This window comes from Streptomyces sp. NPDC055103 (assembly GCF_053607625.1).
Genome location: NZ_JBSGTX010000014.1, coordinates 14,347 through 69,968, shown reverse-complemented (window position 1 = coordinate 69,968; position 55,622 = coordinate 14,347). Strand labels below are relative to the sequence as shown.

Sequence of the window (55,622 nt, the reverse complement as noted above, 5' to 3'; positions counted from 1 at the left end):
TTCTGGTAGATGACCGTCGCCTTTTTGACATCGTCCTCGCTGACACTCGTGTTCGGCGGGGGCGGCGGCGGGTCGGTCTTGTTGGTCTTTGCCGGGAGCTGGTACTTCTCGTAGTCGTCGACAGCCTTCGCGAACGATTTTTTGCCCTCGGTCTGTATCGGAGCTCGGCAGTCTCCCGCTCCGTCGCAGGACGCCAGACCCGACGGGTCCGAGAACGTGATGGGGCTGTTGTTCCCGTACGCGTACGGGTTCATCGTCTGCGACTCGGCGATGTCCATCAGCGGGTCGACCGAGATGAACCGGCCCAGTGTCGGGTCGTACTCGCGGGCGTTGAGGTGGGTCAGGCCCGTCGAGTCCTTGGTGCCGCCGAGGTAGCCCTTGTCATCCGGCCACATCGACGGGGCCGTGCCGCGGTCCTCGCCGAACGGCGTGTACTTGCGGCGCGTCACCGTCTTCGTCGCCGTGTCGACCGAGGTCGTCGAGGTGCCGTTGCGGTCGGAGAGCAGGTACGACTTCTTGATCGTGCCGCCCTCGGCGACCTTGACCATGGCCGGGCCCGCCGGGTGGGCGTAGTACCGGGTGGTCTTGGCGACGTTGCCCGCGGCGTCGAGCTTGAGCTCGGTGCCCGGCAGGTACAGGGTCGTGCCGGTGGCCTCCCGCTTGATGAGGCGGTTGCCGCCCGCGTCGTAGAGGTAGGAGGTCTCGTCGGTGCCGGCGGTCACCTTCTCCAGGTGGCCTTCCAGGTCCCACCGCAGGTCCTGGGTGTTGCCCTGGATGGTCCGGGTGGTGGTGTTGCCCGCGTCGTCGTAGCCGTAGAGGTCGTGTCGTTCGCCCTGCGGGCCGGTCGTGGTGACCTCGGCCAGGCGGCTCTTCGTCGGCAGCCCCGTCGCGTACGTGTAGGCGCGCTTCACGTCCTTCGTCGTGTTGCCGAGCGGGTCGTGCTTCGTCTCGCTGAGACGGTTGCCGGCGGCGTCGAAGGTGTACGAGTGCCAGTACGCGTCCGGACCGCCGACCTTCGGTGCCGAACCAGGCCCGGAGGCGCCGGGCTTCAGGGCGCAGGCGTCGCCGGCCGTCCAGGCGTCGGTCATCCGGCGCAGGTGGTCGTAGGCGAAGCACTGGACGTCGGTGGTGGCCGCCGTCGGGTTGTCGCCGGTCTTGTCCGTGATGCGGGTGACGTTCCCGGCGGAGTCGTAGTCGGTGAACACGTCGTTGAGCGTGACGGTGTCGACCGTGCCGACTTCCTGGTGGTTCGTCGTGCGGGTGACCCGGCGCGTCTGCTCGTTGAACTCGTTGCTGGTGATCACCGCCCGGCCGAAGGAGTCGACCTTGGTGCGTACGACATCGCCGAGCGAGGTGTACTGGGTCTCCGCGACGAAGGTGAGTCCCGCGACCGCCATGGAGTTGATGCCGTCGAGGGCGTTGTAGCCGATGGACACGCGCTCGGAGGGGAGCCCGCCGACCGCGGGGTGCGTGGTGGTCTGCGGAAGGCCTGTCCGCGCGGTGTAGGTGTTGCTGTACGTGTAGGTGCCTGCGAGCTTTCCCTCGTTGGCGGGGATCGTCACCGAGGTCGACTTCGGCCGGTACTCGGTGTCGTAGGCGTTGATGGCCTGGGTGTAGGCGTTGCCGTTGACGTACCGGGTCGACGAGGCCGGGAGGCCGAGCGCGCCGGGGACCGTGTCGTAGGTCTGCGACGTCAGCTTCGGGCCGGCGAGCGAGCCCTCGTGGGTGGCGGTGACGCGGCCCAGCGCGTCGTACGCCATGGCGATCGTCCGGGCCGGGGTCCGGCCGTCCGTCGTCGAGACGACCCGGTCACCCTGGTCGTACTCCATTGAGGACGTGCCCTTGTCGGGGTCCGTCGTTGTCTTCAGACGCCCGCGGGTGTCGTAGGTCTGCGACCAGACGTTGCCGATCTGGTCGGTGACCTTCTCCAGCCGGCCCTTGCGGTCGTAGCTGTAGTTGATCTTGTCGTAGGTGCCGGTGGGGCCGGTGCCCTTGAACTGGCGCAGCTCGGTCTTGCGGCCCAAGGCGTCCAGCAGTGCCATGGTCGGCGTGTCGCCGGCGGGCGGGTCGACGGCCGTCCAGTCACCGCCGTACGTGATCGTGGTCTTCCAGGTCTCGACGCCCTTGTTCCGGGCGATGGTGTCGACGGGGCGCCCGAGGCCGTCGTACGTCGTCACCGTGGAGGACGGGACGGAGTTGTCAGTGGGCGGGAACATCGTGGCGACCGGGCCGCTGGCGCTGTTGTAGTAGCCGGCGTTCTCCTTCCAGACCCGGCCGAGGCTGTCGTAGAAGGTGTCGGTGATGACCCGGCCGCCGTTCATCGCCGGGTTCTGGGTCTGCCGCAGGCGCAGTGCGCCGTCGTAGAAGTCGTAGGAGACGCGGTAGGTGCCGTCCTCCAGGAGCTTCTTGTTGGTGATGACGACCGGGGCGTTCTGGCCCACGGTGTACTCGAACTCCGCGTCGGGCGTCGTGGTGAGTGCGTCACGGTCGGGCGACCAGACCTTCTTCGTCCGGCCGAGCGCGTCGTACTCCATGACGGTCTTGCGGCCGTTGGCGTCGGTCTGCGCGAGCGGCAGGCCGCGGCCCGGGTCGAGTTCGGTGGTGGCCGTGTGACCGAGGGCGTTCGTGGTGACGATCTTGGTCACGACCGACCCGGACGCCGGCGTGTAGGCCGTCGTGGTGGTCTTGCCGTAGATGTCGGTCGCGGAGGTGATACGGCCGTTGGCGTCGAAGGCAGCGGTGCCCTGGGTGGTGTATTGCGGGACGCCGTTCGTGAAGTCGGAGAGGGACTCCGTCTTCACGACGTTGCCTACGGCGTCGTACTGGACCTTGGCGTCGGAGATGACGTTCTCGGGGCCGTAGATGACGGCGGCGTTACACGCCGCGGCGACGGTCTGGACCCTGGTCTGCTGGGACTTGAACCACTTACTGGCGTCGTCGAGGTACTCGTACCGGGTGCACGTGTCGTCGTTCGCGTCGGACGTGTCGCCCTTGTACCAGGTCCAGTTGATGCGGCCTTCGGTGTCGTAGTCGTGCTCGACGGCGGTCTTCCGCTCGCCGCGGTTGCCCGACAGGATCGTGCGGGAGGACGTCGCCTTCTGCCCCTGGACCCAGGACTCCAGGGGCGAGGCCCCGGTGGCCGAGCGGTTGCGGGAAGCGATCGGGCCTTGCAGGTACGGGGTGCTGATCGTCGCGGAGCTCAGCGCGCCGGAGACACCGTTGAAGTACTGCGTTTCCCTGACCTGGCCCGCGAGCATCCGGTGGTCGGCGACCGAACTGGTGTCGGAGGCTGTGATCGAGACCGAGCGACGGGTGCCGTTCTCCATGAGGTCGCCGTCGAGGCCACGGTAGAAGAGGGTCTCCGTGCGGGTGAGGACGTCAGGGGCAACGCCGTGGACGGCTTTCACCTTGGCGTAACCGCGGTAGACGGACCAGGTGCGGGCGGGCTTGTTGGTCAGCTCGCTGGCGTCGTCGTAGGCCCAGGCCGGGCTGCCGACGTAGGTGTAGTTGACCTCGCGGGTCGGCGAGGTGCCGTTCTTGTCCTCCTCGCGGACCTGGTCCACGCGGTACTTGTGGAACCAGTCCGTGGAGTACTGCTTCTTCAGACCCGTCGGATCGGTGGGGTCGTTCGTCTCGACGACCACCGGGAAGCAGCGCAGTCTGTTGTCGTCGGGAGAGGAGGGAAGGTTGACGGAGCCCGGGACGCTGGAGCACTCGGTGGGCGCGTACACGACCATCGTGCGGGCGCCGGTCTCCGTGTTGATCTGCGTCACGCGCCAGCGGAGGTGCGGCGGATTCCCGTCGCTGTCGTTGTCGACGCGGTTGGGCTTCTGGACGCCGACGAAGGTTACGGGGGGAAGGCCGATCGACGCACCGTTCTGGTCGGTGCGCTGGATGCTCTTGAGCCACAGGGGGTACTCGCCGTTGACTGCGCCGTCGCCCGTGGACTGGAAGGAGTGGTCGAGGGTCCAGGTGTCCACCGGGGTGGACACGCCGTTCTTCAGCACCTTGGTGGTGATGCTCTTCAGGAGCTTGCGGGTGAAGAACGTGGGCGAGTACCGGTCGGTGCAGGTCTGGCCGGACGCGCAGAGCTGGTCGGCGGGAACGTCGGGCCAGCTCTTGGCGACCTCGTAGGCCGCCGTGGAGGTGAGCTTGGCCTCGGCGCAGTCGAAGGTCGGCGTGACGATGCAGCGTTCCTTGGCGTCGTACGTCACCTCGGCGGGCGCTGCGGCGAACAGGTTGTCGGAACGCAGGCCGTACGCGGCGCGCTTCAGGTAGCCGGCACGGTCGTAGCCGCGGGCTGTCGAGGTGCCGGTGGTGGTGACGTTGGAGCCGTAGTAGTTGCGCTCCTTGGCGTACCAGTACGTGAGGGCGTTGCCGCGCGGGTCGACGACGTAGTCGAGGTTCCAGCGGTACGTCTGGTCACAGACCGAGGCCGCGTACGACGACGCGTAGCAGGGCTCGCCGTCGTGGTTGCCGTAGACCGGGACGTTGAGCGCCGAGTTGGTCTCGGCCTTGCCGGTCGCCCAGCCGGGCAGGTGGTTGAGGCCGAAGTGGTACTGCACGCCCTCGCTGTTGGTGACGACCCAGTATTCGCCCTCCTTGTCGCCGTTCTCGGCACCGGTGAGCAGGTCGACCTTGGAGCCGTCCTGGTTGGCCGGGTACCACTTCTTGTCGGCGTCGTTCAGGACCAGCGAGGTGGAGGAGCCGTTGAGGGAGAGCGTGACCATCGGAGGGCCGTGACAGAGGTCGCCCGTCGGGTGGGTCGTGGGGTTGTTGAACCCGCTGTTCTCCTTGCGGTCCTCGGCGCAGGACACGTACGTCCGCTCGATGAAGCTGGAGCCGGTGTCCCAGCCGTCACCGACCCACGACGGCTGCTGTGAGGTCGCGACTGTGCGCCCGTCGATGCTGCCGGAGTTGTAGCCGATGGAGAGGGACGGGCCGGGGCCGCCGAGGGATGCCGGGATCTCCATGGGGTACGTCCAGGAGAAATCACCGGTGGAGCCGCCGGCCGACCAGGAGCCCGTCGGGCTCAGTGACGTCGCTTTGAACGTGCCCTTGGAGCCGGAGGCCGAGGCCGTCGCGGCGAGGACGACCGCCCCGGAGCTGGCGGCGGCCGTGCTCGCGTCCGCGGTGTCCGCGCCTGCGGCGGAGCGAGCGGCGAAGGTGCCGGTCAGCGTCCCGGTCTCGGTGTCGTTGACGCTCGCCAGCGGGACGGAGCCCTGACACTCGGGCTTCTCGGGTGTCGTCAGCACACACGCGGGGCGCTGGCTGAACCGCAGCCGGGAGCCCCAGTCACCGCCGTAGGCGTGGGCGAAGGAGCTGTAGTCCAGCTCGACGGAGAGCGGATTGGTGGCCGTACCCCCGTCGGTGCGCTGGACGGACAGAAGGAGGCCCTGGACGCCCGCCTTGCGGGCCTTGTCCTGGCCGTGGACGGAGACCTTCGCCGTGAGGGCGGGCGCGTCGGCTGCCGGAGCGACGGCTCCCTTGGTCGCGGTCTTGTCGCCGAGCGCGAGACGCACGGGCAGTGAGCCCGCACGTGCCGAGGGGCCGACCGGTGCGGCCTTGTCCCGCTTGGTGTCGGCGCCGCGAGCGGCGGACCCGGCGGACTGGCCGGCCGCGGCCTTCGGCACGGTGGCCTCAGCCGTCGCCGGGGCGGGCCAGCGCACGTCCGGGGCCGCCTTCAGGGCCGCCCGGCTGCTCAGGTCCGGAGGCGTGGCCGGCGCCTTGGTGGTCGTGGGCGCCGCCGGGACGTCCGTGACCTTCTGGAGCTCGGGCAGGCCCCGCGACTCCGCTGCCTGGGCGGCCACGGGGGAGAGCGACGCCCCCGAGGCGATGACGGCCAGCGCGAGTGCGGAGAGCCCGGAACGCCATGTTGGAGATGTATGTCTGGAAAGTTTTCGCGCATGCCAAAGCGGCACGTGAACCCCCACCCCTGAAATCGTTGATCACGCGAACAGGTGCAACTTACGCAGGGCGATGAAGTGCAACAAGGGAGGTCTTCAGGCGGGCTTCTCGGGAAACGGCGTTTCGATGGGCAAATCAACACGATCTACTGACGAGCGCGCTGAGAGTTTGTCAAGTCGACCGAGCTCCTTGGCTCTCTGTCGGTCGGGCCTGCTAGAAAGCAGCCTGAACGATTCCGTTCGAGTTCCGGAGGTCGCGCCCGAGGGGGATTTCTCCCTGTAAATCAGGGGGGCGGGTGTTGGCCTCAAGTGCTGGAATTCATGATCGAGAATGGGATGGATCCCGCTCCATGAGACAGTTCATGTCGAGAAAGACCGACCCCGGGGGGGTCATGCGAAGAGGGATATCGGCAGTCGTCGTCGCGGCGATGTCCGCAGGCCTCCTCTCCGTGGCGACTCCCGTGTACGCCATGGCGGAGGCGCCCGCAGCCGATGCTCCCGCCACCTCACAGGCGGAGCGGGACGCCCGGGTGACGGCGCAGGCCCTCAAGGAGGCCAAGCGCACCGGCAAGCCCGTCGAGCTCGTGTCCCGGCGGACGGAGACCGACGAGGTGTTCATCAACCCGGACGGCACCGCCCGGGTCGACCGGTCGATCCTGCCCATCCGCGTCCGCCAGGGCAGCAAGCTCGTCGACATCGACCCGAACCTGGCGGCGGGCTCCGACGGCCGGATCGCTCCCAAGGCTTCGAAGCTGGCCGTCTCCTTCTCCGGAGGCGGTGACGACATCTTCGCCACCATGATCCGCGAGGGTCGGACCGTCACCCTCACCTGGCCGCACGGGAAGCTCCCGAAGCCCACGGTGAACGGCCGGACCGCCACGTACACCAACGTGCTGCCGGGCGTCGATCTCACCGCCACCGCGGATGACATCTCCTTCTCGCACGCGCTCGTCGTCAAGACGCCTGCCGCGGCCAAGAACCCGGCCGTCCGGTCCGTCGAGTTCGGGCTGAAGGCGCACGGTCTCCAGGTCACGCAGGAGGCCGCCGGCGAGATCCTCGCCACGACCCCGTCCCGCAACGCCCTCTTCGCGGCCCCGCAGCCGCATATGTGGGACTCCGCCGGCACGGACAGCACCACGTCGGGCGCCTCGAATACGGCCAAGAGCGCCAATGCGCCGGTGGCGCGGTCGCTCCAGGACACCCTCGAAGGCGCTGTCGAGGGCAGCAAGCGGGCCAAGCTGGGCGTGAAGCTCGGCGCGGGCAAGCTCACGCTGACCCCGGACGTCAAGCTGCTGGACGACCCGACGACTGTGTACCCGGTCGTCATCGACCCCGACTGGACCGATCCCGCCGCCAAGAACGCCTGGTCGATCGCGTACAAGAACACGGCCTACCCGGGTTCCGAGAACACCGTCTACTACAACGGCGGCACCCTCACGAAGGAAGCACGGGTCGGTGTCTCCATCGACTCGGCCAACGGCAGTACCTCCCGCGCCCACACCTACTTCCGCATCCCCATCGCGAACCTCGCGGGCAAGCAGATCATCCAGTCGACACTGCGAATGCTGCAGACGCACGCCGGCTCCTGGTCCTGCAATTCCGGTGACGTCCAGGTGAAGACCATCGGCGGCTCCCTGCCGGGCAACATCACCTGGAACAACCAGCCCGCGTGGGGTGCGCTCGCGGACGCCTCCGGGGAATCCTACGGAGGCCGCAACTGCCCGACCGACGACGCAGGCCTCGTCGAGTTCGATGTCAAGGGCGCGATCAACGAGGCCGTCGCCGACAAGTGGACGAGCTGGGCTTTCGTCCTGACCGCCAAGTCGACCGCCGTCGACACCTCGTGGCGCAAGTTCGACCCCGAATCCGTGCGGTTGTCAACGCTCTACAACACCCTCCCCACCAGGCCGACCCTGTCGATCGACCCGTCGGTCCCGTGTGCGGGCGGCATCATCGGCACGACCGACGAGATCGTCCTCACGGCCTCCAAGTTCAAGGACGCGGAGGACGTCGACCTCGACGTCGAGTTCAAGTACGCGCAGTACGGCAAGCCGGGGAAGACCGTCGTCGTGGATTCCAGCAGCGGGGGGACCGCGCGTCTCCGCATCCCCGCAGGGACGGTCCTGCCCTCCGCTCTGCACTGGTACGAGGCCGTCGTCAAGGACGGTACCGCCAACAGCCCGAAGGCCGGCCGCTGTTACTTCACCTACGACCGGACCGGGCCGAAGCAGGCCCCGAAGGTGAGCTCCCCGCAGTTTCCCGAGGACGCGGAGAAGGCCTGTGAGCCCGGCGTGACCGTCCCGTGCTCGCAGCCCGCACGCACGACCGGGTCGTTCACGTTCTCGGCGAACCCGGCCGCGGGCGAGGCCAACGACATCACCGAGTACGTCTACTGGACTGACTACGACACCGTGGAGAGGTCGGTGAAGCCCTCGGCCACCGGCGGATCGGTGACCGTCAGCCTCAAGCCGCTGAGCGCCGGTCCTCAGTTCCTCTACGCGCGCAGCGAGGACGCGGCCAACAACCGTTCCGCCGTCAGGAAGTACCTCTTCATCCCGGCGCGCCGCGCCGAGCGGGACAAGTTGGGCGACCTGAACGGTGACGACCTGGTCGACCTCGTCACGGTCGACCCGGGGTCGGGCAAACTCTGGACGTACCCGGGCCGTGGCGACGGCACGTTCGGTGCGGGCACTGCCGCCGTGGGCGAGACGTTCGCGGCGGGTACGGTGTCGAACGGCGGCAGCTGGGACGCCGAGGACGGGTACGAGGACATCGTGGCCCTCCGGCCCGCGGAGGATGCCCCGGAGACCTACGAACTGTGGGCCTATCCGGGCAACGGCGACGGCAAGTTGGAGGACGACAGCAACAAGCGGCAGAACCTGACGGTCGCCGACAACAATAACTGCCACGACCACACCACCCCCGGGGTGCAGTGCGACAACCACTGGCGCGACGGAGCCGAGATCGTCTCCGTGCCCAGCTTCAGCGACGACGACGGGCCCGTCAACGGTCCGGGCGGCCCGGACGATGTGCTCGACACCCACGACTTCCCTGACCTGCTGGTCAAGGAGGGGCCGTACCTCTGGCTCTACCTCGGTTCCAGGACCGGTGGCCTCCTCGACAACTTCGGCCCTCCGATCGCCCTCGGCAACGCCGACTGGCAGGACATGACCGTCATGACCCCGGGTGACCTCAACAAGGACGGTCTTCCGGAGATCTGGGCGCGGGACAAGGTCAAGGGCACGATCCACGAGTACAAGAGCCGTCGCGTCCCGAGTACGCCCGGGCAGGGCGGCGTCTTCGCCGATCTCACCGTGTACGGAGACGCCGCGGTTCGTCAGACCTCCATCGGCTCCGGTTTCAAGGGCACCGATGTCCCGCACCTGGCCACCACCGGAGACTTCGAGACCTCCGGCTTCGAGGGCTACGGCTTCGCGGATCTCTGGTCGAGGGACGGGTCCGGCCGCACGGTCGCGTATCCCGGCCAGGCGCCCGTCAACGGCTCGTCGTTCAAGGCGTCCCGCTACATCGCCACCACCGGCTACGACTGGGCCGACTGCAAGAGCTTCGCGCCGGCGACCGGTACCACTCCCATCCCCGTCTGTGGTCCGATCCTCGGCAAGTACGAGGCTCTCGGGACGACAGCCTTCGGTAAACCGACATCCGGCGTGACCAACGTCAGCGACGGTGGCCGGTACGTCAACTTCGCCCAGCCGGGCACCACGGCGACCAACCGCGCCATCTCCTGGAGCAAGACCACGGGCGCCTGGGCCGTTTCCAACGGCGTCTTCACCCGGTGGGTCGCCGCCGGGCGGGAGACCGGAACCCTCGGCTACCCGACCGCGGACGAACGGCAGACCGGGGTCCAGGGCGGCACCTTCATCACCTTCGCCAAGGCGGGCAGGCCGGGCGCCATCTACTGGCGGGACGGCATCGGCTCCGAGATGATCACCGGTGCCATCTACAACCAGTACGTGAGGCTCGGCGGTGTCCGGGTCTTCGGCTACCCGACCGGCGACGCGGCGGCGACGACGCCCGCCGGCCTCGTCCAGCACTTCCGCTCCGGCACGTCCACCACGGACAACCACTCCTTCTACTGGAACAGTGCGAACGGGGCGTGGCCCGTCTCCGGTGCGATCCGCACCCAGTGGCTGAGCAAGGGCGGTCACACCGGCACCCTCGGATTCCCGATCTCGGCCGAGGAGAACGTCTACGGTGGCAGGCGGACCAGGTTCCAGGGGGGCTATGTCCGCTGGAACCGGGAGAGCGGCCACGTAGCGGAACACGCCTGGACCGACCGGACCGCGCACCTGCGGACCGACCTGGCCGGCGACTTCGACGGTGACGGCAAGACCGACGTGTTCACCGTCTACGACTACGAGAAGGGCGGCATCGGTCTCTACGTGGCCAAGGCCAACGCGGACGACGGCCACAACCCGCCGGTGGAGTACTTCGCCACGGACGACCCGGGCGACTGGTACTACGACAGCAGCAAGTGGGCCTCCGGCGACTTCGACGGCGACGGCCGCGACGACCTGGTGGGCTTCTACGGTTACGGCGACGGAAGCGTCAAGGCGTTCTCCTTCCTGAGCCAGGCCAAGGGCGGCCCCGTCCAGCGCACCAGCATCGCCCTGCCGACGGGCCAGTGGAACTGGTCCAGGAGCACGATGCTCGCAGGTGAGCTCAATGGCGACGGCCGCGACGACCTCGTCTTCACCTACGATTACGGCGACGGCGTTCTGGGCGTCTTCCGGGCGCTGTCCCGGGCCGACGGAACTTTCGAGAACCCGGTGATGTCGTTCAAGACCGCGACGGGCTCCTGGTACGCGTCCTCCGCCAGATACACGATGGGGGACACGAACGGCGACGGCCGCGACGACCTCGTCGCCTTCTACGGTTACGCCTCGGGTGAGTCTCGTCTCTTCACCTTCACGGCGCAGGCTGACGGCGCCCTCGGCTCCTTCGTGGGATCCTGGTCCGCGCCGGCCGGCGCCTGGGAGCGCGATCGGGTCAAGATGACCACGGGCGACTTCGACAAGGACGGCCGCGACGATCTCACGATCATGTACGGGTACGACGACGGGCGCACCGAGGTCCGACTCTCCCACGCCCGTGCGGACGGCGGCTTCGACGGGTTCGTAGTTCCGTACGCCACCGAGCCGGGCGGCTGGTACTCGCCGAGCACCGGGAACCTCGTGACCGGTGACATGAACGGCGACGGTCGCCCGGACGTCTCCGTCTCCTACAACTACGCCGTGGGTGACACGTACTTGTTCACCTTCCACGGCAACGCGGCGGGGACGATCGACAAGGGGGCGCGCGGCTGGTATGCCCCCCCTGGCACCTGGTGATGTGACACACCGGGCCCTCAGCGCATGACAAGGGCCGCACCCCACTCAGGGGCGCGGCCCTTCGAGTGCCTTACGGCGACGGTCCGGCGTCTGCTCCAGCGAACCCGGTCGGAACGACCTCAAAGGGATGGCTACGGCGGACCAGATCCGGCGGAAAAGGGAAGCCACCAAGAACGAACTACGCCGGTCCGGCGCGACCTCGCCGGCCCTGTCCTGCGCGTTGCCGTGGTGAACTCGTGCACCCGCGGGCGCGGCAGGGGATGCGGCGGCTCTGAGCTGCGGTGATGTGCGTTGCGTTCCGCAGGGGTCGGGGAAGCGTTTTCAGCAGCTCCTACGAGAGGGCTCTGACCTGCGGCGATGGGGTTTTCTACAAGCCCCCTCGCACTCTGCGAGCGTGCCGTCGAGCAGTACGTACTCGGGATCGGTCTCCCGCAGGATCCGCAGCAGTCCGGGTGCTCGGCGGGATAGGTGATCGACGGCGGCGGTGACATAGGCGTGGGCAGTGCCGACGGATATGCCGAAGCCTGCGGCGATCTGTGTGAGGGTGTCGTGCCGGCGGAGGTAGACCAGGCCGACGAGGGCCCGCTGGTGAGGCGGGAGCTCGCATCGTCGGTCACCCTCACAGGTGACGATGAGCATCGTGACCCACTCGACCAGGGCGTGAGGCAGGTCGAGTGCGGCAGGATACGGAACCAACGAGGCTCCTGTGCTGATGAGTTGAGACGTCGAACACCTCTCTCAACGGCACGGGAGCCTCGTACGTTGCGGACCCAAGCCCGCCACCCGATCAGTGGCCACCTGAAAGAGCTCAGTGAGCCTCTTTCATCCTATCTCTGTAGAGTGAAATGGCAGGTCAGCAGGGGTGCACAACGAGACGAGGCTCCTGGTCGTCGCGGCGGGGTTCTCTATGCACCAGGCATCGTCCGAGGAGCCTTGCTTGGCCCCGTATCGTGCTGCGGTCGACGTCCCGCATGAGCTGGTTGAGCACGTTTCCTGGCTCATCTACGCACGACGGTGTGGACGCCGTTCGCGGTGGCGGAAGCTGGGGTGCTTCCAGCAGGCCCTGCTCGCGCTGGTGCACCTGCGCAAGAACGAGACGCTGCCCGCCCTGGCAGTGGGCTTCGGCATTTCGACAGTCACTGCATGGTGCTACGTCGACGAGACCCTCGACGCCCTCGGGGCATGGGCGCCTGGCCTGCATGGGGCCCTGACCGGCCTGGGCGAGGGCGACCACGTGATCGCCGGCGCCACCGTCCGCACCCCATACTACCATCACCGCGGACAGCCCGAGCACTACCAGCAGTTCAACCGCGACCACGCCCGGCTGAGGGCTCCAGGAGAACGGGCCTTCGCGCAGCTGAAGTCCTGGCGGCTGCTCCGACGAGCCAGGTGTTCCACTCGCCGCATCGGCACCATCGTTCAGGCCGTCCATACGCTGCTGACCTGCAGCTATTCAGGATGAAAACGGCTCACTGGGTAGAGGGGGTGACATCGGCCGGACGCCATGACATGGTCAACTGCCATATAGTTTGCTGAATTTGGGGGCATTGTGGGAGCTGGACCCATTGTTGTCGTCCTGGCGGTGGCGTGGCTGCTCGTGGCGCTGATCCCGCTGCGCTCACCGTCCGCACGCAAGGGCCTCGGGGCATTCGTCCTCAGCGTGTCGGTCCTCGCCGTCATCGGTGCCAGCGTCCTGGCTGACCAGGACGAGAAGAGCCCGGACTACACCGGAACCTCGCCCGCGGTCCTCGCCATGTTTGCTGTCGGCCTGATGGTCGCTCCCGCCGTCATCGCCGCGATCGTACGCTTGGCCCGGGCCAGCGGCACCAACTGAACCTGTTTCATCCCGCCTCTGAGGGGCTATAAGGCCTGGTCAGCTGGGGTGGTGACGTGGCAGAGCCCCCGGTCGTTGGCGGTGTTGATTCCACTCGACACTGCCGACAGCCCGGGGGGGGGGCTCTGTTGGTTCCGTATCCTTCCATGCTCGACGTCCCGTACGAGCTGGTCGAGCATGTCTCCTGGCTCATCTACGCCCGAAGGCGTGAACTGAACTCGCCGTGGAGACGACTCGGCTGCTTCAAGCAGGCCCTCCTCGCACTGGCCCACCTTCGCAAGAACGAGACGTTCGCCCAGCTCGCGGCCGGGTTCGGCGTCTCGACCGCGACGGCCTGGCGTTACGTCGACGAGACCCTGGACGTCCTCGCGGCCTGGACGCCGGACCTGCACGAGGCCCTGACCGGCCTGGGCGAGGGCGACTTCGTCATCGTCGACGGCACCCTGATCCCCATCGACCGGATTGCCGCGGACGAGCCGTACTACTCGCAGAAGCACCGCAAGCACGGCATGAACGTGCAGGTCATCGCGCGACCCGACGGCACACCGCTGTGGTTCTCCCGCGCGACGCCGGGCCGCACCCACGACCTGACCGCGGCCCGCGCCCACGGCATCGTCCAGGCCTGCCTCACCCGGCAGATCCTCGTGCTCGCGGACCGCGCCTACCAGGGCGCCGGCGCCACCTTCCGCACCCCGTACTACCGTCACCGCGAACAACTCGCCCACTACCAGCAGTTCAACCGCGACCACGCCCGACTCCGAGCACCCGGCGAACGCGCCTTCGCGCAACTGAAGTCCTGGCGAATCCTCCGCCGGGCCAGATGCTCTACCCGCCGCATCGGCACCCATCGTCCAGGCCGTTCACACGCCGCTGACCTGCAGCTATTCAGGATGAAAAAGCTCAGTGAGCATTTTCAGCGCGGCCACTGATCAGGTGACGTCGGTGAGGTCGAGGTGAGGGCCGCAACGCACAAGGCTCCCGTGCCGTTGGGGGAGGTGTTCGAAGCCTTAACCCGCCTGCACAGGAGCCCTGTTGGTACCCTATCCTGCCGCACTCGACCTCCCGCATGCCCTCGTCGAGTGGGTCACGATGCTCGTCGTCACCCGTGAGGGTGACCGATCCGCAACTGGGCGCCGGGGTGGGGCCGTTCCTTGCGGACGATCAACCGTATTCCCTTCGGCCGGCCCTTGAGGCAGTCGCCGGTGATCTCGGCGACCCAGGCCCCGTCCCGGATCTCGCCGCCGGGCTCGGTCGCTGCCGTCCAGGCCGTGGCGGGGACCTTGAGTACGGCCTGGTGAATCTGCTCGGTGATGGTCATACCGACCGAGTACAACAGCCACCGGCCGCGCTGGGCGAGCCAGGCGACGAACTCGTGGGTGCCGCCGCCGGAGTCGGTACGGATCAGCGTCCGGCGTCCGCGCCGGTGCTTCTTCGGCAGCTGTGCCAGGGCGAGTGGGGCCGTTTCGATATGGTCGGCGGCGGTGTTGCTGCCGGCGTTGCCCGGCCTGGGCAAGCCGGCCACCGGCTCCCCGGACCCGCCGCTTCCGTGATCGACGAAGGCCATCAGAGGGTGGTGTCCGAAGGTCTTCTTCCAGGTCGCGGTGGCGTCCTGTTTCTCGGAGTGGGCCAGCACGAGCACCCCGTCCAGGTCCACGATCACCTGCCCAGCGGCGTCCGGAGCCGCGTTCTTGGCCGGATTCCAGACGCGCTCGCGGGCTTCGGCCCGAGCGGCCCGTATCGCGGCCAGGGCCTTCGGCCCGGCAGCGGCGAGGGTGTCGACGAGCCGGGAGACGGTCGGGTCGGAGGCCACCGGCCCGAACACGCCGGGCTCGGCCCGCAGCATCCCGACATCCGCGAGGCAGTCCCCGCCGAGCGCGACCCGCGAGGGCCACGTCCAGCAGGATCTTGCCCGGATCGTGCACCGCCCGCGGACGTCGCCACGGCGTCAGTGCCGCCGATATCGCCTGGTCCAGTCCGGCCTTGCGGACCGTCTCGACCAGCAGCACGGCCCCGGCCTGGGACACCACCGCATGACCGCCGCCCTCAACGCGGACACGCGGATAGGACCCGATACGCAGCTTCACCTGGGAAGTGCCTCCGGCTGGTGCGGGAACAAGGACCTCGACAATCCTCATTCTCGCTGATCAGAGCAATGCCGGTGAGTTAACGCGTCGGTGCAGGTCAGGCACTTGATGGTGCGGGGTTTGGATGGGAATATCCCTTGGTGACGTTCCGTGATCCGTCACTTCTGGTGATGTGTCGCCGGAGGCCGGACACGGCAACGGAGCTCCCTGTAAGACAGAAGATCGACCAAGATCCGACTGTCCGCGAGGGAACTCCGTTGGGTGTTCAGTGTGCCATCGTCCGCATGCCGTCTGCCATCGCCGAGGGCAGCCAGGCCCCGTTGAACGGGCTGGTGGCGCCCTCGGACCGGCGCTTTGGCGAGCATATCCGTCTCGGTGTGCTGACCGAGGAGATCCGTCCTGAACTGGTGGACGAGGTCGTGGAGTTGACCGGCTGCGGCGAGCGTCGTCGCCGGTTGTTGCCGGCCCGGGCGGTGGTCTACTTCGTCCTGGCGTTGTGCCTGTTCAGCAGCTCTGACAGTGCGGGGCCGCCGGGATACCGGTCGGTCCTGCGCACGTTGACGGAGAAACTGCGGCATCTGCCGGGCCTGTGCGTGCAGCGCTTGCCCACCAGTTCGGCCCTGACACGGGCCCGGCAGCGGCTGGGCGACAAGCCGTTGCAGGCGCTGTTCGAGCGGCGGTGCGGCACGCTGGCCGCAACCCTCACGCCGGGTGCGTTCGCCTTCGGGCTGCGGCTGGTCGCCTGGGACGGCACCGCGCTGGACGTCCCCGACACCCCGGCGAACGCCGCTGAATTCGGCTTCACCGGCAAGGGCGGGGTCAACCAGAGCGGACACCCGCAGGTCCGACTGATGGCGCTGACCGAGTGCGGCACCCACGCTCTGGTCGATGCGGCCTTCGACGCCGTGGCCGGATTCAGCGAGCACAAGCTCGCCCGCCGGCTGCTGGCCTCCTTGCGACCGGACATGCTGCTGCTGGCCGACCGCAACTTCGCCGGATACCAGCTGTGGGGCCTGGCCCGCGCCACCGGCGCCCACCTGGCCTGGCGCATCAAGAAGAACCTGGTCTTCGTGCCGCTGCGAGTGCTGTCCGACGGGTCCTACCTGTCCATCATGCGCACGCCCGCGGAGAACATCCGCCACGGTCAGGCCCGCGCGGCCGGACGCACCCTGGCCGAGCCGCCCCGGGGACACCTGGTGCGGATCATCGAGTACACCGTGACCATCCGCCCGCAGGCCGGCCCGCCCCGCACCGAGACGTTCCGGCTGGTCACCAGCCTGCTGGACCACCGCCTCGCCCCGGCCCACCAACTGGCGACGGCCTACCACCAGCGGTGGGAGATCGAAAACGGGTTCGCGGAACTGAAGAACCGCCTACGTGGTGCCGGATTCATCCTGCGCTCCAAGGCGCCCGAGCTGATCTGCCAGGAGATCTACGCCCTCCTCACCGTCTACCAGGCACTGTGCGCACTTCAGACGCGCGCGGCAGAACACGGCGGGACCGATCCCGACCGGATCTCCTTCACCGTCACGGTGCAGCTCGCCCGGCTGGCCGTCGCCGCCCAGGCCGCAGCCGACGCCACCACGCTGGACACCGCCCGCCGCGAGGTCACCACAGAGCTGTTGGCCGCCCTCCTCCCGCCCCGCCGCAACCGGCAGTGCCAGCGCATCAAGAAGCCGTCCAAGAACACCTTCGAAGTCAGAAAACGAGACCAGCCCCGCACTCCCAGTAACGTCCGCTACACACTCAAAGTCACCAAACACCCCACCTGACCTGCACCGACGCGTTAACTCACCGGCATTGCTGATCAGAGGCACTTTCTGCCGGCCGCGTTGTGAGCTCGTGATCCATCCGATAGCGTCGATGGGCCAGTAGTTGGGGGAAGGGCAGGGGGGAGCGGGCGCCATGGCTATCTTCGAGGCGCTGTCGTCGGCTCTCGGATCTTTCACCGCCCTCGTCACCAACTGGCCAGGGCCAAGGAATCGGCATACCGCCCGTCGCGGACTGGTCCACAGGACCGATCCGCCGCCCATCACCAACCACGGGACAGTCACCGTGACAGGCGACACCAATCGCGTCGTGGTGCAACACGCCACCGGGAGCTTCTACATCGCCCAGGTGTCCGGCGACCAGTCCGAACTGGACAGCACCGTGGCACGAGAGCTCCCGGCTGGCTGGGTCGAAGCACTCGACGAACTCCCTCCCGACGAGCGGAGGGAAGCGGCCCGGCGCATGTGGGCTGTCCAGGTGACTCGCATTCGCCAGCACTCGCCCGAGTCCCACAGCGATGAGTCCGACGTAGAGAGCACTGTGGAACGGCAACTGCCGACCGGCTGGCTCGAGCACCTGGACAAGCTCTCGCCTGAGCAGCGGCTTGCGGTGGCAAAGAAGCTGTCCGAGGCCTTGGACAGCGGGATCTCCCCGGACCTGCAGCCACTTAGGCGTGTACCCCTTCCCGACTCACTGGTCGTTGCTGACCCCATGAGCCAGGGCGTCGACCTCCGCTTCACGGATCCGCCAGAGCCGTTGTCACTGGAAGAGAGTGCAGCGGTCGCCGATCGATCCGGGAACAGCATCGATCATGCTCTCGCCATGCTCTTCCTTCGCCTCGGGCCTCCGCCCGAACCGACCGAACTTGACTACGCGCCCGCTGGCAACGGCGGTGGAGGGGTCCAGCAGTGACCACAGAGGACATGGGGGCACTGCCCGTCCCTCAGATCCCAGAAAGCGATCCTGTGCTGTCCGCTGGGCTGAGCATCGCGAAGCAGTGGGGTGCGGTTCTCGATCCTGGGCAGCTCGATGTCGCTCTCAGGGCGCTGGAGCCTCAGCTGCGCCGCGAGCACAAGGAGCGCATGTTCCGGCTGGAGATGCAGCGGGAGGCCGTCGAGCAAGCGGCGCGGGAGATGCGCGACGCCGCCGCCCACAAGCGGTACCTGGCCGGCTTGATCGCGGGCACGGTCGTCGCGATCACCATGCTCGGTGCCGGGGTGTACGTGGCGAAGGACTCCTGGTGGCTGTCGGTGCTTTTGTGCGGGCCGAGCCTGCTCGCGCTGGTGAAGATCTTCGTCCTCCGCCGCAGCGATGCGGGAGACATGGATGCCGTGTCGGGCGCGACTCGACGCGGCATGAACGCTGCTGGAGGGGCTCAGCCTCCTCCCCCGCCCGTGGTCTGAGACTGCGCCATCGTGGGACTGTCTGGTCGCCTCCACGTGCAGCTCTTGCTCAGGGGGTCGGCGACAGGAACGGCCGCGATCGGCCGGTCACACGTGAGGCAGTGCACGCGGGGCAGTTTCATCACACCGGCCAGTGCGGCGGTGCAGGCCCCGGCCCCGCCAACGGTTCAGCCCAAGCCCCATTCCCGGGCGAACATGTCGGCCGGCTCGGCGTAGTACGCCTCGGTCTCCTCGTTGATCCGTTCGCAGATGCAGCGGAGTTGGCCATTAGGCCCGGCGGGCTGTGCTTCCTTGCACTCCTCGTAGCACTCTTCGTCGGGCTGCGGGTACGCCATGACGGGGGCTCCTTCGCGGTCCTGATCCCGTGGGCCGGGATCTCCTGTCCTACCCGCGCCCGGGACAACAGAGGGCACTATCCGGCCTTTTCACAACCGCGGGGCTCGCAGCGGCCTGGTGACCGGCGTCGCGACCCCGGTGCACCGCGGCCGCTCCACCGCGACGTACGAGATCGTGATCACGGACGAGGCGGACAAGCGGGTCTGCACGGCCCGGCTGACCTGCATGCTCCGCGAGGTGTCCGCCAAGGACGCGGAGAACCTCCCCGGCGCCTCCGCCTGACGCCGCCAAGATCGCCCACGCCCCCGGCACGTTGATGAGGCTCGTTGAATTTCCACCCGATGCTCAGAGATTCCCCAGGCCTGCTCACACTTCTCCCCATCCGCAGCGCGTTGGCCTACGAACGGATGTCACTCAGGAGGGGCCGCTCGATAACCAGCCCAGCCCGAGCTGGAACGGCCGATGCTACGGCTGCTCGGTTGCCGCCGGCAGGTTGTGCCATGCATGTCCGCAGGCGCCTTTGCAGTACCTCTCGCGGCGGCGAGTGTCAGCAACGGCGAACACGGAAACGAGGACGCGGAACGCCTTGACGTGTTCGGCGGAGGGCAGGCCCGCGAACCCGTAACGGGGTGGGTCCATGCAGATCATGACCGAGGGGTTAGCCGTGGGCTTCACACCAGACCGCGCCACCCCCGCAGGGCCATCCGCAGCTGTAATGTGCGCCTGCATCGCATAGCCAGCGACTTCCTGTAGAACCATCTGCTGGCGTCTCGGGGCAAGGTCGGAGAACCAACTCACACCAGCGTCCAACGTGCGGAGCCCCTGGGCGATCTCGTTGACGACCCGCTCGATCTCGCGCCGGAAATAGCGGCCGTCGTCGCTGCTCGGTTCAGTCATCGCTGGATGATTTCACGACGCTGATTCCGGGCGAGGGCCAGTACCAGCACCCGACACAGCACGGGCGACCCCGGCCACCGTTGCCTCCGGCAATCAAGCGGGGAGCGAAGAGCAACACTGGCCGATTTCACAGATCCTCATCAACGTCACCCACGGTGACGGCCGGGGGCGTCGCGTTCCCCAGGTTTCCCGCCCCACCCTCAACTCCCGTACCGCCGCGCCCCCTTGCCCTTCCGGCCCCTCAGCCGCTTCACTGGCGCCCTCCCCCACAGGAGAGCGCCCGCCCACCACACACCGAGGGGTTCTTCTTGACCGCCGTACGACGTGCCACCGCCGCAGCCACCGCTGTCACCGCCGCGGCCTGCGCTGCCGTCCTCGCCACCGCGATCCCGTCCGCAGCGATCAACTCGTACAACGCCACACCCGCGCCCGAGCGCACCGAGGTCGGCGCACTCGTCGCCACCTGGGACAACGACGACGACCCCGCGACGCCCGACCGGGTCGACTGGGTCTGCTCCGGCACGATGATCGACGCGGACACCTTCCTGACCGCCGCGCACTGCACCACCGACTGGCCGGCGAACGTGAGGTTCTACGTCTCCCTCGACCAGGACGTGCAGGGCGGCCTCGACCGGGCGGCCGCCGAGCACCCCGGCGACCCGGCCGCCCAGGCGCGGGCCGTCGCCGTCGAAGGCGCCGCGCACAGCCACCCGGCCTACCCCGGCCCGGCCTCCGACACCCACGACATCTCGGTGATCCAGCTCCCGGCCGCGCAGGTCAAGGCCCGCTGGTCGTTCACCCCGGCCGCGCTGCCGAAGGCGGGCGCGCTCGGCGCACTCGGCCCGCAGGGGCTGAACGACACCGACTTCCTCGTCGCCGGCTACGGCACCCAGGAGGCCCGCCGCGGACCCGGTGGCCACACCCACCCGGGCGGCGGCGTCCGCATGAAGGCGCCGGTCGAGTTCGACGCCCTGAACGACGCCTGGGTACGGCTCGCGATGACCGCCCCGCAGGGCAACGGCGGTGCCTGTTACGGCGATTCGGGCGGCCCGAACTTCGCCACGCTGAACGGGAAGCTCACCCTGGTCGCCACCACGATCACCGGCGACACCCCCTGCTACGCCACCAACGTGGTGTACCGGCTCGACACCCCCGGGGCCCGCGACTTCCTGAAGCCGTTCGTCCAACTTCCGTGACCCACCCGCCTGTTGTACTCCATGTACGGAACGCCTAGCGTTCCCCTCATGGGGCTCCCGCGGCGCACGTCGGCCAGGACCGCCCTTCGCGCGGCCCTGGCCGTCTGCGTCCTGGGCGCGTTGGGCGCCCTGCCCGGCTGGGCTTCGGGGTTGCGGGCCAGGTGCTAGCGGAGCGCCTCGTCGCCGTCGAGGGTGTCCATTTCGGCAGTGTCCCACTGGGGTGCGGAAGGCTCATTTCGCGATCCTCCGCCCGTACGCCCCGGCCGCTGCCGACGGCTGGCGGCCGGCTCCGGGGGACGGTGCCTGCGGGAGCGGCGCGTGGACGATGGCCCCCTGGTTGGCCTCCGGGATGAGGCCATACACCAGGACACACGAGGCGTCGATACGGCCGGGGCTGTCGGTGTCGGTCGGCATCCACGTGGCCCACTCGTTCTCCAGGTCCGTCATCATGCCGCGCAGCCGTACCCGGTCCTCCACCATCTGCTGGGCGATCGGCTCCGCGCGCAACAGCTTGCCCTGCTTGGCGTGCACCGCGTCGATCAGCGGCATCAGCATCTTCTTCGGGATGCGGCCCTCGTCCTGGAGGGCCTTCCACGCGGTGCTGATCGCCAGGGTGCACATGTCCCGGCCGAAGTTCCATTCCACATAGATCACAGCGGCGTTCGTCTCGTACGCCAGCAGGCAGGCCCGGCGCGACCACTCCGCCGACGACATGGCCTCCGACCGGTCGTGCGTGATCCACACCCGGTTGTCGGCGCCGAGGAACCCGCCGATGATGCCGGCGACGTCGCGGCCACCGCCGGACGGGTCGATCGACACGGCGATCTTCTGCGGCTCCACCACGGTGATGCCGTCACGGATCGCCCGGAGCAGGTCACGGGAGACCAGTGCGCCCTCGGCGGGCTGCGGGTCGCCCTGCGACAGGGCGTGCCAGTCCCGGACGGACGACGTCCGCTTGACGTCCGCCCACCAGGCCAGCAGCGCCCGCCGGTTCTTCGTCGGGATCTTCGGGTGCGGCAGCGGGTCACCAGGGGCCCGCCCGAGGGGATCCGCACCGAACTTGGCGTCGGCGATGGCGGGCAGGTGCACGACCTTCCACCGGCCGCCGTCCTCCAGGCGGCCGTCCTCCTCCAGCCGTCGGCCGGCGAAGTCGTCCGGGTGCCAACGGGTCTGGATCGCCACCACGGCGTTGCGGTCCGGCTGCAGACGCTTCGTCGCCGCCGACGACCACCAGTCGTGGACGCGCTCGCGCATCTTCGCCGACTCCGCCTCAGCACGGTCCTTGTGCGGGTCGTCCACGACCAGCAGGTTCACCGAGAAGCCGGTGAGGCCCGCACCGAGGGACACCGAGCGGACGCCGCCCCCCTGCACCGTCTCGTAGTCCTGCGCCGCCTCCGACCCCGCCAGCAGCGACAGGTCGTACTCGCCGCCGTACTCCTGGATGTACCGGCGGATCGCCTTACCGCGCCTCAGCGCCAGGTCGTCGGAGTACGAGGTGACCGCGACACGGTCCTCCGCGTGCAGGCACAGCCACCAGAACGGCGCCCACTCCGCGACCGTCGTGGACTTACCCACCTGCGCCGGGGTGAGGACTAGGAGCCGGTCATACTCGCCGCGCTCCAGCCCCACCAGGGCCTGGCTGATGACTCGCAGGTGCGGGCGCATCCGGTACGACTGATCGAGGCCCCGGGCGAGCGTGGCCGGATCACGCAGCAGGTCCCGGGCCGCTGCCTTCTTCGCGGCCTGGAGCCGCTGGAACACCGCAGCGTCGTCAAGGTGGTCCAGCTCGCTGACGGCGGACTGCCTGCTCACTCGTCGCCACCACTGCCCTCGTCCACGGCCGGGGCAGGCACGGCGGTCTCCTCGTCGTCGTCCTCGTCGTCATCGTCGGGGAACGGCAGCGTCAGGTCCTCGTCGCCGGCCGTCTCGCCGCCCAGGTCGTAGCCGTCTTCCTCGTCGTCCTCGCCGTCGAGCGCCCGGACCCGGCGGGTGACCGACGCGGCCAGCTCGGCGAGCCGTACCCGCCGCTGCTCCGGCGGCATCTGCGAGAACTCGGCGACCTGGACCGTCAGCGGGTCGCCGTTGGCGCCGGTGACCGCGATCGTCTCCGTCGGATCGCCGAACAGGTTCCGCCGCAGCCGCATCGTGGTCTCCACGAACCGGGTGAACTCAGTGATCGTCATGTCGCCGACCTGCTGCTGCACGTGCGGGAGGGCCTGGCCGACCATGCCGGTCATGACGCGGAGGATCTTCATGTCGTCGCGGGCGGCCCGGCGGCGCTCCTCCTCCATCTCGGCGGAGTACTGCCGCTGCTGCTGGGTGTCCCAGGCGCTCGCACGGTCCTGCCACCGGTACTGAGCAGCGAGCGCCCGTACATGGCTGTACGAAAGTGCTAGCTCATCTGACGCTTTTGCAAGGGTTCTGGTCAGTCCGAGGTCCCGGAAGACGAGGAACCGCTGATGCCGCTTGGGGGTCTCTCCGGGCTGTCGTTCCCAGGGGTCCACGGTGGGGTCGAGGGTGATGCGGTCGCTCATGTCGTCACGGTCCTGTGTGGCCTGAACGGGGCGGTGTGCTGAGGGCGTGAAGGCCCACGGCGGTACGTGAGCAGGCCGTGGGCTTCACTGCGTCAGGGGCGTTGCGGGGCCTAGGTGGTGGCCGGCTCGCCTGCCTGGGTTGCCTCTTGTGCTGCCTGCTCGATCTCGCGGCGGGCGATGTCCGTGAGCATCGCGACCATGGTCGTGAAGTTCCGGACGTCCTTGCAGCGGCCGAAGGCGTAGACGGCGCTGGCGAACTCCTCGAACTGGTCCGCCGAGGCGACGCCGACGACGTCGGTGCCGGAGGCGATGGCGGTGATGGCGTCCTTGAAGTCCTCCATCTGGTGGGGGAGGAACATCAGGGTCGCGGCGCGCCAGTCGAACTCTCCGTGCGGGATGGCGAGCTTGGTGTCGTCGGCTTCGACGGTGGGCAGCTGGTCCTCGTCCAGGCCCGTGGCGATCAGGTCGTCCACGTTGTCGATCATGGAGACGAGCTGTGCGAGGACGTCTTTGTCGGGGTTGCCGTGCAGCTCGTTGTGGGCGATCTGCTTCGCGATGACCTCGGAGCGCCGCATCTTGCGGGTGTCGATGATCGCGGGGATGCGGTTGATGCCTGCGGAGCGGGCGGCGCGGGAGCGGTGGTGTCCGGAGATGACCTCGACGGGTCCCTCGCCTCCGGGCTGGTGGCAGTAGGGCAGGGACTCGAGAGCTCCCCGCTTGCGGATGTTGCCGGTCAGCCGCTCGAAGTGCCGGGGCTGCATGACCTGGGCGTTGATGTCCTGCTCGCGGAGGGTCGTGACGTCGACCCACCGGATGTACAGGTCTTCGCCGATCTGCATGGAGTCCATCGGCATGGGGACCGCGGCGGCCGGGTCCGCCGCCGGGGTGTCGCCGGCGGTCACGCTGTCGTCCTGCTTCGGCTCTTTCGCCATGACTTCTCCTTGGCCAGGAAGGTGGTGAGGGTGTCGGTGAGGGTGGTGTCGGTCCAGTCCGCGCGGTACGTGAGCTTGAAGCCGTCGGGGTGCTTGGCCCGGGACTCCAGGGCCATCAGGCCGCGTAGGCCCTTCGCTTCCGGGTGCCGGGTGAACTCGACGGTGACCAGGCCGTCGGAGGCGGCGAGGATGATCTCTGAGGCGCCGGTGAACACGAGGGCGGCGGTGCTGTGGCGGAGCGCGCACATGGTGGCCAGGCGGGTCAGGCGGTAGCTGTGGTGCGGGGCGCCGAACGCGAACCGCATCAGCAGGTGCGACGTGTACTTCTTCGTGCCCGGGTACGGGCGGGTCATCGTCTCGGCGCCGTAGCCGATGACGCCGGCCGCCTTGCCGTCGACGGCGACGAGGAGGTTGTACGAGCCGGGGGCCGCGGCAAGGCGGTGCATCCACAGGTCGCGGTAGTAGTCGCACTCGGTGCCGCGTACCGGGATCAGCTCGACGCGCGACTCCGGGGTGATCTCGTGGTCGGGGCTGATGATCGGGAGGTTGGTGGGCGTGTACGAGCGGGACATGCCCAGGGCGACCTTGGGCCCGCCCGTCAGCTTGAAGATCTCTTCCGGCCGGTTGCTGATGACGTAGGCGCGGGCGACGTCGCCGAGGGGGTGCGCGAACACCGGGGTCTCGTGGGCGGCGATCCCCGAGCGCTCCTCCTGGAGGAACATCAGCAGCGCCGCCTTGTCCCGCATGTGGTCGGCGAGGCGCTGCATGTCGACGTCCGGGTCGAACACCGAGTACGGCGGTTCGGCCCACCCGACCCGGCCGCCGGTGTCGAAGAACTTCTCGAAGCCGGCCTTGTACGTCGGCGGCGCGGCGATGATGATCGCGTGCGGGTCATCTTCGGCCTCGCGGATGTGATCCCACATGCACTTCGGCGTGAACTTCACGCCCGGCAGCCGCTCAGCGATCGAAGCCAGGCTTTCCGCCAGGCGCTTCTTGTGGACGTCCTCCCGCTGGACCATGTCGGTGACGAGGTTGTTCCAGTAGTCCGCCTCGCCCTTGGCCTGCATACGGGCCAGCCAGTGGACGTACAGCAGGTGCGCGGCCTGCTCGTGGAGCGGCGCGTCCGGCAGCTCGACGGGGTCGCCGTCGAGGGTCATGCCGAGGCTGGCCAGGTCGCCGCCTGAGACGCAGGTGCCGACGATGCCGGTGTAGAGGGTGACGTCCGACGTCTCCATGGACGACGGCGGGATGCCCGCGTTGGCGGCGACGAGGGCGGCGGCGAAGGAGCCCACGCCCACCTCGACGTACCTCGTGTACTGGTCACGCGGGAGCTTGTTGAAGACCTGTCGGTAGAAGGCGCGGTCTGGGGCTGAGGAGTTCCCGGCGAACAGGACGCCGGGCTGAGCGAATCCAGCGGGCATGGGGGTCCCTGGGGCGGTGTACTTCGCTCGGCCCACAACCAGCAGCGTGGAGAGAGGGTAGCCGCTTCACCTGGGCGGACCCGGTGGCCAGGTGACGGCCGGTCGGTGGTTGGGGAGGGTGTCGCCGTCGCCGGCGGGAGAAGCCGTTGAGGGCAAACGAAGGTCCCCCAGGCCGGGTGGCCGGGGGGACCTGTGGACCGCGGAGGAGGACTCGAACCTCCAACCTCCACCTACGAGAAGTGGTGCTCCATCCAATCGAGCTGCCCGCGGGGGGCTTGTCGCAGGGAGGAGAGTACCAGTCACAGCGAGTGGTGCCGCGACAACGGCCAGTGGCCGAGGAGCGTCGGCTCCCCGGCCACCGGGCGGTCGGTCAGAACAGGGTCGGAGCCTCCGGTGCCTTCGGCTTCTTCGGTCGGGCCGGGCCCGCGCCGGCCGGGTTGGGGAGTTCGGGGACCTCCCAGCCGAACCGCTGGCCGAACCACTCGGCCGCCCACCGGCGGTGGCAGTCCAGCCCACCGTTGACGTCCTCGAAGCACATCAGGGCCGCCGGGAAGTCCGGGTACTTCCGGGCCAGCTCCTCCAGCGACTCCAGGATCTCCGGCTCGCGCACCCGCAGGCGCTCGCGGTAGATCTTCCGCTCGATCTCGATGTTGTCGATCTTGGCGAACCGACCCTTCATCAGCTCGTGCGGGGCGAGGACCGGCACGCTGACGAAGTCGTAGCGGACGAAGCGGGGCCGGCCGACGGTGATGCCGACGGGGAGGTAGCCGCTGCTCTCGCGCCAGTTCTGGTACCGGGTGGTCGCGAGCTGGAGCGGCGGCGGGGTCTCGATCCGTTCGGCGGGGGCCTCCGGGGCGTTCAGGTCGAGCCTGCTGAGGTCGATCATGGTGACTGCTCCCTTACTGTTCGTAGTGGGTGGTGGTACCCGGGCCCCGGCCTTCTGGCCGGGGCCCGGCGCCGTCAGGCGGCGTTCTCGGTGGTCTGGGTGGCCTGGGAGGGGAGGGCGTCCGGGGCGATCCGGATGGAACCGGCCCGAACCGCCGCCGCGCTCGCGGCCTTCGAGATGTTCAGGGACGCCTTGCTCGCCACGTCCTTCAGGTGGTCGATCCGCATCCGGTTGCCGGGGATCCCGCCGTGCGCGCCGGAGAGGAGGATCGCCAGCTCGTCGACGTCCATCGCGGCGATCTCGGCCAGGATCTCGCCGGCCGCGCCGAGCTTGCCGATCTTGGTGACGAGCTTCTGTCGGTCCGTCACGATCTGCTCGCGCCGGGCGATGTCGACCTCCAGCTCCGGGAAGAAGCCCTCGGGGGCGGTCTTGCCGGGCTCCGGTGCCTCCTCGGCCAGGATGAACATCACGCTCTGGTTCGCCGCCTCGGTCTCCTCGTTGCGGACCCGCTGGCAGAACTGCTCAGCCTCCCGCTGGCCGCTGAACTGGCCCCGGCTCCAGCGGGCGATGAACGCGTTCTGGTTGGCCGGGCTGATCTGGGCCACGTACCAGGCGAGGCCGACCGTGATGTGGCCCTTGAGGAGCGCTTCCTGCATCGCGTCCGTCAGCTTGAGGAGCTGGAGCCGGTTGTCGACGTGGTTCCAGCTCTTGCCGACCCGCTTGGCGACCTCGTTGGCGTCCAGGCCGAAGTCCAGGAGCTTCTTGAAGGCCCTCGCCTCCTCCAGCGGGGTCATGTCGGCCCGGCCCAGGTTCTCGGCCACCGACCGGGTGAACGTCTCCAGCGTCTCGGCGCCGCCCTCCAGGCCGTGGACGACCATCGCGTGCATCTCGGTCAGCCCGGCCAGGCCGGCCGCCCGCCACCGGCGCTCGCCCGAAATGATCTGGTAGCGCTTCGAGCCGAGAAGGTAGCGGACCGTGATGGCCTGCTGCTGGCCGATCTCCTTCATGCTGTCGGCCAGTTCTTGGAGGGCGGTCGGCTCGAAGACCTCGCGGGGCTGGTTCTCGTCCCGGTCGATGCGGTCCAGGGGGATCGTCTTGAGCGCCGTCTTGAGTTCCGCCGCCGTGGCCGTGGCCTTCCCGGCGGCCACCTCCCGCCGCTTGCTGACCTTGGTGGGCTCGACCACCTTCTTCGCGGGGGCCGCCTTCTTGGCCGCCGCCTTGGTCGCCGGCCGGGTGGCCGCCTTCTTCGGTCCCGCCTTCGGGGCCTTGACCGTCTCGGTGGCGGACTCGGTGGGGGTGGTGGTGGCGGTCATGGTGCCCTCCGTGGGTGGTGGGGTGGTGGTTGGTGTTACACCCTCTTCATTGACCAAATCCCTCTGTGGTAACTCTGTTATCCAGAGAAATTTGGTCAAGGAATCGGCAAGCAAAGCCGCAGGTCAGCAGCCGTTCAGCGGCCGTTCAGGGGGTTCAGACCGGCGCGCTGAACGGGTCGGGCTGGGCGGCCCGGTCGGCGGGCCCGGGTCGTCCCGGGCCCGTCGGCGGCCGTGCTACTGCTTGTTGATCTCGCCGATCTGGGCGAGGTAGGCGACCGCGTCGCCGAGGGTGCTCACGCCGTAGATCGCGGTCCCGTCGTGCCGGGCCGTCCGGGCGGCCGTCTCGGCGGCCACGATGATGTGCCGGTATCCGGCGTCCTTGGCGGTGCGGATGGCGTCCTCGGTGTCCCGGACCGAGATGACCCGGCCGTCGAGGCCGAGTTCGCCGATCAGGACCGTGCGGCCGAGGCCGCTCGGCTCGAAGGCGCCGGCCGCCGCGAGGGCGGTGCAGGCCAGGGTTAGGTCGGAGCTGGAGCCGGTGCGGACGACCGTCCAGTGGGCATCGATCCGGAGGGTTCCCGGCTTCCACTCCAGGCCGCTGTTCATGATGGCCGCGCGGATCCGGTCGCGGGCCTCGCGGGTGAACCTCGAGTTCGGGCCGGTGAGCCAGAAGGCCGGGGTGCCGCCGGGGGCGAACTCGGCGGTGATCGTGGCCATGCCCTCCGGGGTGGGGAACGAGGAGGCCGCCGTGCCGCGTGCGGTGAAGTCGCCGGTGGGGAGGAGCGCCGTGCGGTACGGCTCGCCCTGCTCGGCGACCTGCCAGCCGGCCCCGACGAGGCCGCCGAAGGGGATCACGTCGGCCAGCAGGCCGTTGATGTCGTCCACCAGGCCGTCGTGCAGGTCGCTGGCCGGGGTGACGGGCGCGTACCAGATCGTCTTGCCGTCCCGGTCGAGGACCGCGTGGAGTTCCTTCTCCTCGGTGTCGACGGTGATGAAGGCCGCTTCGGGGAGGGCCTGCCGGATGAGGCGGGCCGCATACTCGGTGGCATTGCGCAGGAGGATGGTGCGGGCGCGCTTGGCGTTGTGGAAGGCGTCTTCGGTGGCGTGGGAGAGGGCCGCGATCATCGGGTCCGTCTGGACCGCGAGGGCGTCGTGGTTGGCGGCCAGCGGGATGCGGGTCTCGGCGTGGAGGCCGGCGTTGTCGTTCATCTGCGGTGTCCCTTCGGGTGGTGGAGCGCCAGGTGGCGGTTCCTGGGCGGGCGGCGCGGTCCGGGGTCCGGGCCGTGCTGCCCGCTCAGGGGGCGGCCGGGTCGTCGGCCGCCCCGCCCGGGGCACTCAGCCGAGTTCGATCACGTACCGGCCGTCGGTGCAGCCGAGCCATCCGGCGTCGGCGAGGATGACGGAGTCGGAGCTGATGCGGAGCATCCGGCGCACCGTCCGCTGGGTCTGGGCGAGGAGGCTGTCGGAGAGGAGGGTCCCGGCCGCCGACGCCTGCCAGGCCTGGATGTCGGTCTCGTTGATGGCGACCAGGGCGCCGGTGGTGCCGTCGACCGTGATGGTGGTCGCGCCCGGCAGGTACTCCCAGATCAGTTCCGCCACCAGCTCGGAGCCGATGCGGATGGCGTTCGCCTGGGCTTCGCAGGTGGCTTCGACCGCCGCGGCGAAGGCGTCGTGGATGGTGGGGGTGGTGGCGGTCATGGTGCCCTCCGGGGGTGTGGGGTGGTGTGTGTTACACCTTCTTCATTGACCAAATCCATCTGGGGTAACTCTTATATCCAAATAGATTTGGTCAAAGAGTCGTCAATCAGGCGGCCATGGCGTAGCGGCTGATCTCCTCGCCGGTGATGCACTCCGAGAGCAGGCAGATCAGGACCTCCGCGGCGGGCGGGGTGACCGCGTTGCCGAGCTGTCGCACCTGGTCCCGCTTCGAGCCGAGCACCACGTAGTCGTTGGCGAAGGCCATCGCCCTCTGGATCTCGTGCGGCTGGAGCATCCTGAACAGGACGTCTTCGATGTTCAGCTCGCCCCGGACGAGCGCGAAGCGGTCGCGGGTGGAGAGGGCGCCGACGGGGTCGCTCACCGGGCGCGGGGTCCCGTTGCCGTAGTACGGGGCCAGGAAGGGTTCCCAGGTGACGAGGGACTGGTGGCCGGTGGTGGTGAGGGTCCGCATCGGCTCGACCAGGTCCGTGCAGTGCTCCCCGCCGGCTCCGGTCGACCCGTTGTTCCGCATCATCATCCCCGGCATCGGGACGGCGGCCAGGCCGTGATGGTTGCCGCTGGCGCAGACCGTCGCGAGCGGGTCGGTGATCGCCCGGACGTCGCTGCTCCCGCCCCGGATCTCGGTGATGAACGGCAGCCACGCGAGCCCGGCCTCAGCCCTGGCCGTCTGGGTCTGCATCGGCCCGTAGACCGAGCGGGCGTTCTTGCCTTCCCGGCCGTCACAGGGGACGAGGAGCGGGGGAACCGCCAGAGCGTCGTTCTCGCGGGTGGTGCGGGTCGGCATCGGGTCGAGCAGGTCACTGGCCGCGTCCCGCCAGGTGCCGCCGGTGGGGACCATCATCGGCCGGGCGAGCTTGTCCAGCCCGGCCTGGATGCGCCGCATCGTCTTGTCCGCCAGCGGCGTCTTGCGGTCGCCGATCCGGCCGCCCGCGATCGACCAGTCGATGGCCGCCGCCGCCGGAAGCGTCTCGGGCTCCACGATCTGGTGGCCGCACTTCGTGTTCGGGCACCGGTAGTCGTACTGGCTCTTGTACCGGCCCATGTCGACGCCGGCCCTCCGGAACACCTGCCGCGCCTTGACCGTCTCGCCGCAGCCGGTGCAGAACGCCGAGGGGGCCAGCCACTTCTCGAAGTTCGGGTTCCGGCCGAGGCTCTTGTGCCAGTAGACGAAGTACAGGCGGTCACGGGACTGCGGGGCGCGGTGGACGCTGCGCGGGTCGGCGTGCATCGAGTTCAGGGCGATCAGCTTGGTCTTGTAGCCCAGCTTGTGGAACTCGGCCACCCAGCGGTCCCACTCGAACCACTGCCGGACGTCGACCACGTTCTCGACGACCCCCGCCTTGACCAACTGCCCGCGTTCGATGACGCCCCGCAGGTAGAGCGGGATCTCTTCCATCAGGGCCCGGCTGGCCTCCTCCTCCTCGGTGGGGCCGTTGTCGCGCTCCTCCTCGGTCTGGAACTTCTCCGCCTCCATCTCCGCGTAGAGGTCGAGGAGGTCGCCCTGAACGGCCTTGGCGAACGAGCGCTTCTTGCCCTGCGCGATCGACCACTTGGTGCACTCCGGCGAGCCCCAGTGGATGTCCGCGACCGGCCAGGCCCAGACCGGGGCCTTGCGGATGTCGCCGATGTAGTGGGCGACGCCGGGGAAGTTCCGCTCGTGGCTCTCGATCGCCCGCTTCCAGTGGTTCGCCGCCCGGGTCACCCGGACGTTCGGGACGGCGTCCGCTCCCTGGGTGGACCCGCCGGCCCCGCAGAACCAGTCCATGACCGACAGCTCGGTGCCGTCGTGCTTGTACGCCTTGGCGCGGCGCTGGGCGAAGGGCTGGGCGCCGCTGGAGGCGGCCAGTGCGCGGGTGGTGGTGGAGATGTAGGCCATTCGATCTGTTCCGTTCTGGGTGGTGGGGTGGTGGAGGCGGGGGCCCTGTCGGGGCCCCCGCCCGGGGGGTGTGGTGGTGTGGGTTACACCTTCTTCCTTGACCAAACTCATCTTGGGTAACTCCGATATCCAAGTAAGTTTGGTCAAGGAATCGGCAAGTGAAGCCGCAGGTCAGCGGCCGTAGTAGGAGAGCCACGGGAGGCTGTAGCCGCCGGTGTCGTCGCCGATCACGTCCCGCAGTGCCGCGTCGGCCTCGCCGAGCGTCTCGGTGTCGAACGGCCCGCCGTCGCCGAGGTTGATCTCGTCGCCGTGGACGAGCACGCCAACCACCCGCCCGTCCTCGACGAGGACTTCCGTCGCCTCGGGGGCCAGCCGTCGGAGGATACTGAAGGCCTTCCGCGCGACTCCGGCCAGAGCGGTTCCCTTCTCGCGGCTGAGGCCGCACTGCCAGCCCTCGCACTCCGTCACGTGCCAGTCCTGGTACGAGCCGCAGGCGCACCACCAGGACGCGAAGTCCCAGCACCATTCCCAGCCGCCGATGTTGTAGCGGCCCTCGTCGTCGGGCTCGATGATGTGGGTGCCCTTCGTCGGGCCCTCTTCCTCCAGGTACATCCACGAGATCTTCAGGACGACCGCCACTGGCCGGCCGTCGTTGTCCGCGGTGCCGAAGTCGATGACGTGCACCGTCTCGACGCACTCGGGTCCGCACTCCTCGGCGAGCCGCTGGGTCTGGGCGGCCAGCGCGCGGGCGGCGTCCAGGGTGAAGCGGGGCGAGATGTGGCCGTTCCAGCGGTCGGTCGGGTCGACCCTGGCGTCCAGCGGGCCGAGCGTGTCGTCGATGCAGACCTTCGTGTCGACGCTGCGGAGCCGGGAGGCCAACCGGCGCAGCGCCGCCGGCTCGTGCTGCCCCTCCCAGGTGCCGCCGTCCTCGTCCTCCAGCGCGTCGGCCACCGTCACGTAGAGCGCGCGGTACAGGGCCTTGCGGGAGGTGAGGGTGCCGTCCTGGCGGCTGTCCTGCCACGCCTTTACCCAGGCGTTCCTGTCGAAGCGGGGCGTGGGCGGCAGGTCCGCGGCCACCTGGAGGAGGACCCTGCGGTCGAAGTGGGTGGCGGCGTTGGAGTAGCCGCCGACGCGGGCCTGGAGGATCTGGGCCACGCGGTCGATCGCGCGGGCCAGTTCGGTCTGGGTGAGTTCCGGGGTCGTGCTGGTCATGACGGTTACCTCCGTGCGATGGGTTGGGTGGTGGTGGCCCGTGCTGGTCAGGTCGTGGCGAACAGGTCGAGCTGGAGCGGCTGGCGCTGGAGCCAGCCGTGGGTGGGGAGGGGGCCGCCGGGCTCGGCGTCCAGGTGGAGGAGGACGGTGCGCATCCGCGTCCCGGAGGAGAGGAACGCGTCGTCGGGGAGGGGGATGACGTCGCCCTCGGCGTCGGTGACCATCTGCCGGAACTCCACGGCCTTGCGGTCGCTGTGCCAGTTGATCGACTCCGGCATGATCGCGATGAGGGTTCCGCCGTCGCGCAGGAAGCTCAGGGCGTGCATGACGTGCCCGATGGCGTCGCTGAACGGGGGGTTCATCAGGATGCGGTCGTACGGCTCGTCGATGCCGGCCGGGTCGAGGTCGAGGAAGTCGCCCTGGACGACCTGGCGGGCGACTCCGAGTTCGCGCAGGACGTGGGCCCGGCGGGGGTCGATCTCGACGCAGTCCACGATGCCCATCTGGTCGGCGACCCGCTGGGCGAGCGCGCCGGTACCGGCCGAGGGCTCCAGGACCGTGTGGCCGACCCGGATCGAGGCGCGCTCCAGCATCTCGAAGGCCACCGTGGGCGGGGTCGGGTACCAGCCCTGATCGAAGCGGGAGGGCCAGGACCCGGCCGCGAGGCAGGCCCGCATGAACTCCTCGACCGGGAAGGGGAAGGTGTGGGCGCGGACCGCCTTGCGGCCGTCCCACCGGCCGCCGATGTCCTTGAGCATCGTGTTCATCCGCTTGTAGAGCGCCGGGTCCAGCTCGAAGGGGACGGCCACGCGGTCGCCGCTGATGACGGTGCGGGGGTCGGTGAGGACGGCGAGGAGGTCGGTCGGGATCTGCATCGGGTGCTCCTTCGTGCGTGCGGGCATGGCTGAGGGCGCCCCGCCCGCCGTGGGCGGGGCGTTTGTGGTGGTGGAGGGTCAGGCCGTGAGGCCGCTGTTCTCGTCCCGGTGGATGGCGTCCGCGTAGCGCTCGGCGTGGCGGGCGCTGCTGAATCCGCCGCGCGTCCAGCGGGCGACCATCAGGCCCTGGTTGATCTCGCTGAGTCGGGCGATGGCCTGGGCGACGCCCGCGGGGAGGTCGCCCGCGTCGAGGGCGTTCTGGCCGGCCGGGATGAGGTTGGTGGGGATGGTGGCCATGTCCGACTCCTGGGGGGTTGTGGTGGTGTGTGTTACACCTTCTTCATTGACCAAATACCTCTGTGGTAACTCTGATATCCAAGGGAATTTGGTCAAGGAGAGCCAGGGGGCCCGCCGTGGCGGGCCCCCTGGCCCGCTACTCCGCCGCGTCGTCCACCCGGAGGTGAGCGGCCATGTCCTCGCCGCTCATCCGGCCCATGACCTTGTCGTAGGGGAGGGTGCTCGTGGACGTCCCGGACTGGTTGTCCCGGTTGTAGACCCGGGCCTTCCAGTCCACCGACTTCGGAACGGTCAGGGACTTCGCGTTGGCCCGGAGGACCAGGTACCAGCGGTCGCCGAGCTGGGCGTAGTCGCCGGGGGTGAAGTCGTCCTTGCCCCAGATCTTGACGCCGGCCGCCTGGACCTCGAGGAGGTGAGCGTCCCAGTGGGCGATCTGGTCGCACAGGTCGGCGTGGTCGGCGTCGAGCTTCACGAGGTGACCCGCGATCAGCTCGGGGTCGAGGGGGTTGCCCGCCTCCGCGCATCCCTCGGCGGTCCGGACCACCCGCTCCATCTCCCGCTCGACCCGCCGCCGGTCGGCGTTCAGCCGGTCCAGGCGGCGTTGGGTCGCGCCGGGGTGCTTGCGGCCCTCCTCGTAGTACACGGCGCTGTCCGCGCGGCCCCTGTACCGGTTCGCTTCCTGCTGCTCGGCGACCGACTGCCCGGCGAGGGTGTGCGCCCGCTCCAGGTCCCGCATGTGTCGTCCGGCCGAGTAGTGGTCGATCTTGACCGGCTCGCCCTGGTAGCTGGCGGCGAGCTGCCGGCCGAGCTTCCACTTCTCGTCAGAGGACTTCTGCAGCCGGTCCGCTCTGGCGTCGAAGCGCTCGGTGCGGACTCCGGCCCGCTCGTACCGCTCGGCCTCGGCCTGGCCGAAGGGGCGCCGGGCGGTCTCGTCAATGTCCAGGGTCACCGTGTGTCCGGCGGCCTCCAGGGTGGCCTTGGCGCCCTGGATCCGGCGCGTGTCCGCCGTCCGGTCCCGGGACCCGCGCAGGTAGACGAAGCCGACCGAGCGGGCGTAGCGGAAGCCCCACGGGTTCAGCGCCTCCAAGACGCCGTCGCCGGGCTCCGAGCCCTGGATCAGCGTGCCCTCGGCCCGCGTGTGTTTGATCGTGATCTCTGCCATGGCTGTACCTCCTGGTGCCGGCTGCTCAGCGGCCGTTGGTGGTGTACGGGTTGGGGAGGCGGCGGGCGCGGTCATTCCGGCCGGTCGAGCGCTCGTCGGTGACGAAGGACTTGCGGATGCGGAGGAACCGGGCGAGTGCGGCGGGGGACTCGAACCGGCGGCTGAGGAAGAGGAGCACCGTGTCGTCGGAGCCGCTGATCTCGACGCCGTCCTCGTAGAGCGCGACGCCGACGTCTCCCTGGGTGATGGCGTTGCGGAGCGCGCGGGCGAGCGCCTGGTCCCCGGCGAGCCGCTGGGCGGGGGTGGGCTTCGGGCTGGTGGTGGTCTTGGCGGTCATGGTGTCCCCTTCGAGGGGTGGGGGCCCGGCGGTCGCCGGGCCCCTGAGGGGAGGGTCAGGCGGTGGGGGCCGCGGCCTCGGCGTCGAGCTGGGCGCGGGCGGCGAGGCGGGCCTCGGCCCATGCCCGCATGAGGGCCGTTCCGGCGTCGGCGGCGGCCTGACCGGCGGTCAGGCCGTTGTCCAGGCCGGCGAGGAAGCGGGCGCTGATCATGTCGACCGCGCGGGGCCGGGTGAAGGTCTCGGCGAGCTGGTCGAGGTCCAGGTGCGGGAAGGACTCGTGGAGGGAGAGGGCGACGAATCCGGCGATCCGGCCGACGGCCTCGCTGAGGACGTCGGCGGGGATGGCGAGGGTGGTGGTCTGGCTCATGGAGTTCCATCCGGGATGAGGGGGCCGGCCCGGCGGGTGCCGGGCCGGGGGTGGTGGGTGGTCAGGCCGTGCAGGTGGTCGGCGCGATGTAGGCCGCGTACTCCCAAGCGGCGCGGACGGTGAAGTGGCCGGTGAAGCCCTCGGCCCGGAACCGCACCTCGTCGCCGTCGACGGTGACCTCGTCGATCCGCCGGATGCCGTCGAGTCGGATCTGCATCCCGGCCTCCAGCTCCGTGGCCCGGATCGAGGTCGGGACGATCGGGGTGTGGACGGTGTAGGTCCGGGTGGCAGGGGCGGTGAAGGTGGTGGTGAAGCCCTCGATCCGGAGCCGGACGTTCTCGCCGTCGGTCGCGGCCTCGAAGACCCACCGGAGAGCGCCGTCGAGCCAGACCAGCGTTCCGGCATCCAGCTCGGCGGCCGGGACGGTGGTGGTGAAGGTGGGGGTGGTGATGGTGGCCATGTCGGGCTCCCTGGGGGTTGTGGTGGTGTGTGTTACACCTTCTTCATTGACCAAACTCCTCTGCGGTAACTCTGATATCCAAAGTAATTTGGTCAAGAAGTCGTCAATCTGTCAGGTCAGGCGATGGCGAACAGGTCAAGCTGCTCGGGCGTCTGGTCGTCGGCCGCCATCGGGGGCAGCTCCTCCATCGGCCGCTGCTTGAGGTCCGGCAGGACCGGCTTGGGCTCCGGGTTCTCCGCGTCGGCCCGCAGCTCGGCGACGACTTCCGGGTCCAGGCGGTGCTCGGCGATCTCCTCCTCGGTCGGCATCCATCCGGCCGGCCGCTTGTGGATCCGGTACGCGATGCCGTTGACCGTCGCCCAGGCGTTCCACAGCCGGTCTTGCAGGTCCTGCCAGGCCATCAGCCGCTGGTGGGCCTCCCGGAACGCCGCGCTCCTGGCCTTGCGCTGCGCGTCTTCCTCCTGGGCCTGCCGGGCGAGCCTGCGGGCCTGCTCGCCGTGGAGGAGGGGGCGCAGCCGCTCGCACTCCTGCTCGCGGTTCATCTCCACCGGCTGGGGCTTCCAGCGCTTCCAGACCATGGCGGCCCGGCGGCCGTCGACGGTGACCAGGATGGGGCGCCGCCTGGTCGCGTCCGGGGAGCCGACCGTGAGGAACCCTGCCTTCACGAGGGCGCCGAGTCGGTGGTTGGAGATGGCTCGGCCCGCGGTGCCTGGCTGGTCCTGGCAGTGGAGCGTTCCGAACGCGTGGCGGTAGAGCCGTCCGGCCGCCGCGGCGATGACGAGTTCGGCCTGACCGGCGGACCAGCCGAGGGCCGCCGCCTGCTCGCGCTGGAGCCGCAGTTCCTCCGGGGTCTCGACCGGCGGGGCGGGCTCGTCGGCCGGGGCGTCTTCGGGTTCCGGGTCCTCAGCGGGCTCGGGCACCGGGGGCTCCTCGGGCTCCGGCTCGCCCACCGGCGGGGCGGGCTCCGGCTCGTCAGCCGGTGGCTCCTCCACCGCCGGGGCCTCCGGCTCCGGTGCCGGAGCCGCTTCCGGCCCGCCGGCCGGGGCCGTCTCGGCGGGCTCGGCCGGGATGGGCTCGATGGGCCGGACGAGGCCGCTCCTGGAGCCACCTGACCACCGGTCACCCTGGTACTGGAAGCCGTGTTCCTCCAGGTGCTGTTTCACCGCCTTGAGGAGCGACCGGGACGAGGCGGCCTCGGTGAACTTCTGGCCGTCCGGCGAGCTGATCGTGACCGGCTCGTACAGCTTGTGCGGCTTCCCCCTGCCGTCGAGGTAGGTCAGCGTGGCCTCGGTGGCGTCCCACTCCGAGACGACCTTGACCCGCTTGGGGATCTTCGGGTCGCTGCGCCGCTTCTCCTTCGGCTTGGCGGTCTGGGCCTCGCGGACCGCGCTCGCTGGCTGCGCCTCGGAGGCCGCCCACGCCGACTTCGTTCCGGGAACCTTGCCGTCCGCGAGGAACGCCCGCATCGCCTCTTCGGGGCAGCGGGCGGCAATCTTGCTGTAGTCGATGGTGAACGTGCCGAGCGATCCGCAGTCGGTGGCGTCCTCCAGTGTCATGACCTGCTTGGGGGCCAGCCGGAGGTTCCACGCGATGCTCAGCGTCTTCGGGTTGACCCGCTTCACCTGGTGCCAGGAGCCGCCGTAGCGGGCGAAGTCGCCGGGGGCGAAGTCGTCGGCCTCCCACAGCTTCACGCCGTCCGCCTTGGCCTTCTCGACAATGCCCTCCCAGTAGGCGATCTCCTCGTTCAGGTCCTCGATCTGCCGGTCGTACCGGCTGGTGTCGGCCGCCTTCTGGCGCTCGCGCTCGTTCCATCGGAGGTCCGCCCGCAGCTTCTCCAGCCGCCGTCGGGTGCGGTTGGGGTCGTTGCGGAACTCCTCGTAGATATCAGCGGTCGCCGCCCGGTCGGCCCAGTAACCGGCCTTCTTGTGCTCGTCGATCGACTTCCGCATGTGGCCGTCCATGCGGGCGATGGCCCGGCGGTGGCCGCGTTCGCTGTGGTGGCCGACGAGGATCGGCTGACCCGGCGGGATGTAGTCGGCGATACCGCGGGCCGCGTTCCGCCGGGCCGCCGAGGTGGCCGAGGCGCGGTCGGCGCGGTCGCTGTATCGCCCGGCCCTGTCTCGGGCCCAGGCGGCGCGGTCGGCCTCGGCGTCGGTGAAGCTGCGCCGCTGGCTCTCGTCAATCTCGACGGTGACCTCGTATCCGGCGTCGCGCAGCGCTGCGGCTGCCCGGTTGATCCGCCAGGCGTCGGCCTCCCGATCGCGGGAGCGGGCGATGCCGAGCATGCCCAGGGAGCGGAAGAACCGGAAGCCGAACGGCCGGACCAGCTCGAAGACGCCGTCGCCCTTCTTGGAGCCGTCCAGGAGCGTGCCGTCCGCCCGCGTGTGGGTGATGGTCACCGACGCCTTGGGGGGCGCGGGGGGCTGCTCCTCCTCTTCCGGCTCCGCCGGATCCTCAAGGACCGCCGTGCCGGCAGTCGGCTCCGGTTCCGGCGTGGGCTCGGCCTCCGGCTCGGGCTGGGGGTCCGCCTCGGGCTGCGCCTCCGGCTCCGGCTCCGGCTGGGGCTCGGGGGTGATGGGCGGCTCCTCGCGGACCCGCTCGCCTGCCCCGTTGCTGATCGTCGTCATCGGCCGCGGCTTGCCGTCGATGTAGCGGACGGACACCTTGAACGACCAGCCGCCGTCTTCGCTCGCCCAGCGCTCGATGTCGTCCGCGTGAGCGGCGACCGTCTCGTCCGCGTGCCGGGTGAGAGTGAGGACGTACGTGGCGATGCGCTCGCCGTTGCGGTACTCGCCCTCTACCCGGAAGTCCTTCCCGCAGCCCTGGGTGAGGCCGACCCGGCGGAGGGCGCGGGCGATGGCGATGCTGGGGGTGCGGGCGGTCTGGACGACTGCCATGGGGTTGCTCCTTCGGTTGTGGGAGCGGGGCCGCCCCCGCGGGGGCGGGCCCGGGGGCCCCCCCCGGCACGGCATCAACCCGCGCCAGCCCCCGGCTGGGTTTCGGGAAGGGGCGGGGTGGGGGGGGTGGTGCATTGGGGGGGTTTTTGGGGGGGGGGGGGGGGGGGGGGGGGGGGGGGGGGCCGGCGCCCCGCGGGGGGGGGGGGGGGCCTGGGGGGGGGGCCCCGCCCCCGCCCCCGCCCCCCCCCCCCCCGGGGGTGGGGTGGTCAGTTGGCGCCGCCCATGCCCCACCAGATGCCGTTCCGCTCGTCGGCCTCGGCCCGCCGGCTGCGGGCGAGGCGGGCGTCGCGCTCCTCGGGGGTCTCCTGCCAGACCGTGATGTCGGTCAGCGGGCCCTCGTGGCGGAACTGGCGGGCGATGATCTCGGCGGCCTCTTCCAGCGTCAGCTTCTCCTCGCCGTTGTTGAGGAAGGTCGAGTTCTTCTCCAGGCCGTCCTTCGCCCAGTAGGCGGCGGGGGAGGCCGGGTAGCTGTAGCGGATCTGCCAGCGCTGATCGGTGAGGGCCATCTCGTTTCCTCCGGGTCTGTGGTGGTTGTTACACCTTCTTCATTGACCAAATGCGTCTGGGGTAACTCTGATATCCAAGAAAGTTTGGAGGGATTTCGGGGCCCCGTCCCGCGTCGGGGACAGGGGCCGCCGGGGGTCAGCCCCGGCCGTCGAGGGCGGACAGGGAGCGGACCATCGTCCAGCCGTCGAAGCGGACCTGCGAGACCGCCCGCTCGTACGCCGGGCGGTGCTGCGCCTGGACGTCGCCGTCGGGGCCCATGTGCGCGCGGGTGGCCTCGTCGAAGGCGCGGACCAGTTCGGTGGCCTCGTCCGCCAGGTCGTCCAGTGCGCGCTGCCGCCGGTGCTCCGGTCGGAGGTCGCTCCAGTCGATGCCGGCCGTCCCGCCCGGCAGCCCCTCGAAGGAGCCGTCTTCGAGGACGAAGCAGTCGGGCGTCTCCTCGGCCGCCATGTGCCAGGCGAGGACCTGCGCCCACGCCTTCTCGGTCGAGCAGGCGTCGACCGCGTAGGTGGTGGGGCGCCCGCCGTCGTAGCGCTCCGGTCCGGCCACGGTGACCGTGAACGGTCGCTCGCGCTGGCTGTAGTCGTGGGCGAGGCCCGCGTACAGGGGCTCGCCGCCGTAGCGCTCCGGGGTGATCTGGGTGTCCGTCATGGGGGTTGTGCTCCTTGCCTCGTGAGTGCCGCCGGGGGCTGTCCGGACACGTCCGGACCGGTGTCCGGACACTGTCTGTTCCGGCCGTCCGGCCGGGCGGGGGATGGGGTTCTACCTGGGCGGACACTGTCCGGACAAGCTGTCCGGACGTGTCCGGCGTCAGCTGGCGTATGCGGCCCGGACGATGGTCGGGTTGATGTGGCTGTCGTCGTCCGGCCAGAGCCAGAGCCAGGGGCGTCCGCCGAAGGACAACCCCTTGTGTGGGGGGAGGCCCGTCATGACGCGCGCCGAGCTGTAGGAGCCGTGGAACCAGATCCGGGCCGCCGCCGACGCGTACCGATCGCCGACGAGCTCGGTGAGGTCCAGGCCGTGACGGGCCGAGCGGTGCAGCTCGCCGACGAGGTCCTTGCGGGTCCACCGGCACGACCACTCGGGCGCCTCGTCCAGGGCCTTGCGGCGGATCTTCGTCTGGTCCGAGAACGCCTCGTCGCCGTACCGACAGTCGATCGCCTTGCTGACCGCCTCCCGGAGGTGGCGGGGCTCGGCCTGGACGTCGTCGGCGGGGATGAGGGTGGCGGCCGTGGCGTGGACCCCGCGCACGATGCTCCTGGTGACCTTCATCGGGTTCTCCTGCTGTACGTTCGGGCCGGGGTCCGGACGTGTCCGAGGTCTAGGCGGACACGTCCGGACGTCCGGCGGGGTGGGTCAGGACGCGGCGACCGCCGCGGCGAAGGCGGCCGAGACGGCGCCGACGAACTCGGCAGTGACCGTCTCGCGGTGGCGCCGGGTGAGGGAGCGGGCTTCCTCGGGGGTGGCGGGGCAGACGGTGAGCCGGCCGCAGGCGCACAGGCCCGTGTCCGTGTCCTGGTGCTCGCGTGCGAGGAGGCCGAGGCGGGCGGTCAGGGTGAGGCGCACGCGGTCGGCGCGGTCGGCGGTGACGAGGCTGCGGGCCCGGTAGCGGGCGGTCGTCAGTGCCGGGATCTCGAAGAGGCCCGCGGTGATGATGCGGCGGCCGTCGCGCAGCTCGTACCGGGCGGTGCCGGTGCTGTCGATGGCGCCGAGGTCCCGCACGGTGTCGTCGGTGAGGGCGCCGACCGGGGTGTGGGGGGCGAGGGTGATCGAGCGGACGACCGCCCGGCCACCGTTGCCCATGAGCGACCAGGTGATGCTGACCCCACCGGCCGGGGTGACCTGGATGGCGTGGCCGCGCTTGAGAGCGCGCCGCAGGAGGAGCAGGCCGTGGGCCTCGCTGGCGTGGCCTCTGCTCTCGCCGCTGGCGTGGGTGACCGTCTCGAAGAACATGTGCTGTGCCCTTTCGGTGGGGTGGTGGGGTGGTGTGTCGCACTTCATTCATTGACCAAGTCTTTTTGGTTTACCCTCGTAAACCAAGATGATTTGGCCAAAGAAGCGTCAAGGGGTGGCCGGTCGGGCGCGGCCGGCCCCGACCGACTCGGGCAGCTCCCGCATCCCGAACAGCACCCGGAGCGCGTTGTCGTCGTCGACCTGGATCTGGGGGACGACCGCGGCCGTCTTCTCGCGGTGCTCCGTGCAGGCCGCGAGCCCGTGGCCGCTGGCCGCGCTGATCAAGACGGTCGCCTGGGAGCGCCTGCCGTTCAGCAGGCAGCGCACACAGGGCATCGCGAAGTAGGCGGGCACCGGGTGCTGGCAGGTGATGGCGTGGCCGGACATGGCGGGTTCTCCTTTGAAGCGGTGGGTGGAGGGGAGGTCAGACGCGGGGGTAGCGGTCGGCGTGGTCCGCGAGCCAGGACGCCAGGCACAGGGCCGCGTGCGCGCACTCGGCCTCGATGGTCAGGCCGGCCTGCGCGGTGAACAGCTGGTTCACGTACTCGCCGTCGTACAGGGCGGCCGTCCACGGCTCGTCGCGCTCGGCCGGGGTGCGGTCGGCGTTCTCGCCGGAGTGCAGGAACACCTTCGGGCCGGTGTGGGCCTCGCCCGCGTCGGCGGTCTGGTCGACGCCCACCAGCACGTAGGAGGCGCCGCCGTCCTCCGCGAAGAAGGCCGGGATGTAGTACGCGCCGAGCGCGGCGATCAGCTTCTCGCCGTCGGTCGGTCCGGCCTTGGCGGCCGCCTTCTTGGCCTGCTGCTGGAGTGCGACCAGGTGGAACGGGGTCAGGCCCTGGTTGCAGGGCCGGGCGTTGTCGACGGCGACCGCGGCGGCCAGGCGGTCGCGCTTGTAGAGGATGGCCACCAGCGCCCGGAGCGCCCAGGCCACCGTCTCGTCATCGTCCGAGTTCAGCCGGTCGCCGTGGAGCACGGTGTTCCGGCGCTTCTGCAACTCGAAGTCGTCGCGGGCCAGCTTCTCGGCGACCGCGCCCAGCGCCTTCATCGGCGGGACGTCGCCCACGGGTGGCGCCAGGACGTAGCCGAGGATCGAGGCCGGGATGTGGAAGTCGTGGGCCTCCATGAGATCCGAGGCTTCCTGGATGGTGTCCAGGGTGACGGCGGGGACGGTCCGGCCATCCTCCAGGGGGGCGACCGCTGCGGTGGCCGCCGCGCTCTTGAGGAGGCCGACCAGCTGGTCGATCAGGTACGGCTGCGGGTGGTGGGCGCGGTCCTGGACGATGCCGGCGAGCAGGTCGAGGCGGCGGGCGATGTTCTCGGTGTTGCTGGTCATGCGGTCCTCCTGGTGGTGGGGTGGGTTACTCGGCGACGTCGCATCCGCAGAGGGTGCGGAAGCCGTCGTCGTCGATCTCGATCTGGTCGCCGCAGTCGTCGCAGCGGGTGAGGCGGGTGGCCATGGGGCGGTCCTTTCAGCTGGCCAGGGCCAGGACGTGGGCGGCGATCCGGTGGGCGCACATGTAGGCGGCCCGCAGGCCGGCCGGGCAGGTGCAGGCCGCCCGTGCCGTCCGGTAGATCTCCAGGCCGTCGCTGCTGACCGCGAGGTAGACGGCGTTCTTGCCGGTGTCGCGGAGGGGGACCATGCCGCCCTGCTCCAGCAGCTCGGCCGCCTTCTCCACGAGGTTGGGCTTGTACTGGTCCAGCTCGGTGGAGCGGGTGGCCTTGCGGACCTTCCGCCTGCACTTCGGGCCCAGCCCGTCAGGGCTCTCGTTGCGGAGTCGCCGACCGCACTTCGTGCACCGGGTCTCGGTCTCCGTGGTGGTGGCCATGACGACTCCCTGGGGGGTGGTGGTGGAGTGGGTTACACCTTCCTCATTGACCAAATTCTCCTGGGGTAACTCTGTTATCCAAGTTAGTTTGGTCAAAGATTGGTCAAGCGGTCCCCGGCGTCCGGCGGCCCTTCCGGGCGCCGGAGGAGCGCTCAGGCCAGGTCGGCGAGGAGGACGGTCGCGTTGTCCGCGTAGGGGCGGGCCGGGTCCAGCGCCGCCGTGGTCCGCAGCGAGGTCGCCACGGCCAGGCTGACGAAGTCGCGGGCGATCTCGTCCAGCGGCTCGTCGGCCAGCTCCACGTAGAGGTCGTGCCGGGCGTCCAGGTGCGGCTCGTACGCGCCGTCCGAGGCCAGCACCAGCCGACAGGGCCCGTCGAGGCTGACCGTGGCGGTCTCGATCGCCGGGTGGCCGCACCGGGCCATCAGGTCCTCGTCGCCGTAGACGCAGCCGAGGTAGGAGGTGATCGCGTTCCGGTCCCCGCCCTCCGGGTACATCGCGGTCGGCGGGTGAACCCGGCGGTCGTTGTGGTCGGCGGTGAGCCGGCGGGCGATGCCCCGGTCCAGCAGGTACGCCCGGGAGTCGCCGCACCAGGCGACCGTCATCGACCGGCCGGGGGAGGTGACGACCACGACCGCGGCGGCCGAGGGCATGTACCGCCGCATGTACGGGTCCTGACGGTCGGGGTCGGCCGCGTAGCCCTGGTGGATGTGGCGCAGTCCGGCCGGGGCGTTACCCCGGCGCGAGGCGGCGCGGGCCACGCGCCGGGCGGCCGTCCGGGTCCAGGCGCCGACCGTCGGGTAGTCGCCGATGCCGTCGAGCAGGACGTAGGCCCGGGAGCCGTCGGGCGCGGTGTGGATGGCGGTGGCGTCGCACTGGGTGGTGCGGGAGCCGAGGGCCTGCGCGGTGGCGTAGTTGCGCACGGGGCGCTCCGTTCTGTCGGTGGGTGGGGTGGTGAGCTGTTCGGGATCGGTGGTGGTTGGTGTGTCGTCCTCAGTCCTCCCCGTCCCACATTTATCCAGACTCGTTTGGGCGAGAAAAAGCCAGGTCAGGCAGGGTTTTTCCATTCCTTGGGTCTGGCGCCCACGTTTATCCTGGCGGCCTTGTGCCAGACTTTCGGCATGGCCACCACCGACAGCCCGCCCGCCGGCGGCTACCAGCCCAGTGACCAGCTCCGCGCCTCCCTCGCCGCCTGGAAGAAGGCCGAGGACGAGACGGAGCCGAAGGCCCGCGAGGCCCTGGAGGAGGGCATCGCGCAGGAGCTGAGGGACGACCGGCAGCTGACCCTCAACGTCCTCGCCCAGCACCTGCCGTGGACGGCGGAGATGCTGCGGCTGCTCATGGCCGACCGGGACGTCCCGCCGCGCGAGCGCCACCGCCAGACCGAGGGCGAGCCGACGGCCTACAAGCCGAGCGAACGGCTCCGCGATCTCCTCGCCGCCTGGAACATGGCTGGCGACGACGTGAAGAAGACTCGCGCCACGCTGGAGAAGTGCATCGCCGACGAGCTGAAAGCCCACCCGTCCCTGACCAACGCGGAGATCGCCGAGCATCTGCCGTGGAGCCAGGAGCAGGTGCGGGTCATCGCCCGCGCGCACGACGTGCCGCGCCGCCGGAAGCGCGGTTCGGACCACAAACTCATCGAGGAGAACGGCGTCCCGAAGGCGGTCACGGTGCCGTACGACTGGTACGTGCAGCAGCCGGGGGCCGACCCCGGTATCGCCCGCCGGTGACAGCACGACGCCCCGCCCTCCGATGGAGAGCGGGGCGTCGGGTGCTCCGGGGGCTAGTGGTCGCCGAGCCTGCGGAGGTCGGCCAGGATCGGGCCGACGTTTTCGTATCCGGTTGGGTGGCCTCAGCGGTCCCCGCGGGCCAGCCGGATCAAGACGGCGACCTCGCCCACCGGCTCGTCGTCCAGCGTGAGGTCGAGCGTCGAGGACGACGCCCCTCGGGTGACATGCCCGCGCAGCTCGCCGTTGCGGAACCCGACCTCGCTCGTGCCGGGCACGGCCAGTTCAGCGAGGGCCGGCCACGGGGCGTCGTCGCACTCACAGTTCTCGTCGTGGTAGCAGGCGTTCCGGTCCTCGGCCCCGGCCCGGATCCGCTCGTACGCGGCGTCGTCCAGGCAGAGGAAGACGACGCGGGCCCGGTCGCCGAACGACTCGGTCAGGATGTGCGCGTCGATGCCGGGGGCCGCCATCTTGCACCAGGAGTCGGGGCCCTCGCCCTTCCACGTCTCGTGGATGCTGCCTCGGCCGCCGTTGGACTCGATCAGGTAGAGGCACGCGACGTGCGCGGCGGCCTTCGCGGCCGTCCGGACGCTGTCGCGCGCCGCCCGGAAGGCGGTCGCCATGGTGTCGGACGTGGGGTTCTTGTTCATGCCGATCCTTGCTGGGGTGGTGGTGGGGTAGCTAGTTGGCGGCCGTCGGCCGCTTGCACGAGTCGTGCCGCGAGCAGTTGCAGCGCCCGCAGTCCGCGCACATCTGCTCGGCCTCCAGGCCGCAGGCGCCGCAGCCGCCGGTCTCGTCCAGGTCGGCGTCGTCCAGCGCGATCGTCAGATCGACCAGGGCTTCGCGGTTGAACTTCCGGCGAGGCCTGCACCGGCCGTCGCAGTGGGTCGGGCCGCCGAGCAGGACGGCGTCTTCTCCCTCGTGGCCCTCGCAGGCGTACGCGGACTCGTCGGCGGGCTCGACCCGCACCGTGATCCCGAGGACCGTGAGGGTGCCGACGCCGTCGATGTCGGCGCGCGAGCGGAGGGCGCCGACCTCGTGGATCATCTCGCCGCTGTCCTTGTCGGCGATCGGCTCGCCCTGGGCGCGGGCGATGCCCCAGACGACGTCTCGCAGCTCGCCGACGGTCGCGCAGAGGTAGCTCTGCTCCTCGATGGCGAGGTGCTCGATGGTGACCTCGTACATGGTGCTCCTCATGTGTGCCGGGAGAGGGGCGGGCCGGTCGGCCCGCCCCCGGGGGTGGGTGGGCGTCAGGCGCGGCGGGTGATGCCGTACTCGGCGTCGATGCGCTTCAGGTCCTCGGCGATCCGGCGGGCGGCGGCGTCCAGGGCTTCCTTGGCGCCCGGGTCGTGCTCGTTGAGATAGGTCTGCGCGACGGTCAGGCGGTCCAGGGCCGTCTGCCATTCCTCGTTCTGCGGGTCGGGGTTGGTGCTGATCCGGGTGGCCGAGGCGTCCCTGAGTTGGCGCATGGAGCGGATGCGGTCCTGGTCGTCCTCGTCGCGGAGGAGGAAGCCGCGGGCGCGGGCCTCGCGTTCGGCGACGACCACGCTGTCCGTGTACTCGCCTTCCATGTAGTCGCGGCCGGACTTGGTCAGGTGGGCGAAGGTGCCGCGCTCCTCGGTGAGAGCGGCCGGAGTGACGACCACGAGGAAGCCGACGACCTGCTCGGCGTCGACCACGATCACGTCGCCGTCGGCGAGCTCGTCGCGGTCGGTGGCTTCGCGGGCGGCCTGGGTGGTCTCGAAGTGGTGCACCTGGATCGCGGCCCGCCGACTGTCGGTCTCTTCGACGAGGTTGCCGAAGGCGAGCGCCGCGGAGGCCAGCGGGGAGGTCTCCGCGTAGGAGCTGGGGTTGTCGGTCACTGTCTGGGCCCTTCGGGTGGGTGAGTGGTTACACCTTCATCATTGACCCAAATGCCCTAGGGTTACGCTCCATATCCAAATTTATTTGGGCAGAATTTGAAGGGCGGAGGCCGCCGCAGTGAGAGCGGCCCTCGCCGGTCAGCTCCGCCGGTTCGGGCCCCCGGCCTTCGCCTGGATGCGGGCGATCTCGACCTTCGCTCGCACAATCACTCCGGCGACCGCGACCACGCATCCACCCAGAAGGACCCAGACGAACGCTGTTGTTCCCGCCATGGCGCCACACCTTCCCACCGCGCTATTGAGGGCGGGAGAGTACACGTGAGAGGCCGTCCACGAGCGTCGTGGACGGCCTCTCACATACCCGCCCCATCGAGGGAGCCGGGCGGGGGTCTACAGGTGGCGGACGGTGATCGCGATGACGATCGCGAGGATCATCAGGCTGCCGACGAGCCACTGCCCGGGCGGGACGTCGGAGAACCGGAACGGCTCGGGCTCCTCCGCCTGGGCGGCGTTTGCTCGAGCGCAGCAGCAGCACTGCCCGTGCGGAGTGTGCTGGGTGTGGCTCATCGCCGTTCCCTCCCTCGTTTCAGATCACCATCATGACGGACGCTCCGCCCCTACGGCTACAGATTGCGCTCAGTCTGCGACCGAGCGTCAGGGCTCGTCGCGCTTATCGATGTTCCAGGCGCACGGCTTGGCGGGGTCCTGAACCCACCGGTAGCCCTGCGCCACCTCCTCCGCCGTCCAGACGTTGCCCTGTACACCCAACCCCTCTTCGGGACCGCCCTCCGGTGTTGTTGGCGTTGGCGTTGGCTCCTGACCTGCGGCAACACCGGCCCCCTGGGGGGTCCTCTGGGAGAAGGGCAGAGACGGGATGTTGTCGCGGTGTACGCCGGGCCCATTCCCGGCCGGTGTGCGCACCCCCGGGCGGGGGGTGATGCCGGCCTCCTGCAGCACCTCTTTCAGGGCCCGGGTGTGGGGGAGCTGGAGGTGCTGAGCGAGGGCCGTGTTCAGCACCCCGCTGCCCCCTCGGTAGAGGTGGTGGAGGGCCCGGACTAGGTCCTCGCGGGAGGGGGCCGCCGGGGCCTCTTCTTCCCCCTCTTCCGGCTCCTCTTCCGGCCCCTCTTCCGGGTCCTCGGCGGGGGCCTCGGAGTCGTCCTCTTCGGGGTCGGCGGGGGGCACCTCCGCGGGGGTCTCCCGGCGGCCGAGAAGGCGGGCCAGCAGACTCTTCTGGGGAGCCTCGGGGGCGGCCTCCTTCGCTACCTCGGGGATCTCCTCTGGGCCTTCTTCCTTCTCCTCCGCGGCGGCGGCCTTCTTCTTGCTGCCGCCCTTCTCCGAGCCGCCCTCCTCCGTCGTCTTCTTCTTGTCGTCGTTCTTCTTCGCGGGCTTGCTTACGGGAATCTCGATGTGACCGGCTGCGGCCAGGGCCGCGGTGACGATCAGCGCGAGGACCACGACGAGCCAGGCGTACCGGTACTGCTGCGACAGCTTCACGGCGGCGTAGATGAGGGCCGCGACGCCAGCGAACCGGGCCCCGAGGCTGCCTCGCTTGCCGTACTTCCCGGACAGCCATCCGGCGAGGAGGACCAGGAGCACCCAGATTCCCCGGCCGTACCAGGCGGTCATCTGGACGAGGTCGCGCAGGAACCGGGCGATGCCTCGGAGAAGCGGCGGGCCAGCGGTCTTCCCGGCCTCCACGGCGAGGGGGCCCAGCTCACGGAGCGGGCGCGGGTCGACGTACGGGCGGAGGTCCGGGACGGTCATGTAGCCACGGGGCGCTGGCGCCTCCTCTTCGTCCCGCTCGTCCGCGTCGTCCTCGTCCGGGGCGTCCGGGGCGTCGGGCTGGTCGGGGGCATCCGGCTGGTCGATGACTGGCTCGGGCGCCCGGCGGGGGCCGATGGCGACCGGGGCCGGGACCAGGACAGGCCACTCCCCCGGCCCCGAAGCCTCGTCGGGCTCGGGGTCGGGCACGGCGTGCAGGTGGGCGGCCATCAGGCGAAGCTCTGCATGACCGTGTCGATCTTCTCGGCGAGGAGGGAGAACCCTCCGCCCGCGCCGGACGCGACGTACCAGTAGACGATGCCTCTCACGGCCACCTGCCGGGTCGACAGCTTCTTGTAGAGGATCACGCCGGTGAGGAACAGGGCGATGCCCGCCATGGTGGTGCCGGGGACGACGTCACCGAACAGGCCGAGCCCGTCGTTGACGAGGCTGGATACGAGGTCGAAGGGCGTTCCAGCGGCCTTGTACGAGGCACCGGCGACCATGGCCAGGAAGAGGGTCCACCACCAGCCAAGCGGCTTGACCTTGCCGCCGGTGGCCGTGCCGAAGAAGAGGATGCCGGTCAGGCCGAGGGCGAGGCCGGCGGCGCCGAAGGCGGGAATCAGGCTGGTGCTCATGCTTCTTCCGTTCAGAGTGAGGAGTGGTCAGGCGGCCGGATTGCCGTACAGCAGCACGCCGACGATCATCGAGACGAGCGGGATGCGGGCGGCCAGCGCGAAGGGCGGGAACCAGTTCCGGGTGCGGTAGTCGATGGCCCAGATCCCGGCCGCGACGCCGTACCAGATGCACACGTAGAAGTCGGTCCACGAGCCGTAGGTGTCGACCAGGTGGGCGACCTCGGCGGTGAAGAACTGCGGGACGCCGATCCAGAAGCCCGCGCCGAGCGCGGCCCCGTTGTAGAGCAGGTGCCGGGTCTTCTTCGGCATCCCCGTCCACGCTTCGATCCCGGACTTCTTTCGCTCGTCCGAGGTCTTGCCGTACACCGGCCGGGAGTACGTCTTCTTGCCGTTGCCGCGCATGGACCAGCGGTGGCGGATGGAGGCCGGGACCTTGTCAACGGGCTTCCCGTCCTCGTCGCTCTCTCCCCCGTCGCCTTCCTTGCCGTCCGTGTCGGTGACGTCGGTCAGTTCGTCGTAGTCGTCCGGGACGTCGAGCTGCGTCTCGCAGTCGGCGCACCAGTAGGCGACGAGTTGGCCGGTGACCTTGTTGCGGACCTCGTGCGGGGCCGGGTGCTCGCACTGCGACGCGGGGACGTGGCGAGGGGTGCTGTCGACCCGCTGCGCGTTGTCCCTGGGCCTGTTCTCCTGGCCGTCGGGGGCAAGCTCCGTGTCGCAGTCCGGGCAGTGGTAGGGGATCGGCTCGGCCTGCCCCTCCATCCGGAAGGTGCGCGGGTTCGGGTGCGTGCACGCGGCGGCGATGACGGGCTTGGGGTCCCACCAGTTCGGGGCGCGGTCGCCGATGCCGAGGGTCTTGGGCTGCTCGGGGATCACGGCGGCCGGGGCGGGCTCGGGGGCCTTCTCCGGCTCCTGCGGCTCCTCGGCGTCGGCCTGGTCGTCGGACTTGGGGCGGCGGAAGGCGAACACGTCGCGGACACGGAACGAGGCCTCGACCGGGGCCTCGTCCTCGGGCTGGTCGTCGGTCTGGGTGCGGTCCACGGCGGTCACTTCCTTCGGTACGGCTTGAAGAGAGCGGCGGCGCGCTGGCCGGGGTGCTCCCCTGCCGCGCGGCGGCGGCGGGCGATGGAGCGGAGGACGGCCACGGTGTGGTCGGCGGGGACGATGCGGATGCCGTCGAGCACCAGCTGGTCGCCGTCGAGCGGGGCGCCTTCCATCGAGACGATCGGGATGACGGGGCAGCCGAGGGCCTGCGAGACCGCGCGGGCCTCGTGGCGGATGCCGTTGAGCCGGCTGGTGACGTCGCGGTTGCCGTGGAGGAGGCGACCGCCGACGATCCGCAGCCGGTAACGGGAGGACCAGAGCTTGCTGTCGAGGACGAACACGACGCCGCCGGGGCTGATCAGGAGGTGGTCTACGTTCGCGCGGCCGGTGAGGAGCGCGCGGTCGTGGAGGACGGTCCAGCCCTGGCGGGCGAGGGCCTTGAGGCGGGCGGCGGTGGCCTTCTCCCCCGCTGCCCCTGCGGCCCACTGCTGCGCCTGGCGACCGCGTGCGGTCTGGATGCCGACAAGGTCGGCGAGGCGGACCAGTGGACTGCGGAGGCGGCGGGCCTGAGCGACGGCCGAGGAGCCCGCGCCGGGCCGCTGCCGGTCCTGGAGGTACCAGGCGACGGCAGCGGCCACGACGAGGACGAGCACGATGGTCACGAGACTTTCCGGGTCTTTCGGGTCGGGTCGACGCGCTGCGCGCTGCGGCGCACGGTGTCGGCGAGGTTCGGCTTGTCGGGGTGGCCGGCCGCGAGGACCGCCGCGACGAGGGCCGCGTCGGTGACCTCCACGTCCTTGCCGATCTCCTGACGGCAGATCGCGGCGATCGCCGGGCGGGTGATTTCCGCGACCGGCGGGACCGCGGTCTGCTGCTCGTCGTCCCGGTCGTCGCGCTCGTCCGCCGGAGGGACCGGAGGGACTGAACTGCCGGAGTCAGTAGGAGGGATGACGGGGGCGGAGGCCGGGGGGACGACCGGGGGAACCGGCGGAGCGGCCGGGGCCGGGGCGGCCTGCGGGGCGGGGACCGGCTGCGGCGCCGGGGCGGGGGCAGGCTCCGCGACGGGCTCGGTGGCGGCCTCGGGGAGGCTGCGCCGGGTCTCGGCGTGGGTCAGCATCGCGTCCGCCGCCTGGAACTCGGTGCCGCCGACGGCCCGCTGGTACGCGGCCCGCCGGTTGAGCCGACGGACCCGGCCGGCGAGGAGCGCCCGCCCGGCCAGCTTCTGCTCCTGCTCGTTCACCCAGTGCGCGACGCCCGCGTCGAGCGGGACGGCGTACTCACGCAGCAGCAGCCAGGACGCGCCCTTGGCGACCAGGTCGATGCAGGCGCCGAAGCCGCCCGCCCACGGCTGGCTGAGAGTGTGGCCGTACGCGGCGACGGCGCACATGCTGAGCACCAGGAAGAACCATCCGGCGATCTTCGCCGGGCGTGCCCGCTCGGGCGCGGTCCGGTTCAGCCACTCGATGGCCACGCAGTAGAGCCACGAGATCGCGAACACGGATCCTGCGGCGTAGGCGATGACGGAGGGGACGAGCGGGTCGAGGAGGCCGCCGATGCTGGCGGTGCCCGAGACCACGGCCATGCCCATGAAGCCGACCGCGATCCCGGTGACGCCGCGCAGGATCAGCTCGTCCCACTCGCGCGGCGGGACCGGCTTCCAGCCGTCGTAGCCGACTCGGCGGGTAGAGGGGACGCCGTCGATGACGGTGGTCTCCTCCCGGTACAGCCGCACCTTCCGGTACTTCACGCCTTCGACGCGTGGCTGCTGCTGGGTGGCCTGGTCCATCGGTCTTACCTCTCTGTCGACACGGGGATGGCCGACCCGCCCCGGAGGAAGGGGGGCGGGCCGGCCGGTGTGCCGCCGTCAGCGCCTTTCGCGCTCGCGGCGGCGGTCCTCGTCCTCCCACGCCTGGCCCTTGCGGGCGGCGTCGCGGACGTCGATCGCTCGCGCGATCCGGGACTTGGTCTGCCGCCTCGCGGCCTTCTTGTCGGCGGCGGACTGCCGGGCCTCCGCCGCCGTGGCCGAGGCGGACGGGCGGCCCCCGTACGTGGTGGCGGCGAGCTTGCGGTCGTTACCGCCGCCGAGCCAGCTCAGACCCTTCATCGCTGGCCCCTCGCCTTCTCCTTGGCGACCTGCTCCGAGCGGTCAGCAGCAGCGCGGCGCTGGAGCTCGGCGGCGGACGCGGTCTTGTCCTGGTCGACGGGGGTTGTGTCGCTCATCAGCGCACCCCCGGGATGGCGAGGAGGCCGACGACGAGCGCGAGACCGGCGTCCGACCAGCCCTTGCACTTCGAGCAGACGAACTGTCGGCCGTCGGCGCGCATGGTGCGCCCGCAGCACTTCGGGGCCTTCGCCATCAGGCACCCGCCTTCGAGGTCGGCTGCGTGGGGACGGACGGCCGCTTGTCCGGCGTGGGCTCGGTACGCGGGCCGGGGATGCCCTTGATCCGCGGGATGGCGGGGTCATTGGGCCCGTCCGGCCAGTCGTGGCCGGCCGTGGGAAGAGCCGCGCGGAGCAGCAGGGCGTACTCGCCGCGCGTGACGCCCTTGCGCAGCTCCGGGAGGAGAGCCACCACGGCCTTGGACAGGGCCTGTCCCTCGCCGTTCTGGCGGCGGTCGACCAGCCAGTACGCCTCGGCGCCGACGCAGACCAGGAGGTTGGCGTTCTCCAGGACGTCGGTCGGGTTCGTCGCGGTGAAGTGCTCGGCGACGGCGAGCAGCACGAGATGCGCCGCCTCTTCCACGTCGGGCGCATTCAGATCAGTAGAGTTGGGCACGTCAGCTCCTGTGTAGCCGCAGGTGTCTGGCTGGCCCCGGTCGGTGTTGTGAGATGCCCGACCGGGGCCGTAATGCATCAGGAGGCGGTTCCGATCACCCCTGTGCGGGGTACCCTACACAACATTGCGCGTGGAGGGTACCCCGCACGGGCGTGTCTCCGGGGCCGTCCGGGTTCCGAAGGGGTGAACGTGGGCGAGGAAGACCCTCAGCTAGACGAGGAGGTGAAGCGGGTGCTCGACTCCATCGACACACTCGGCTCTACGGACGTGCCGGCCGCAGAGCGGGCCAAACGTCTCAGCCAGCTGCTCGATGAATGGCCAGATGCCCACAGCCGTGTGCGGGCCGCACGTCAGGCCGCGATGAAGGAGATGCAGGACGACGGCATGTCCCTACGCGCGATCTCTGCCGAGACCGGGATCAGCTTCGGCCGGGTCCGGGAGATCATCGCGGGCGTCACGAAGCGCCCGAAGGGCGAAGGTGACCAGCAGCCGACGACGTGACCTCATGGCGACGGCCCCCTGTCCGCAGCGTGCGGGAGGGGGCCGTCGTCGTGTCCGGACACCGTGTCCGGACGGTGTCCGGGCTGATCAGGGGCGTGTCCGGTGTCCGGCGGCGACGGCTGCGGCGAGGCCGATCCAGCCCTTGTGCCACGCTTGGTCGAGCAGGGCCCCGGCGCGCGGGTCGGCGGTGAGCCATCCGCCCTTGCCCGCCTTGTGGGCGGCGCGGACGAGGAGCGGCGCGTCGTCGGTGTCGTCGGCCCAGCGCCCGGCGCACCGGTCGGCCATGTAGTGCGTGACGGCGGACAGGGCGAGGCCGGCCGCTGCGCGCCGCCAGGAGAGGCCGAGGCCGAGGTACCGATCGGCCGCGTACAGGGCGACCGCCTGGGTGGCCGTGTAGGAGGTGACGTTCTCTCCGGTTTGTGAGGGCGTCGCGCACTGTCGCTTCACCCGCAGGTGGGGTGCCGTCGCCCGCGCGGCCCAGGTCCACCGCAGCTTCGTCCACCGCCACAGCGATCTCCACGCGGCCGTTCTCGCCCGCGCGGGCGAACCCCCGCCCGGGACGGCATCCGGGACGCAGGCCAGCCGCCGGTCGCTGCTGGCCGACGTCGCGAACCTCACGGCCCGCAACGGCCGGCTGACCGCACACATCACCCGGCTCGAACGACGCCTCTCCGAGGTCCTCGGGCAAGCCGCCTGGGAAGCCTCCGGCCTCGGCGCCCCGGCCGAGGTCGACACCCTCACCCGACGGGTCAGCGAGCTGGAACAGCAGATCCTCGACCTGCGGGCCGAGCTCGATGAACGCGACGACGACCTCGCCGCCGCACGCGCAGCGAACCGGGAGCTCATGGCCCAGCTCAATGCAGCAGACCGGCCCCCACCGCGGGAGACACCGTGAAGCTCCCTGGGGCTCGGTTGCAACGCGGTTCTGAAACTCCCGCGCGAACGCCCGCCCTCACCCGACAGACTGGATTCCGTGAACACCTTGTCCACTAAGACCCTCGCGCGAATGATCAAGATCGCGAAGGGCCTCTCGACGTCAGACATCCGCGATCTCCTCATGGAGGCCGACCTCTGGTTCGACGGCGCCGAGCCCCCGAACAGGCAGGAGATTCTGCGCCACGCCTTCCTGGCGGCACGCGAAGCAGCGATGGTCAACGATGTCGCTGAAGCGCATGAAGCTCTGCTCGACTTTGTCCGCTGCCTCGTGGAGTCCCATGACCTCTACGACGAGCAGGTATTTCTGATCCCGGACCTTCAAGAGTCGCTCCGCGCGGATGGATACGAGCTCGTCCTTGAAGTCGTTCATGGCTTGGGCAGGGGAGGCTGGCACTACTCGGCACGGCTCCTCCCCTCCGACCCCAGTCAGATTCCGTTGCATGAGGACATGACGGCGCTTGAACACGAACTCTCGGCCCGTGGCTACACCGTTGCTTTGGGGCACTACCAGCTCGCCTTGAAGCACTTCACTGAACAAGATCACCCATCGTCCAACAGCCAGGTCCGGACTGCCCTGGAGAGCTTGATCGTCAGTCTGGCCACGGACCACACCGACTACATCGACTCCGGGCGGGCCAACCAAGGCGGTCTCGCGATCAGGTCCCTCTACGACCCTGCCCGACAGCCGCCAGCGGTCCTTGGCCAGCCCCTGCCTGGCAAGGACGGCGGCACCCTGATCCAAGGCATCTGGGACATCTCGCACCTAAACGGATCGCACCCAGGGCTGTCCGACGCGCAGGAAGCAAGGATCCGCATGCAGCTGGTGACAGCTGCGGCTCAGTTCCTCCTGAAGCACTTCCCAGCCCTGCCTTAGGACCCTCGCCGAAGCCGAAGGGTGGTGGGGGGGGGGGGGCCGGGGGGGGGGCCAAAACACCCACAAACAAACCCGCGAAAACACCACCCAAAACAAAA

General features: G+C 69.9%; 52 protein-coding genes, 1 tRNA gene and 5 pseudogenes (1 of these 58 running past the window's edge). 14 read left to right on the top strand and 44 right to left on the bottom strand.

Annotated features, from left to right (window positions below; genetic code table 11):
* A protein-coding gene (locus tag ACWFR1_RS12025; protein WP_453549468.1) for a polymorphic toxin-type HINT domain-containing protein crosses the window boundary here: on the bottom strand, positions 1-5,810 show its 5' portion. 1,216 nt of this gene lie to the left of the window's left edge; only the first 5,810 of its 7,026 coding nucleotides appear in the window; it begins with the start codon at positions 5,808-5,810; its stop codon lies off the left edge, out of view.
* A gap of 524 nt (positions 5,811-6,334) precedes the next feature.
* On the opposite strand from ACWFR1_RS12025, the gene ACWFR1_RS12020 reads away from it, so the two are divergent.
* Positions 6,335-11,257 carry an FG-GAP-like repeat-containing protein gene (locus ACWFR1_RS12020; protein WP_453549466.1) on the top strand — a complete coding sequence of 1,641 codons (4,923 nt, stop codon included), beginning with the start codon at positions 6,335-6,337 and terminating at the stop codon, positions 11,255-11,257.
* Positions 11,258-11,635: 378 nt separating this feature from the next.
* Here ACWFR1_RS12020 and ACWFR1_RS12015 read toward each other — a convergent pair.
* Positions 11,636-11,953, bottom strand: a pseudogene (locus ACWFR1_RS12015) (helix-turn-helix domain-containing protein); the annotation flags it as partial.
* Between the two features lie 211 nt (positions 11,954-12,164).
* Between ACWFR1_RS12015 and ACWFR1_RS12010 the strand changes: the two are divergent.
* From ACWFR1_RS12010 to ACWFR1_RS11995, 4 genes and pseudogenes are all read left to right on the top strand, one after another.
* Entirely contained in the window at positions 12,165-12,719 is a 555-nt protein-coding gene (locus ACWFR1_RS12010; protein ID WP_453549617.1) for a transposase family protein, read from the top strand.
* An 87-nt stretch (positions 12,720-12,806) separates the two neighbouring features.
* Positions 12,807-13,091 carry a hypothetical protein gene (locus ACWFR1_RS12005; RefSeq protein ID WP_453549464.1) on the top strand — a complete coding sequence of 95 codons (285 nt, stop codon included), beginning with the start codon at positions 12,807-12,809 and terminating at the stop codon, positions 13,089-13,091.
* A 146-nt stretch (positions 13,092-13,237) separates the two neighbouring features.
* Positions 13,238-13,985 (top strand): annotated as a pseudogene (locus ACWFR1_RS12000) (transposase family protein).
* A gap of 138 nt (positions 13,986-14,123) precedes the next feature.
* Positions 14,124-14,210: pseudogene (locus tag ACWFR1_RS11995) on the top strand (IS5/IS1182 family transposase); the annotation flags it as partial.
* Here the strand turns inward: ACWFR1_RS11995 and ACWFR1_RS11990 are convergent.
* Positions 14,194-15,175 (bottom strand): annotated as a pseudogene (locus ACWFR1_RS11990) (IS1380 family transposase); the annotation flags it as partial. The pseudogenes ACWFR1_RS11995 and ACWFR1_RS11990 sit on opposite strands and share 17 nt — an antisense overlap.
* Positions 15,176-15,459: 284 nt before the next feature.
* Between ACWFR1_RS11990 and ACWFR1_RS11985 the strand changes: the two are divergent.
* The 3 genes from ACWFR1_RS11985 to ACWFR1_RS11975 all read left to right on the top strand — a co-directional run bounded on the left by ACWFR1_RS11985 (position 15,460) and on the right by ACWFR1_RS11975 (position 18,348).
* The gene (locus ACWFR1_RS11985; RefSeq protein WP_453549461.1) at positions 15,460-16,947 is read left to right on the top strand and encodes an IS4 family transposase; all 1,488 of its coding nucleotides are present in this window, start codon (positions 15,460-15,462) and stop codon (positions 16,945-16,947) included.
* A 133-nt stretch (positions 16,948-17,080) separates the two neighbouring features.
* Positions 17,081-17,857, top strand: a complete 777-nt coding sequence (locus tag ACWFR1_RS11980) for a hypothetical protein (protein WP_453549459.1) — start codon at positions 17,081-17,083, stop codon at positions 17,855-17,857.
* Positions 17,854-18,348, top strand: coding sequence for a hypothetical protein (locus ACWFR1_RS11975; protein ID WP_453549456.1), 495 nt, complete (start codon positions 17,854-17,856; stop codon positions 18,346-18,348). Before ACWFR1_RS11980 ends, ACWFR1_RS11975 begins: the two co-directional genes overlap by 4 nt.
* Before the next feature lie 167 nt (positions 18,349-18,515).
* Here the strand turns inward: ACWFR1_RS11975 and ACWFR1_RS11970 are convergent, their stop codons facing one another.
* Positions 18,516-18,683: a hypothetical protein gene (locus tag ACWFR1_RS11970; RefSeq protein WP_453549454.1), complete on the bottom strand. Its 168-nt coding sequence runs from the start codon at positions 18,681-18,683 to the stop codon at positions 18,516-18,518.
* 91 nt (positions 18,684-18,774) lie between these two features.
* Between ACWFR1_RS11970 and ACWFR1_RS11965 the strand changes: the two are divergent.
* Positions 18,775-18,966, top strand: a pseudogene (locus ACWFR1_RS11965) (hotdog fold thioesterase); the annotation flags it as partial.
* 183 nt (positions 18,967-19,149) lie between these two features.
* Here the strand turns inward: ACWFR1_RS11965 and ACWFR1_RS11960 are convergent.
* Positions 19,150-19,581, bottom strand: coding sequence for a DUF5958 family protein (locus ACWFR1_RS11960; protein ID WP_453549452.1), 432 nt, complete (start codon positions 19,579-19,581; stop codon positions 19,150-19,152).
* Between the two features lie 308 nt (positions 19,582-19,889).
* Between ACWFR1_RS11960 and ACWFR1_RS11955 the strand changes: the two genes are divergently transcribed.
* Entirely contained in the window at positions 19,890-20,777 is an 888-nt protein-coding gene (locus ACWFR1_RS11955) for a trypsin-like serine protease (protein ID WP_453549449.1), read from the top strand.
* Between the two features lie 231 nt (positions 20,778-21,008).
* On the opposite strand, the gene ACWFR1_RS11950 is transcribed toward ACWFR1_RS11955, so the two are convergent.
* From ACWFR1_RS11950 to ACWFR1_RS11825, 26 genes are all read right to left on the bottom strand, one after another.
* Positions 21,009-22,589, bottom strand: a complete 1,581-nt coding sequence (locus ACWFR1_RS11950) for a terminase large subunit domain-containing protein (RefSeq protein ID WP_453549446.1) — start codon at positions 22,587-22,589, stop codon at positions 21,009-21,011.
* A complete protein-coding gene (locus ACWFR1_RS11945; RefSeq protein WP_453549444.1) occupies positions 22,586-23,311 on the bottom strand; it encodes a hypothetical protein in 726 nt (241 codons plus the stop codon). Before ACWFR1_RS11945 ends, ACWFR1_RS11950 begins: the two co-directional genes overlap by 4 nt.
* Before the next feature lie 110 nt (positions 23,312-23,421).
* Complete coding sequence (locus tag ACWFR1_RS11940) at positions 23,422-24,243, bottom strand: hypothetical protein (protein ID WP_453549442.1); 822 nt, start codon at positions 24,241-24,243, stop codon at positions 23,422-23,424.
* Entirely contained in the window at positions 24,210-25,664 is a 1,455-nt protein-coding gene (locus ACWFR1_RS11935; RefSeq protein WP_453549440.1) for a putative antirestriction adenine methyltransferase, read from the bottom strand. The genes ACWFR1_RS11940 and ACWFR1_RS11935 overlap by 34 nt, the downstream gene beginning before the upstream one ends.
* 193 nt (positions 25,665-25,857) lie before the next feature.
* Positions 25,858-25,934: transfer RNA gene (locus ACWFR1_RS11930), tRNA-Arg, on the bottom strand.
* Positions 25,935-26,034: 100 nt separating this feature from the next.
* A complete protein-coding gene (locus ACWFR1_RS11925) occupies positions 26,035-26,550 on the bottom strand; it encodes a hypothetical protein (protein ID WP_453549438.1) in 516 nt (171 codons plus the stop codon).
* Between the two features lie 74 nt (positions 26,551-26,624).
* Positions 26,625-27,863 carry a ParB/RepB/Spo0J family partition protein gene (locus ACWFR1_RS11920; RefSeq protein WP_453549435.1) on the bottom strand — a complete coding sequence of 413 codons (1,239 nt, stop codon included), beginning with the start codon at positions 27,861-27,863 and terminating at the stop codon, positions 26,625-26,627.
* A 234-nt stretch (positions 27,864-28,097) separates the two neighbouring features.
* Positions 28,098-29,072 (bottom strand): magnesium chelatase domain-containing protein, encoded by a 975-nt coding sequence (locus tag ACWFR1_RS11915; RefSeq protein ID WP_453549433.1) that lies wholly within the window; start codon positions 29,070-29,072, stop codon positions 28,098-28,100.
* 126 nt (positions 29,073-29,198) lie between these two features.
* Positions 29,199-29,561 carry a hypothetical protein gene (locus ACWFR1_RS11910; RefSeq protein WP_453549431.1) on the bottom strand — a complete coding sequence of 121 codons (363 nt, stop codon included), beginning with the start codon at positions 29,559-29,561 and terminating at the stop codon, positions 29,199-29,201.
* Positions 29,562-29,667: 106 nt separating this feature from the next.
* On the bottom strand, positions 29,668-31,458 hold the full coding sequence (locus ACWFR1_RS11905; RefSeq protein WP_453549430.1) for a DNA cytosine methyltransferase: 1,791 nt from the start codon (positions 31,456-31,458) through the stop codon (positions 29,668-29,670).
* A 171-nt stretch (positions 31,459-31,629) separates the two neighbouring features.
* Positions 31,630-32,670 (bottom strand): hypothetical protein, encoded by a 1,041-nt coding sequence (locus tag ACWFR1_RS11900; protein WP_453549427.1) that lies wholly within the window; start codon positions 32,668-32,670, stop codon positions 31,630-31,632.
* A 47-nt stretch (positions 32,671-32,717) separates the two neighbouring features.
* Entirely contained in the window at positions 32,718-33,545 is an 828-nt protein-coding gene (locus tag ACWFR1_RS11895) for a class I SAM-dependent methyltransferase (protein ID WP_453549424.1), read from the bottom strand.
* 78 nt (positions 33,546-33,623) lie between these two features.
* The gene (locus ACWFR1_RS11890) at positions 33,624-33,842 is read right to left on the bottom strand and encodes a hypothetical protein (protein ID WP_453549422.1); all 219 of its coding nucleotides are present in this window, start codon (positions 33,840-33,842) and stop codon (positions 33,624-33,626) included.
* 136 nt (positions 33,843-33,978) lie between these two features.
* Entirely contained in the window at positions 33,979-35,004 is a 1,026-nt protein-coding gene (locus ACWFR1_RS11885) for a DUF3560 domain-containing protein (RefSeq protein WP_453549420.1), read from the bottom strand.
* Positions 35,005-35,029: 25 nt separating this feature from the next.
* Positions 35,030-35,341, bottom strand: a complete 312-nt coding sequence (locus ACWFR1_RS11880) for a hypothetical protein (protein ID WP_453549418.1) — start codon at positions 35,339-35,341, stop codon at positions 35,030-35,032.
* 55 nt (positions 35,342-35,396) lie between these two features.
* Entirely contained in the window at positions 35,397-35,708 is a 312-nt protein-coding gene (locus tag ACWFR1_RS11875; protein ID WP_453549416.1) for a hypothetical protein, read from the bottom strand.
* Between the two features lie 61 nt (positions 35,709-35,769).
* Positions 35,770-36,168, bottom strand: coding sequence for a hypothetical protein (locus tag ACWFR1_RS11870; RefSeq protein ID WP_453549414.1), 399 nt, complete (start codon positions 36,166-36,168; stop codon positions 35,770-35,772).
* Between the two features lie 116 nt (positions 36,169-36,284).
* Entirely contained in the window at positions 36,285-39,065 is a 2,781-nt protein-coding gene (locus ACWFR1_RS11865; protein ID WP_453549412.1) for a DUF3560 domain-containing protein, read from the bottom strand.
* A 266-nt stretch (positions 39,066-39,331) separates the two neighbouring features.
* Positions 39,332-39,631 carry a hypothetical protein gene (locus tag ACWFR1_RS11860; protein WP_453549410.1) on the bottom strand — a complete coding sequence of 100 codons (300 nt, stop codon included), beginning with the start codon at positions 39,629-39,631 and terminating at the stop codon, positions 39,332-39,334.
* Positions 39,632-39,767: 136 nt separating this feature from the next.
* The gene (locus tag ACWFR1_RS11855; protein WP_453549408.1) at positions 39,768-40,280 is read right to left on the bottom strand and encodes a hypothetical protein; all 513 of its coding nucleotides are present in this window, start codon (positions 40,278-40,280) and stop codon (positions 39,768-39,770) included.
* A gap of 159 nt (positions 40,281-40,439) precedes the next feature.
* On the bottom strand, positions 40,440-40,901 hold the full coding sequence (locus tag ACWFR1_RS11850) for a hypothetical protein (RefSeq protein WP_453549406.1): 462 nt from the start codon (positions 40,899-40,901) through the stop codon (positions 40,440-40,442).
* A gap of 84 nt (positions 40,902-40,985) precedes the next feature.
* Positions 40,986-41,582, bottom strand: a complete 597-nt coding sequence (locus ACWFR1_RS11845) for a hypothetical protein (protein ID WP_453549404.1) — start codon at positions 41,580-41,582, stop codon at positions 40,986-40,988.
* 108 nt (positions 41,583-41,690) lie between these two features.
* Positions 41,691-41,969 (bottom strand): hypothetical protein, encoded by a 279-nt coding sequence (locus tag ACWFR1_RS11840; protein WP_453549401.1) that lies wholly within the window; start codon positions 41,967-41,969, stop codon positions 41,691-41,693.
* A 37-nt stretch (positions 41,970-42,006) separates the two neighbouring features.
* Entirely contained in the window at positions 42,007-42,915 is a 909-nt protein-coding gene (locus ACWFR1_RS11835; RefSeq protein WP_453549399.1) for a hypothetical protein, read from the bottom strand.
* A 136-nt stretch (positions 42,916-43,051) separates the two neighbouring features.
* Positions 43,052-43,408: a hypothetical protein gene (locus ACWFR1_RS11830; RefSeq protein ID WP_453549397.1), complete on the bottom strand. Its 357-nt coding sequence runs from the start codon at positions 43,406-43,408 to the stop codon at positions 43,052-43,054.
* A gap of 152 nt (positions 43,409-43,560) precedes the next feature.
* Positions 43,561-44,328, bottom strand: a complete 768-nt coding sequence (locus tag ACWFR1_RS11825) for a PP2C family protein-serine/threonine phosphatase (protein ID WP_453549395.1) — start codon at positions 44,326-44,328, stop codon at positions 43,561-43,563.
* Positions 44,329-44,526: 198 nt separating this feature from the next.
* On the opposite strand from ACWFR1_RS11825, the gene ACWFR1_RS11820 reads away from it, so the two are divergent.
* Positions 44,527-45,138, top strand: a complete 612-nt coding sequence (locus tag ACWFR1_RS11820) for a hypothetical protein (protein ID WP_453549392.1) — start codon at positions 44,527-44,529, stop codon at positions 45,136-45,138.
* Between the two features lie 122 nt (positions 45,139-45,260).
* On the opposite strand, the gene ACWFR1_RS11815 is transcribed toward ACWFR1_RS11820, so the two are convergent.
* From ACWFR1_RS11815 to ACWFR1_RS11760, 12 genes are all read right to left on the bottom strand, one after another.
* On the bottom strand, positions 45,261-45,785 hold the full coding sequence (locus tag ACWFR1_RS11815) for a hypothetical protein (protein ID WP_453549390.1): 525 nt from the start codon (positions 45,783-45,785) through the stop codon (positions 45,261-45,263).
* 31 nt (positions 45,786-45,816) lie between these two features.
* A complete protein-coding gene (locus ACWFR1_RS11810) occupies positions 45,817-46,320 on the bottom strand; it encodes a hypothetical protein (protein WP_453549388.1) in 504 nt (167 codons plus the stop codon).
* A gap of 65 nt (positions 46,321-46,385) precedes the next feature.
* On the bottom strand, positions 46,386-46,997 hold the full coding sequence (locus ACWFR1_RS11805; protein WP_453549387.1) for a hypothetical protein: 612 nt from the start codon (positions 46,995-46,997) through the stop codon (positions 46,386-46,388).
* Positions 46,998-47,387: 390 nt separating this feature from the next.
* Positions 47,388-47,564 (bottom strand): hypothetical protein, encoded by a 177-nt coding sequence (locus ACWFR1_RS11800; RefSeq protein WP_453549384.1) that lies wholly within the window; start codon positions 47,562-47,564, stop codon positions 47,388-47,390.
* 87 nt (positions 47,565-47,651) lie between these two features.
* Positions 47,652-48,989 carry a hypothetical protein gene (locus ACWFR1_RS11795; protein WP_453549381.1) on the bottom strand — a complete coding sequence of 446 codons (1,338 nt, stop codon included), beginning with the start codon at positions 48,987-48,989 and terminating at the stop codon, positions 47,652-47,654.
* Complete coding sequence (locus ACWFR1_RS11790; RefSeq protein WP_453549379.1) at positions 48,989-49,396, bottom strand: hypothetical protein; 408 nt, start codon at positions 49,394-49,396, stop codon at positions 48,989-48,991. Before ACWFR1_RS11790 ends, ACWFR1_RS11795 begins: the two co-directional genes overlap by 1 nt.
* 27 nt (positions 49,397-49,423) lie before the next feature.
* Positions 49,424-50,434, bottom strand: a complete 1,011-nt coding sequence (locus ACWFR1_RS11785; RefSeq protein WP_453549377.1) for a hypothetical protein — start codon at positions 50,432-50,434, stop codon at positions 49,424-49,426.
* Between the two features lie 5 nt (positions 50,435-50,439).
* Complete coding sequence (locus ACWFR1_RS11780) at positions 50,440-51,099, bottom strand: nuclease-related domain-containing protein (RefSeq protein ID WP_453549374.1); 660 nt, start codon at positions 51,097-51,099, stop codon at positions 50,440-50,442.
* Entirely contained in the window at positions 51,096-52,223 is a 1,128-nt protein-coding gene (locus ACWFR1_RS11775) for a hypothetical protein (RefSeq protein ID WP_453549372.1), read from the bottom strand. Before ACWFR1_RS11775 ends, ACWFR1_RS11780 begins: the two co-directional genes overlap by 4 nt.
* 78 nt (positions 52,224-52,301) lie before the next feature.
* Entirely contained in the window at positions 52,302-52,541 is a 240-nt protein-coding gene (locus ACWFR1_RS11770; RefSeq protein ID WP_453549370.1) for a hypothetical protein, read from the bottom strand.
* 115 nt (positions 52,542-52,656) lie between these two features.
* Entirely contained in the window at positions 52,657-52,794 is a 138-nt protein-coding gene (locus ACWFR1_RS11765) for a hypothetical protein (protein WP_453549367.1), read from the bottom strand.
* Positions 52,794-53,213, bottom strand: coding sequence for a hypothetical protein (locus ACWFR1_RS11760; RefSeq protein WP_453549364.1), 420 nt, complete (start codon positions 53,211-53,213; stop codon positions 52,794-52,796). The genes ACWFR1_RS11765 and ACWFR1_RS11760 overlap by 1 nt, the downstream gene beginning before the upstream one ends.
* Before the next feature lie 189 nt (positions 53,214-53,402).
* On the opposite strand from ACWFR1_RS11760, the gene ACWFR1_RS11755 reads away from it, so the two are divergent.
* Entirely contained in the window at positions 53,403-53,714 is a 312-nt protein-coding gene (locus tag ACWFR1_RS11755) for a hypothetical protein (RefSeq protein WP_453549362.1), read from the top strand.
* Positions 53,715-53,801: 87 nt separating this feature from the next.
* On the opposite strand, the gene ACWFR1_RS11750 is transcribed toward ACWFR1_RS11755, so the two are convergent.
* On the bottom strand, positions 53,802-54,161 hold the full coding sequence (locus tag ACWFR1_RS11750; protein WP_453549360.1) for a hypothetical protein: 360 nt from the start codon (positions 54,159-54,161) through the stop codon (positions 53,802-53,804).
* Here ACWFR1_RS11750 and ACWFR1_RS11745 point away from each other — a divergent pair.
* Both ACWFR1_RS11745 and ACWFR1_RS11740 read left to right on the top strand, forming a co-directional pair.
* Positions 54,115-54,609, top strand: a complete 495-nt coding sequence (locus ACWFR1_RS11745) for a hypothetical protein (protein WP_453549357.1) — start codon at positions 54,115-54,117, stop codon at positions 54,607-54,609. The two genes, ACWFR1_RS11750 and ACWFR1_RS11745, sit on opposite strands and share 47 nt — an antisense overlap.
* A 111-nt stretch (positions 54,610-54,720) precedes the next feature.
* Positions 54,721-55,524 carry a hypothetical protein gene (locus tag ACWFR1_RS11740; protein ID WP_453549354.1) on the top strand — a complete coding sequence of 268 codons (804 nt, stop codon included), beginning with the start codon at positions 54,721-54,723 and terminating at the stop codon, positions 55,522-55,524.
* Positions 55,525-55,622: the final 98 nt, after the last annotated feature.

What these genes read in the sequence shown, in the direction of transcription:
- ACWFR1_RS12020 (WP_453549466.1), top strand. Translation starts at nt 6,335, where the DNA reads ATGTCCGCAGGCCTCCTCTCCGTGGCGACTCCCGTGTACGCCATGGCG.
- ACWFR1_RS12010 (WP_453549617.1), top strand. Translation starts at nt 12,165, where the DNA reads ATGCACCAGGCATCGTCCGAGGAGCCTTGCTTGGCCCCGTATCGTGCT.
- ACWFR1_RS11985 (WP_453549461.1), top strand. Translation starts at nt 15,460, where the DNA reads ATGCCGTCTGCCATCGCCGAGGGCAGCCAGGCCCCGTTGAACGGGCTG.
- ACWFR1_RS11980 (WP_453549459.1), top strand. Translation starts at nt 17,081, where the DNA reads ATGGCTATCTTCGAGGCGCTGTCGTCGGCTCTCGGATCTTTCACCGCC.
- ACWFR1_RS11970 (WP_453549454.1), bottom strand. Translation starts at nt 18,683, where the DNA reads ATGGCGTACCCGCAGCCCGACGAAGAGTGCTACGAGGAGTGCAAGGAA.
- ACWFR1_RS11960 (WP_453549452.1), bottom strand. Translation starts at nt 19,581, where the DNA reads ATGACTGAACCGAGCAGCGACGACGGCCGCTATTTCCGGCGCGAGATC.
- ACWFR1_RS11945 (WP_453549444.1), bottom strand. Translation starts at nt 23,311, where the DNA reads ATGAGCGACCGCATCACCCTCGACCCCACCGTGGACCCCTGGGAACGA.
- ACWFR1_RS11940 (WP_453549442.1), bottom strand. Translation starts at nt 24,243, where the DNA reads ATGGCGAAAGAGCCGAAGCAGGACGACAGCGTGACCGCCGGCGACACC.
- ACWFR1_RS11935 (WP_453549440.1), bottom strand. Translation starts at nt 25,664, where the DNA reads ATGCCCGCTGGATTCGCTCAGCCCGGCGTCCTGTTCGCCGGGAACTCC.
- ACWFR1_RS11925 (WP_453549438.1), bottom strand. Translation starts at nt 26,550, where the DNA reads ATGATCGACCTCAGCAGGCTCGACCTGAACGCCCCGGAGGCCCCCGCC.
- ACWFR1_RS11920 (WP_453549435.1), bottom strand. Translation starts at nt 27,863, where the DNA reads ATGACCGCCACCACCACCCCCACCGAGTCCGCCACCGAGACGGTCAAG.
- ACWFR1_RS11915 (WP_453549433.1), bottom strand. Translation starts at nt 29,072, where the DNA reads ATGAACGACAACGCCGGCCTCCACGCCGAGACCCGCATCCCGCTGGCC.
- ACWFR1_RS11910 (WP_453549431.1), bottom strand. Translation starts at nt 29,561, where the DNA reads ATGACCGCCACCACCCCCACCATCCACGACGCCTTCGCCGCGGCGGTC.
- ACWFR1_RS11905 (WP_453549430.1), bottom strand. Translation starts at nt 31,458, where the DNA reads ATGGCCTACATCTCCACCACCACCCGCGCACTGGCCGCCTCCAGCGGC.
- ACWFR1_RS11900 (WP_453549427.1), bottom strand. Translation starts at nt 32,670, where the DNA reads ATGACCAGCACGACCCCGGAACTCACCCAGACCGAACTGGCCCGCGCG.
- ACWFR1_RS11895 (WP_453549424.1), bottom strand. Translation starts at nt 33,545, where the DNA reads ATGCAGATCCCGACCGACCTCCTCGCCGTCCTCACCGACCCCCGCACC.
- ACWFR1_RS11890 (WP_453549422.1), bottom strand. Translation starts at nt 33,842, where the DNA reads ATGGCCACCATCCCCACCAACCTCATCCCGGCCGGCCAGAACGCCCTC.
- ACWFR1_RS11885 (WP_453549420.1), bottom strand. Translation starts at nt 35,004, where the DNA reads ATGGCAGAGATCACGATCAAACACACGCGGGCCGAGGGCACGCTGATC.
- ACWFR1_RS11880 (WP_453549418.1), bottom strand. Translation starts at nt 35,341, where the DNA reads ATGACCGCCAAGACCACCACCAGCCCGAAGCCCACCCCCGCCCAGCGG.
- ACWFR1_RS11875 (WP_453549416.1), bottom strand. Translation starts at nt 35,708, where the DNA reads ATGAGCCAGACCACCACCCTCGCCATCCCCGCCGACGTCCTCAGCGAG.
- ACWFR1_RS11870 (WP_453549414.1), bottom strand. Translation starts at nt 36,168, where the DNA reads ATGGCCACCATCACCACCCCCACCTTCACCACCACCGTCCCGGCCGCC.
- ACWFR1_RS11865 (WP_453549412.1), bottom strand. Translation starts at nt 39,065, where the DNA reads ATGGCAGTCGTCCAGACCGCCCGCACCCCCAGCATCGCCATCGCCCGC.
- ACWFR1_RS11860 (WP_453549410.1), bottom strand. Translation starts at nt 39,631, where the DNA reads ATGGCCCTCACCGATCAGCGCTGGCAGATCCGCTACAGCTACCCGGCC.
- ACWFR1_RS11855 (WP_453549408.1), bottom strand. Translation starts at nt 40,280, where the DNA reads ATGACGGACACCCAGATCACCCCGGAGCGCTACGGCGGCGAGCCCCTG.
- ACWFR1_RS11850 (WP_453549406.1), bottom strand. Translation starts at nt 40,901, where the DNA reads ATGAAGGTCACCAGGAGCATCGTGCGCGGGGTCCACGCCACGGCCGCC.
- ACWFR1_RS11845 (WP_453549404.1), bottom strand. Translation starts at nt 41,582, where the DNA reads ATGTTCTTCGAGACGGTCACCCACGCCAGCGGCGAGAGCAGAGGCCAC.
- ACWFR1_RS11840 (WP_453549401.1), bottom strand. Translation starts at nt 41,969, where the DNA reads ATGTCCGGCCACGCCATCACCTGCCAGCACCCGGTGCCCGCCTACTTC.
- ACWFR1_RS11835 (WP_453549399.1), bottom strand. Translation starts at nt 42,915, where the DNA reads ATGACCAGCAACACCGAGAACATCGCCCGCCGCCTCGACCTGCTCGCC.
- ACWFR1_RS11830 (WP_453549397.1), bottom strand. Translation starts at nt 43,408, where the DNA reads ATGGCCACCACCACGGAGACCGAGACCCGGTGCACGAAGTGCGGTCGG.
- ACWFR1_RS11820 (WP_453549392.1), top strand. Translation starts at nt 44,527, where the DNA reads ATGGCCACCACCGACAGCCCGCCCGCCGGCGGCTACCAGCCCAGTGAC.
- ACWFR1_RS11815 (WP_453549390.1), bottom strand. Translation starts at nt 45,785, where the DNA reads ATGAACAAGAACCCCACGTCCGACACCATGGCGACCGCCTTCCGGGCG.
- ACWFR1_RS11810 (WP_453549388.1), bottom strand. Translation starts at nt 46,320, where the DNA reads ATGTACGAGGTCACCATCGAGCACCTCGCCATCGAGGAGCAGAGCTAC.
- ACWFR1_RS11800 (WP_453549384.1), bottom strand. Translation starts at nt 47,564, where the DNA reads ATGAGCCACACCCAGCACACTCCGCACGGGCAGTGCTGCTGCTGCGCT.
- ACWFR1_RS11795 (WP_453549381.1), bottom strand. Translation starts at nt 48,989, where the DNA reads ATGGCCGCCCACCTGCACGCCGTGCCCGACCCCGAGCCCGACGAGGCT.
- ACWFR1_RS11790 (WP_453549379.1), bottom strand. Translation starts at nt 49,396, where the DNA reads ATGAGCACCAGCCTGATTCCCGCCTTCGGCGCCGCCGGCCTCGCCCTC.
- ACWFR1_RS11775 (WP_453549372.1), bottom strand. Translation starts at nt 52,223, where the DNA reads ATGGACCAGGCCACCCAGCAGCAGCCACGCGTCGAAGGCGTGAAGTAC.
- ACWFR1_RS11770 (WP_453549370.1), bottom strand. Translation starts at nt 52,541, where the DNA reads ATGAAGGGTCTGAGCTGGCTCGGCGGCGGTAACGACCGCAAGCTCGCC.
- ACWFR1_RS11765 (WP_453549367.1), bottom strand. Translation starts at nt 52,794, where the DNA reads ATGGCGAAGGCCCCGAAGTGCTGCGGGCGCACCATGCGCGCCGACGGC.
- ACWFR1_RS11740 (WP_453549354.1), top strand. Translation starts at nt 54,721, where the DNA reads ATGATCAAGATCGCGAAGGGCCTCTCGACGTCAGACATCCGCGATCTC.